This window comes from Carnobacterium viridans (assembly GCF_900102725.1).
Classification (GTDB): Bacteria; Bacillota; Bacilli; order Lactobacillales; family Carnobacteriaceae; genus Carnobacterium_B; species Carnobacterium_B viridans.
Map to the genome: position 1 here is coordinate 57,672 of NZ_FNJW01000008.1, position 57,671 is coordinate 115,342.

At 35.4% G+C, this 57,671-nt stretch carries 47 protein-coding genes, 2 pseudogenes and 1 riboswitch (2 of these 50 cut by a window edge); of the genes and pseudogenes, 41 read left to right on the forward strand and 8 right to left on the reverse strand.

Going from position 1 to position 57,671, the window contains the following annotated elements:
- Window positions 1–1,594, forward strand: the 3' portion of a protein-coding gene (spxB, locus tag BLT48_RS01785; RefSeq protein ID WP_035022376.1) for a pyruvate oxidase. 188 nt of this gene lie to the left of the window's left edge; the window shows 1,594 of its 1,782 coding nt (coding positions 189–1,782); its start codon lies beyond the left edge, outside the window; the stop codon is at window positions 1,592–1,594.
- A gap of 167 nt (window positions 1,595–1,761) precedes the next feature.
- Window positions 1,762–2,409, forward strand: coding sequence for a hypothetical protein (locus BLT48_RS01790; RefSeq protein ID WP_089974715.1), 648 nt, complete (start codon window positions 1,762–1,764; stop codon window positions 2,407–2,409).
- Between the two features lie 473 nt (window positions 2,410–2,882).
- Here BLT48_RS01790 and BLT48_RS14130 read toward each other — a convergent pair.
- Window positions 2,883–2,975, reverse strand: a pseudogene (locus tag BLT48_RS14130) (SEC-C metal-binding domain-containing protein); the annotation flags it as partial.
- Between the two features lie 1,156 nt (window positions 2,976–4,131).
- Entirely contained in the window at window positions 4,132–4,836 is a 705-nt protein-coding gene (locus BLT48_RS01805) for a GntR family transcriptional regulator (protein ID WP_089974721.1), read from the reverse strand.
- A gap of 138 nt (window positions 4,837–4,974) precedes the next feature.
- Here BLT48_RS01805 and BLT48_RS14135 point away from each other — a divergent pair, with 138 nt between their 5' ends.
- From BLT48_RS14135 to BLT48_RS01815, 3 genes are read left to right on the forward strand one after another with little or no spacing between them, the layout of a single operon-like run.
- Window positions 4,975–5,841 (forward strand): PTS transporter subunit EIIC, encoded by an 867-nt coding sequence (locus tag BLT48_RS14135; protein WP_280513123.1) that lies wholly within the window; start codon window positions 4,975–4,977, stop codon window positions 5,839–5,841.
- A gap of 35 nt (window positions 5,842–5,876) precedes the next feature.
- Window positions 5,877–6,878: a glucose PTS transporter subunit IIA gene (locus BLT48_RS14140; RefSeq protein WP_267462142.1), complete on the forward strand. Its 1,002-nt coding sequence runs from the start codon at window positions 5,877–5,879 to the stop codon at window positions 6,876–6,878.
- Between the two features lie 12 nt (window positions 6,879–6,890).
- On the forward strand, window positions 6,891–8,333 hold the full coding sequence (locus tag BLT48_RS01815; RefSeq protein WP_035022388.1) for a 6-phospho-beta-glucosidase: 1,443 nt from the start codon (window positions 6,891–6,893) through the stop codon (window positions 8,331–8,333).
- A gap of 426 nt (window positions 8,334–8,759) precedes the next feature.
- Here BLT48_RS01815 and def read toward each other — a convergent pair whose 3' ends face one another.
- Window positions 8,760–9,323 carry a peptide deformylase gene (def, locus tag BLT48_RS01820; protein ID WP_035022391.1) on the reverse strand — a complete coding sequence of 188 codons (564 nt, stop codon included), beginning with the start codon at window positions 9,321–9,323 and terminating at the stop codon, window positions 8,760–8,762.
- Window positions 9,324–9,538: 215 nt separating this feature from the next.
- Here def and gdhA point away from each other — a divergent pair, with 215 nt between their 5' ends.
- The 16 genes from gdhA (at window position 9,539) to BLT48_RS01900 (ending at window position 29,997) form a co-directional block, all read left to right on the forward strand.
- Window positions 9,539–10,885: an NADP-specific glutamate dehydrogenase gene (gene gdhA / locus BLT48_RS01825; protein WP_089974724.1), complete on the forward strand. Its 1,347-nt coding sequence runs from the start codon at window positions 9,539–9,541 to the stop codon at window positions 10,883–10,885.
- A gap of 549 nt (window positions 10,886–11,434) precedes the next feature.
- A complete protein-coding gene (gene pdhA / locus BLT48_RS01830) occupies window positions 11,435–12,544 on the forward strand; it encodes a pyruvate dehydrogenase (acetyl-transferring) E1 component subunit alpha (protein ID WP_089974727.1) in 1,110 nt (369 codons plus the stop codon).
- Window positions 12,545–12,546: 2 nt separating this feature from the next.
- Complete coding sequence (locus BLT48_RS01835) at window positions 12,547–13,524, forward strand: alpha-ketoacid dehydrogenase subunit beta (RefSeq protein WP_089974731.1); 978 nt, start codon at window positions 12,547–12,549, stop codon at window positions 13,522–13,524.
- 49 nt (window positions 13,525–13,573) lie between these two features.
- Window positions 13,574–15,196, forward strand: coding sequence for a 2-oxo acid dehydrogenase subunit E2 (locus tag BLT48_RS01840; RefSeq protein WP_089974734.1), 1,623 nt, complete (start codon window positions 13,574–13,576; stop codon window positions 15,194–15,196).
- A gap of 12 nt (window positions 15,197–15,208) precedes the next feature.
- On the forward strand, window positions 15,209–16,615 hold the full coding sequence (gene lpdA, locus BLT48_RS01845; RefSeq protein ID WP_089974736.1) for a dihydrolipoyl dehydrogenase: 1,407 nt from the start codon (window positions 15,209–15,211) through the stop codon (window positions 16,613–16,615).
- A gap of 229 nt (window positions 16,616–16,844) precedes the next feature.
- A complete protein-coding gene (locus BLT48_RS01850; protein WP_089974738.1) occupies window positions 16,845–17,783 on the forward strand; it encodes a lactate/malate family dehydrogenase in 939 nt (312 codons plus the stop codon).
- A 17-nt stretch (window positions 17,784–17,800) separates the two neighbouring features.
- Window positions 17,801–18,082, forward strand: a complete 282-nt coding sequence (locus BLT48_RS01855; protein ID WP_089974740.1) for a UPF0223 family protein — start codon at window positions 17,801–17,803, stop codon at window positions 18,080–18,082.
- A gap of 59 nt (window positions 18,083–18,141) precedes the next feature.
- Window positions 18,142–18,933, forward strand: a complete 792-nt coding sequence (locus BLT48_RS01860) for an inositol monophosphatase family protein (RefSeq protein ID WP_051923381.1) — start codon at window positions 18,142–18,144, stop codon at window positions 18,931–18,933.
- A gap of 353 nt (window positions 18,934–19,286) precedes the next feature.
- The gene (typA, locus tag BLT48_RS01865) at window positions 19,287–21,128 is read left to right on the forward strand and encodes a translational GTPase TypA (RefSeq protein ID WP_023177547.1); all 1,842 of its coding nucleotides are present in this window, start codon (window positions 19,287–19,289) and stop codon (window positions 21,126–21,128) included.
- Window positions 21,129–21,383: 255 nt separating this feature from the next.
- A complete protein-coding gene (locus tag BLT48_RS01870; protein WP_035022410.1) occupies window positions 21,384–22,553 on the forward strand; it encodes an FtsW/RodA/SpoVE family cell cycle protein in 1,170 nt (389 codons plus the stop codon).
- Between the two features lie 106 nt (window positions 22,554–22,659).
- Window positions 22,660–26,091 (forward strand): pyruvate carboxylase, encoded by a 3,432-nt coding sequence (locus BLT48_RS01875; RefSeq protein WP_089974743.1) that lies wholly within the window; start codon window positions 22,660–22,662, stop codon window positions 26,089–26,091.
- 104 nt (window positions 26,092–26,195) lie between these two features.
- Window positions 26,196–27,386 carry a CAP-associated domain-containing protein gene (locus tag BLT48_RS01880; protein ID WP_143019094.1) on the forward strand — a complete coding sequence of 397 codons (1,191 nt, stop codon included), beginning with the start codon at window positions 26,196–26,198 and terminating at the stop codon, window positions 27,384–27,386.
- Window positions 27,387–27,439: 53 nt separating this feature from the next.
- Window positions 27,440–27,742 (forward strand): YlbG family protein, encoded by a 303-nt coding sequence (locus BLT48_RS01885; RefSeq protein WP_035022414.1) that lies wholly within the window; start codon window positions 27,440–27,442, stop codon window positions 27,740–27,742.
- Window positions 27,743–27,849: 107 nt separating this feature from the next.
- On the forward strand, window positions 27,850–28,413 hold the full coding sequence (rsmD, locus tag BLT48_RS01890) for a 16S rRNA (guanine(966)-N(2))-methyltransferase RsmD (protein ID WP_089974745.1): 564 nt from the start codon (window positions 27,850–27,852) through the stop codon (window positions 28,411–28,413).
- Between the two features lies 1 nt (window position 28,414).
- Window positions 28,415–28,906, forward strand: a complete 492-nt coding sequence (gene coaD, locus BLT48_RS01895) for a pantetheine-phosphate adenylyltransferase (protein WP_089974748.1) — start codon at window positions 28,415–28,417, stop codon at window positions 28,904–28,906.
- A gap of 47 nt (window positions 28,907–28,953) precedes the next feature.
- The gene (locus BLT48_RS01900) at window positions 28,954–29,997 is read left to right on the forward strand and encodes a SepM family pheromone-processing serine protease (protein ID WP_176944049.1); all 1,044 of its coding nucleotides are present in this window, start codon (window positions 28,954–28,956) and stop codon (window positions 29,995–29,997) included.
- 57 nt (window positions 29,998–30,054) lie between these two features.
- On the opposite strand, the gene BLT48_RS01905 is transcribed toward BLT48_RS01900, so the two are convergent.
- On the reverse strand, window positions 30,055–30,801 hold the full coding sequence (locus BLT48_RS01905) for a TspO-related membrane protein (protein ID WP_051923382.1): 747 nt from the start codon (window positions 30,799–30,801) through the stop codon (window positions 30,055–30,057).
- A 162-nt stretch (window positions 30,802–30,963) separates the two neighbouring features.
- On the opposite strand from BLT48_RS01905, the gene BLT48_RS01910 reads away from it, so the two are divergent.
- The 8 genes from BLT48_RS01910 to pnp all read left to right on the forward strand — a co-directional run bounded on the left by BLT48_RS01910 (window position 30,964) and on the right by pnp (window position 41,101).
- A complete protein-coding gene (locus tag BLT48_RS01910; RefSeq protein ID WP_035022427.1) occupies window positions 30,964–31,671 on the forward strand; it encodes a helix-hairpin-helix domain-containing protein in 708 nt (235 codons plus the stop codon).
- A 58-nt stretch (window positions 31,672–31,729) separates the two neighbouring features.
- Window positions 31,730–32,293, forward strand: a complete 564-nt coding sequence (locus BLT48_RS01915; RefSeq protein WP_411155657.1) for a ComE operon protein 2 — start codon at window positions 31,730–31,732, stop codon at window positions 32,291–32,293.
- The gene (locus BLT48_RS01920) at window positions 32,294–34,642 is read left to right on the forward strand and encodes a DNA internalization-related competence protein ComEC/Rec2 (protein WP_226776666.1); all 2,349 of its coding nucleotides are present in this window, start codon (window positions 32,294–32,296) and stop codon (window positions 34,640–34,642) included.
- Window positions 34,643–34,714: 72 nt separating this feature from the next.
- Window positions 34,715–35,749 carry a DNA polymerase III subunit delta gene (gene holA / locus BLT48_RS01925; RefSeq protein ID WP_035022433.1) on the forward strand — a complete coding sequence of 345 codons (1,035 nt, stop codon included), beginning with the start codon at window positions 34,715–34,717 and terminating at the stop codon, window positions 35,747–35,749.
- 156 nt (window positions 35,750–35,905) lie between these two features.
- Entirely contained in the window at window positions 35,906–36,160 is a 255-nt protein-coding gene (rpsT, locus tag BLT48_RS01930; protein WP_035022435.1) for a 30S ribosomal protein S20, read from the forward strand.
- 215 nt (window positions 36,161–36,375) lie between these two features.
- The gene (gene uvrB, locus BLT48_RS01935; RefSeq protein WP_089974754.1) at window positions 36,376–38,370 is read left to right on the forward strand and encodes an excinuclease ABC subunit UvrB; all 1,995 of its coding nucleotides are present in this window, start codon (window positions 36,376–36,378) and stop codon (window positions 38,368–38,370) included.
- A 158-nt stretch (window positions 38,371–38,528) separates the two neighbouring features.
- Entirely contained in the window at window positions 38,529–38,798 is a 270-nt protein-coding gene (rpsO, locus tag BLT48_RS01940) for a 30S ribosomal protein S15 (RefSeq protein WP_035022440.1), read from the forward strand.
- Between the two features lie 194 nt (window positions 38,799–38,992).
- Complete coding sequence (gene pnp / locus BLT48_RS01945) at window positions 38,993–41,101, forward strand: polyribonucleotide nucleotidyltransferase (RefSeq protein WP_089974757.1); 2,109 nt, start codon at window positions 38,993–38,995, stop codon at window positions 41,099–41,101.
- A gap of 260 nt (window positions 41,102–41,361) precedes the next feature.
- Here the strand turns inward: pnp and BLT48_RS01955 are convergent, their stop codons facing one another.
- Window positions 41,362–42,129, reverse strand: a complete 768-nt coding sequence (locus BLT48_RS01955) for an alpha/beta hydrolase (protein WP_244885792.1) — start codon at window positions 42,127–42,129, stop codon at window positions 41,362–41,364.
- Window positions 42,130–42,326: 197 nt separating this feature from the next.
- Here BLT48_RS01955 and BLT48_RS01960 point away from each other — a divergent pair, with 197 nt between their 5' ends.
- The 3 genes from BLT48_RS01960 to BLT48_RS01970 are packed head-to-tail and all read left to right on the forward strand — an operon-like array spanning window position 42,327 to window position 45,999.
- Window positions 42,327–43,376: an aspartate-semialdehyde dehydrogenase gene (locus BLT48_RS01960; protein WP_089974763.1), complete on the forward strand. Its 1,050-nt coding sequence runs from the start codon at window positions 42,327–42,329 to the stop codon at window positions 43,374–43,376.
- A 32-nt stretch (window positions 43,377–43,408) separates the two neighbouring features.
- A complete protein-coding gene (gene dapA / locus BLT48_RS01965) occupies window positions 43,409–44,287 on the forward strand; it encodes a 4-hydroxy-tetrahydrodipicolinate synthase (protein ID WP_176944050.1) in 879 nt (292 codons plus the stop codon).
- A gap of 32 nt (window positions 44,288–44,319) precedes the next feature.
- Window positions 44,320–45,999, forward strand: a complete 1,680-nt coding sequence (locus BLT48_RS01970; protein WP_089978612.1) for a ribonuclease J — start codon at window positions 44,320–44,322, stop codon at window positions 45,997–45,999.
- A 293-nt stretch (window positions 46,000–46,292) separates the two neighbouring features.
- Here BLT48_RS01970 and BLT48_RS14035 read toward each other — a convergent pair.
- Both BLT48_RS14035 and BLT48_RS01985 read right to left on the reverse strand, forming a co-directional pair.
- Window positions 46,293–48,080, reverse strand: a pseudogene (locus BLT48_RS14035) (ABC transporter permease/substrate binding protein).
- Window positions 48,073–49,269, reverse strand: coding sequence for a quaternary amine ABC transporter ATP-binding protein (locus tag BLT48_RS01985; protein WP_035022460.1), 1,197 nt, complete (start codon window positions 49,267–49,269; stop codon window positions 48,073–48,075). The pseudogene BLT48_RS14035 and the gene BLT48_RS01985 overlap by 8 nt, the downstream one beginning before the upstream one ends.
- Window positions 49,270–49,704: 435 nt before the next feature.
- Between BLT48_RS01985 and BLT48_RS01990 the strand changes: the two genes are divergently transcribed.
- The 8 genes from BLT48_RS01990 to BLT48_RS02025 all read left to right on the forward strand — a co-directional run bounded on the left by BLT48_RS01990 (window position 49,705) and on the right by BLT48_RS02025 (window position 56,989).
- Complete coding sequence (locus BLT48_RS01990) at window positions 49,705–50,370, forward strand: HD domain-containing protein (protein ID WP_035022464.1); 666 nt, start codon at window positions 49,705–49,707, stop codon at window positions 50,368–50,370.
- A 52-nt stretch (window positions 50,371–50,422) separates the two neighbouring features.
- Window positions 50,423–50,917 carry a GNAT family N-acetyltransferase gene (locus BLT48_RS01995; protein ID WP_089974775.1) on the forward strand — a complete coding sequence of 165 codons (495 nt, stop codon included), beginning with the start codon at window positions 50,423–50,425 and terminating at the stop codon, window positions 50,915–50,917.
- An 88-nt stretch (window positions 50,918–51,005) separates the two neighbouring features.
- Window positions 51,006–51,109, forward strand: a riboswitch (TPP riboswitch).
- A 76-nt stretch (window positions 51,110–51,185) separates the two neighbouring features.
- Window positions 51,186–51,749 (forward strand): energy-coupled thiamine transporter ThiT, encoded by a 564-nt coding sequence (gene thiT / locus BLT48_RS02000; protein ID WP_035022469.1) that lies wholly within the window; start codon window positions 51,186–51,188, stop codon window positions 51,747–51,749.
- Window positions 51,750–51,910: 161 nt separating this feature from the next.
- Window positions 51,911–53,362 (forward strand): cardiolipin synthase, encoded by a 1,452-nt coding sequence (cls, locus tag BLT48_RS02005; RefSeq protein WP_089974778.1) that lies wholly within the window; start codon window positions 51,911–51,913, stop codon window positions 53,360–53,362.
- Between the two features lie 163 nt (window positions 53,363–53,525).
- Window positions 53,526–54,710 carry a betaine/proline/choline family ABC transporter ATP-binding protein gene (locus BLT48_RS02010; protein ID WP_035022475.1) on the forward strand — a complete coding sequence of 395 codons (1,185 nt, stop codon included), beginning with the start codon at window positions 53,526–53,528 and terminating at the stop codon, window positions 54,708–54,710.
- A 14-nt stretch (window positions 54,711–54,724) separates the two neighbouring features.
- Entirely contained in the window at window positions 54,725–55,360 is a 636-nt protein-coding gene (locus tag BLT48_RS02015) for an ABC transporter permease (RefSeq protein WP_089974780.1), read from the forward strand.
- 13 nt (window positions 55,361–55,373) lie between these two features.
- Window positions 55,374–56,321: an osmoprotectant ABC transporter substrate-binding protein gene (locus BLT48_RS02020; RefSeq protein ID WP_035022480.1), complete on the forward strand. Its 948-nt coding sequence runs from the start codon at window positions 55,374–55,376 to the stop codon at window positions 56,319–56,321.
- Window positions 56,321–56,989, forward strand: coding sequence for an ABC transporter permease (locus BLT48_RS02025; protein ID WP_089978615.1), 669 nt, complete (start codon window positions 56,321–56,323; stop codon window positions 56,987–56,989). The genes BLT48_RS02020 and BLT48_RS02025 overlap by 1 nt, the downstream gene beginning before the upstream one ends.
- A gap of 136 nt (window positions 56,990–57,125) precedes the next feature.
- Here BLT48_RS02025 and BLT48_RS02030 read toward each other — a convergent pair whose 3' ends face one another.
- Window positions 57,126–57,452 (reverse strand): hypothetical protein, encoded by a 327-nt coding sequence (locus BLT48_RS02030; protein ID WP_035022483.1) that lies wholly within the window; start codon window positions 57,450–57,452, stop codon window positions 57,126–57,128.
- A 155-nt stretch (window positions 57,453–57,607) separates the two neighbouring features.
- Between BLT48_RS02030 and BLT48_RS02035 the strand changes: the two genes are divergently transcribed.
- Window positions 57,608–57,671: the start of a DegV family protein gene (locus tag BLT48_RS02035; protein WP_035022485.1), read on the forward strand. The gene runs 806 nt beyond the window's last position; the window shows 64 of its 870 coding nt (coding positions 1–64); it begins with the start codon at window positions 57,608–57,610; its stop codon lies off the right edge, out of view.

Sequence of the window (57,671 nt, forward strand, 5' to 3'; positions counted from 1 at the left end):
AATGCAATGGAAATTCGGCGGAAAATTAGGTGTGTGTGTTGGATCAGGTGGTCCCGGTGCATCTCACTTAATCAACGGTCTTTACGATGCAGCTATGGATAATACACCAGTTTTAGCTATCTTAGGATCTCGTCCACAAAGAGAATTAAACATGGATGCATTCCAAGAATTAAACCAAAACCCAATGTTTGATCACATCGCAGTTTACAACCGTCGTGTTGCTTACGCTGAACAATTACCAAAATTGATCGACGACGCAATTCGTACGGCTATCTCTAAACGTGGAGTAGCTGTGTTGGAAGTACCTGGTGACTTCGGTTACCATGAAATTGCTAACGACGCATTCTACTCTTCAGGTCACAGCTACCGTGATTACGTTTCTTCTGCAATCAACGAAGCAGATATCGACGCAGCTGTTGAAGTATTAAACAACGCTAAACGTCCTGTTATCTATGCAGGTATCGGAACTATGGGACATGGTCCAGCAGTTCAAGAATTATCTCGTAAATTAAAAGCTCCAGTTATCACAACTGGTAAAAACTTTGAAACTTTCGACTATGACTTTGAAGGATTAACTGGTTCAACATACCGTGTTGGTTGGAAACCAGCTAACGAAGCTGTTAGAGAAGCAGATACAGTTCTTTTCGTTGGTTCAAACTTCCCGTTTGCTGAAGTAGAAAATACTTTCGGAAGCGTTGAAAAATTCATTCAAATCGACAACAACCCAACAATGCTTGGTAAACGTCATAACGCAGATGTTGCTATTCTTGGTGATGCTGGTGAAGCAGTTCACTCATTACTAGAAAAAGTAGCACCTGTTGAAGAATCAGCATGGTGGACTGCTAACTTGAAAAACGTTCAAAACTGGCGTGATTACATGACTAAGTTGGAAACAAAAGAATCTGGTGCTTTACAACTTTATCAAGTATACAACGCTATCAACAAATATGCTGACGAAGATGCAATCTATTCAATTGATGTTGGGAACTCAACTCAAACATCTATCCGTCACTTGCACATGACTCCTAAAAACATGTGGAGAACTTCTCCATTGTTTGCTTCTATGGGTATTGCACTTCCTGGTGGTATTGCTGCTAAAAACGTATATCCTGATCGTCAAGCATTTAACTTAATGGGTGATGGTGCGTTCTCTATGAACTATCAAGACGTTGTTACTAACGTACGTTACGAAATGCCTGTTATCAACGTAGTATTCACTAACACTGAGTATGGTTTCATCAAGAACAAATACGAAGATACAAATACAAATACTTTCGGTACTGAATTTACTGATGTAGACTACGCTAAAATTGGTGAGGCACAAGGTGCTATTGGTTTCACAGTAAGCCGTATCGAAGACATGGATCAAGTAATGGCTGATGCTGTTAAAGCTAACAAAGAAGGTAAAACAGTCGTAATTGATGCTAAAATTACAAAAGAACGTCCAATTCCAGTGGAAACATTGAAATTAGACCCTACATTGTATAGCGCTGAAGAAATTAAAGCTTACAAAGAAAAATATGAAGCTGAAGAATTAGTACCATTTAGCGAGTACCTAAAAGCTGAAGGTCTAGAATCTATCGTAGCTAAATAATTTTCTGATAGATAACTTAATATTTAATAGAAAGTTGAGTCACCATGTTAAAGTGGTGACTCAACTTTTTTTGTTAGGCAGATGTTATATAAATCTAAAAGGAATTGTTTGAATAATGCGTATTGTAAAGACGTATAGTATAACCATAAAAATCGGAGGCGTTGAAGTTGAAAATAGACAATCAAGAGCAGTTATTGGTAAATTTGAATAAAAAAATAATCATGGAACCGGCAGAATTAACTTTTTCTGGCAAAAGTACTATAAAAGATATTACCAATGTTCATCCAGAGTTAGGGAATCCTTTTCAGTATGAGTTATTCCAATTATTAATGGCTGATTGGAAGGGTGATAAAATTGCTTTAGTTGTAGACTCTTTAGAAATGAGAGATTACCTCACACAGCAAGAAGACTATGAATATTTTCAGGGTTACAAGCAAATATTGAGACGCGAGGTCCATATAAAGAGTGAGATTCATGTCATTTCCATTCCTCCATCCGAAGCGAAACGATTGAAAAAGAAATGGAAACAATTTGTGAATCAATTTGTGCTCATCAATTATGATTCGCATTTATTTATGACTATCGATCAGCGTCTATTTAGAAGAACAAAAAATCTGTTGCCTTATTTTGTATTAGCCCAAGCAGAAGAACGGAATGATTCAAACGGCAGCTGGGCTGGAGATCGTATTGGGATTGAACCGATAGGCACCCCGACATTTGATAACCAAGATTACTTTGAAATTTTCCGAATGATTGGGGATAAATCAGCCATCAGATTAGAAAAGGAAGATTTTGAGCGAAGATATGGTTTGTAAAATGAATATTTTTGGTCATATTTGAACAAAATAAACAGCCTCAATTGATAATAAAAAAACATAACAGAATCTCCAAAGAGAATTAAAACAACTGTTGCTCCTTCAAGAGCAATCAAGTTATTAGGAGAAGGGGATATTTTTTTTCTATGGTAAGACCTATCTAAGAAATATAACAATGGTTGATTATGAATTTGATTTAACGTTTATAAAACCTTTCGAGACAATTTATGGATTAGCAAGTAACAATAGTATAAGACATGCAGTTAATAAAAAAACTAATTTGTCAGATTTACCGGATGCGATACTTGTATTAACAACGTGTTCTGCTGACATAAATTACTTATCTATAAAACTAATATTGCGCTAATGAGAAGTTTTTTTTATTTGTGTAATAAACTTAAGAGATAAAGCAACCAACAAAAAATATGTAAAAAGCCATCAAGTGTTTTTTCTCACTCGAGGGCTTTTTGCATTTATTTCCCATGACAATGTTTGTATTTTTTCCCGCTACCACAAGGGCACGGCTCATTTCGGCCACCTTTTTTTACTCGGATAGGTTTTTGCTTTCCAGTGTTTTTATTCGTAAAAGGAACTACATTATTAGGAGCAGAGGACAATGTATTCTGATTTTTAGATAGTTCTTCTGGCGTATGACCTTTGTTGGACAATTTGCGCGAATGGTTGTTTAAGTTTAAATATAGGTGACTAAATTCTTCTATGTCTTTCGCGCTATTAAAAACAATGCTAAATTGACTGTTCAGTTCTCCAAATAGATTTTGCATGTCTAAATCGAGTTTAATATGGACCATAATCAGATCCATGATATCTATCAGTTCTTCTGAACTCAACTTTTTAGCGAAAAATCGACTCATTTTTTTGTATTGAGCAGTTCGCTCATCAAACTCGTGTTTAGCAAAATAGTTAATATCAGCTTTTGTTGGTTGGTAATAATTGTGGTGTGAAGAACTCGATAAGAAAACAGGTACATCATTTTCATTTAAAAAAGAGTTATCAAAAATGTATTCTAGATTATCTGTAAGTCTTAATCGTTCATTAAACCAAGCTAACTCAATTAATTCAAACAATAATTTGTTCAGTTCTAATGGATATTGTTTGTTGTGTTGTGTCCATACTTTTAAGAAAAAGTCCGTTTCAAAAGCGCCGTACAGATTCATAAATGCTTCTACGTATTCATGAAGTAGGTTTTTCCTTTTATTTTCTTCTTTAAAATCAAGATCATCAATAAAGTTTTGCAGCATTTCTTTAGTTTCATTTGGCATTACTAAAGTGTAAGTATCTTCGTAATAAAATAAGAATACCCAACGGAAATAAAGTAAATCAAATAAGTCTGGATTTTTATGGAAGAAAGGAATAAAATCAATTTTTTTTGGACCATTCACCAATTCTTTTAAGAGTTGAATATTTTCTTTTGATTGAAAAGATAATTGATGTCGACTTTTAAGTGATAGTTCTTTGAATAAATCTTCAGCAATAACGGTTTTTGTTTTACTACGGCGTACTCTATAACGAAGATCATCGGCTATTGTGATCATATCTTCTTTTGAATACGTCGTTAGGCATTTCGTAAAAGAAAAGACCGGTTTATGCAAAACGATGATGTGACCATATAGTTCATCGCGCATTTCTTGAGTGAATTCTTCTGACATTTAGTCTGTCTCCTTTAGAAAAGTATTTATTTATATTGATAGTTTAAATCTAAATTTAAAAATTATTCCCTTGTACAAAGAACTGAGCTTCTTCGTGATGGTATTTAATGTTGGAATAGTTAAACGGGCGACCGTTGCTTAAATAATAAATACTTTCGATAATTAAAGAAGGGTCGTGTGTTTCCAACTGTAGATATACTGCTTCTTCTTGATTTAATTTTCCGATACGCATAAATAAATCGGAAAAATGAATATTTATTTTTAAGTCATTTGTTAGATAGTTAAAAATAGATTGGCTGGCAATTTCTTTATTTAAATAGGGCACGACCGTTTTGAGGTAATAGGACTCTTCCACACAAAAAGGACGGGATTCGATATAACGCACGCGTTTAATGTAATAAAGCGTTTCTTGGTCTGTAAGTTCAAGTATTTCTGCTACATTTGAAGGAGCTTGGATTTCTTTCAATTCAATAACCTCAGAGGATAAATTGAATTCTCTAAAAATACTTTGGAATCCTTGAACATCCGTTAGATTAACAAAACCTTTGCGGTGACGACCACGTACATATGTACCGCTGCCTCTTACTTGGTAGATCATACCATTTGTCTCTAAAACTTCCAATGCTTTAATAATGGTGTTTTTACCGACATTATATGTACTTTCTAACTCAGTGAGAGTGGGCAATTTATGACCACGGGCTAAATTTTTTTCTTGAATGTAACTATTAATTTTGTTGGCGACTTCATGGTATTTGTTCATCAATTTGGCTCCTTTATCAAGAATTATATCATATTTTTAAGTGTAAGGGTATTGACAAAGTGTATGGGTATAATTTATGATGTAAATATAGAAATGAAATTATACCCATACGCTTTTCGATTAAATAGGAGGAAGAACATGAAAGAAAATAAAAACCGCGATTTAGCTGAGCGTATTTTGGAAGAGATTGGTGGAGAAAAAAACATATCCAATTCGACTCACTGTGCCACACGTTTACGGTTGGTACTGAAAGAAGAAAATGACGATATGGTCCAGTCTGTAAAAAAACTACCAGGGGTTATTGACGTAGTTCGTAAAGGTGGACAATTCCAAATCGTTATTGGAAACACAGTAGATAAAGTTTACACTGAATTCAGTGAACTAACTGGAGGAGAAAAGAAAGAAGCGACAGAAGATACGAAGAAAGGCAATATCTTTAGCCGAATCATTGCGACGATGTCAGCAGTGTTTGCGCCATTTGTTTATGTATTGGCAGCTGCCGGAACAATTCAAGGGGCGTTGATCATTTTGTCTCAGTTTTGGCCAAGCATTGTAGAAACGGGCACTTATCAAGTATTTGATGTGGTATCTTGGTCACCATTTACATTTTTACCAATTTTTATTGCGGTAACAGCGTCTAAACATTTTAAAACAAATACGTATACGGCAATTTTTGCAAACGCTGCCTTGGTAGCGCCAGGATTTTCAGAATTGGCACAACGAGCAGGTGCAGGAGAAGCTATTTCTTTCTTCGGTATGCCATTAAGTGAAACCGTTTATACTTCAACGGTTATTCCAGCTATTTTGCTGGTATGGTTATTATCGTATTTGGAACGTATCTTAGAACGCATTTTACCAGAGGCCGTAACGCGTCTGTTTACACCATTATTTAGTATTTTGATTGCGGTTCCATTAACCATTATCGTCATTGGACCGTTATCTGCAGCCGGAGCGAATGTAGTTGCAACAGGTTATACAGCCTTAGCGGTTTCTTTCCCAGCTTAGCTGGTATCATTATTGGGGGAGCATGGCAGTTGTTTGTGTTGCTAGGAGTCCACTGGGGAATTACACCAGTCATTCTAGCCAACCATGAAAAATATGGGATGGACACTTTCCAAGTGTATCAAACAATCGCCGTTATCTCTCAAGTAGGAGCAGCTTTAGCCGTTTTCTTAAAAACAAAGAAAAAAGAAGTCCGCAGTGTCAGTTTATCTGCAGCCATTACTGGTTTATTCGGAATTACTGAACCAGCCATTTATGGGGTTAACTTGCGTTTCAAGAAACCATTTATTATTGGAGTTGTAACGGGAGCAGTTGCTTCATTGGTAACTAGTTTCTTTAATTCTTTCTCATTTGTGTATACAGGATTACCTGGTCCTCTAACCATCATCAACACGTACAGTGCTGAGTATCCTTCTTCTTTCTGGGGAGTATTGGCTGGAACGATCATTGCTCTTGTATTGCCAATTATATTGGTTCAAATTTTTGGTTATGGAGATGACACTGTAGAAGCAGCAGCTGATGCATCATCGACTACAACAGAAACGGATGCTGAAAGCAACAACCACACTGCAGTCGCTGTAGATAGTTCTTCAGAAACTGACATTCAATCTCCAATCAAGGGAACGCTTGTACCGTTAGATGAAGTACCTGATCCTGTATTTTCATCAGGAGCAATGGGCAAAGGAATAGCGATTAAACCTGCAGAAGGTAGAGTAGTAGCGCCATTTAATGGTAAAGTAACATTAGTAGCAGGTACTAAACATGCTATTGGATTGATTTCTGACGACGGTGTAGAAGTGTTGATTCATATTGGACTGGAAACTGTTGAGTTAGAAGGTAAGCCCTTCACTGTTCACGTTGAAGCAGAGCAATCCATTGAGAAAGGCGATTTGCTTATGGAATTTGATATCGACCAAATTAAAGCAGCTGGTTTGTCGACTATCACACCGATCGTAGTAACGAATACTAATGATTACGCAGATGTATTGGTTTCTCAAACAAAAGAAGCAGTAGGCACGATAGTAACCATTAAAAAATAGGAGGATGTTCAAATGTCTAAATTTCCAAAAGATTTCTTATGGGGCGGAGCGTTAGCAGCCCATCAATTCGAAGGTGGCTGGGATCAAGGTGGTAAAGGACCAAGTGTCGCTGATGTGATGACGGCTGGAGCAGCTGGTAAACCACGCGAAATCACCAAAACGGTTGAAGAGGGTAAATTTTACCCGAATCACGAGGCCATTGATTTTTACAATCGTTATAAAGAAGATGTGGCGTTGTTTGCTGAAATGGGATTGAACAGTTTACGTACATCTATTAACTGGACACGTATTTTCCCTAAAGGTGATGAAGCTGAACCAAATGAAGCTGGACTTCAATTCTACGATGATTTGTTTGATGAATTATTGAAAAACGGTATTGAGCCGGTCATTACGCTAACTCACTTTGAAATGCCGCTTCACTTAGCACAAACTTATGGTGGGTTTAGAAACCGTAAAGTAGTCGATCTCTTTGTTAAATTTGCTGAAGTAGTTTTTGAGCGTTACAAAGATAAAGTGAAATACTGGATGACGTTTAACGAAATCAACAATATGATGGATTACACAAACCCAATCTTCTTATGGACAAACGTGGGTGTTCAAGTTGAAGCAGGCGAAAATGCTAAAGAAGTGATGTATACTGCAGCACATCACGTGTTATTGGCAAGTGCTCTATCAGTGAAAATCGGACGCCAAATCAACCCTGATTTCCAAATAGGGGCGATGGTGTCTCATGTACCAATCTATCCATTAACGGCTCATCCAGAAGATGCTATGTTGGCTGAAGAATCCATGCATCTGCGTTATTTCTTCCCGGATGTACAAGTGCGTGGCTATTATCCAAACTATACGCTGAAAGAATTCGAACGTGAAGGATTGACTATTCCTATTCGAGAAGGCGACGCTGAAATATTAGCACAAGGTAAAGTAGACTATCTAGGGTTTAGTTACTATATGTCTAATGTGGTGGATCATAAAGATGAAAATAACGATGATGAAGCTGCTAACGTGCATGGAAAGATTCCTTATCAAGTAGACAATCCTTACCTAAAAGCTAGTGACTGGGGTTGGACGATTGATCCTGTAGGTTTGCGTTACACGTTGAATCGTTTCTGGGATCGTTATCAAATACCACTGTTCATTGTGGAAAATGGGTTTGGTGCGATTGATACTGTTGAAGAAGACGGTAGCATCCATGATAAAGCTCGTATCTCTTATTTGCGTGAACACATCAAACAAATGAGCATCGCGATAAATCATGATGGTGTTGAATTAATGGGGTATACACCTTGGGGCATCATTGATATCGTTTCGTTTACTACTGGAGAAATGAAAAAACGGTACGGTATGATTTATGTCGACCGTGATAATGAAGGTAATGGTACAATGAAACGCAGCAAGAAAGATTCGTTTGACTGGTATAAAAAAGTCATTGAATCGAATGGAGAAGATCTATAAGATAGTTAAAGAGGCAGTTTGGAATCTAAATTGAAATGTCCCGTCAAGTAGACAGGTAAATAAACAAAAAGCCATGTATGATAAAAATCATGCATGGCTTTTTAGGCTCTATACTTTTTAGTGTGGATAACTTAGTTAAATGGGTTACAAGAAATTTCTGGAGGAATAGGGTTTGCTTGTAGCCATGCATTGGATTCAATGCGAATTATATAGCGTTAATGCTTTAGCAGTTACGCTATATTTGAGGCTTGAAAGTTCTGAAGACTACAGGCTTCAGACGTTCCCATGGCTCTCCACAAGCAAACCCGTCTATTCCAGAAGAAATGATATTTACTTCTATCAACACCATTTGACAAAGAGTCGCTTTTTGTAGTGTCTACTTTTAGGGGAGCATACCAGTAAATCTTGGTCTCTGATTTTTCAGTATTAAGAAATAACTTTTACATCGTCATCGATTTTAAAGGGCTGTTCTTTATTGATGTGATCATAAAACATAATGCCATTGATATGGTCAATTTCATGTTGAATAACAATCGCTGGGTAATTTTTTAAACGCGTTTTGTGAAGTACTCCTTCTAAGTCGAAGTACGTTAATGTAATCCGGCTGTGACGAGGCACATAACCGGGTACTTCACGATCCACAGATAAGCAACCTTCACCTTCTGTTAAACAAGCGTTTTGAACAGAATGACTGATGATCTTTGGATTGACCATTACAGCGCTAATAATTGGTTCGTCAATTCCTTCTTCAATTCCAGGGATGTGTACAGCAATCAAACGTTTTGAAATGTCTAATTGAGGTGCTGCAAGTCCGACTCCAGCGCGTAAGTTATATTTTTCAGCAAGTTCAGGGTCTTGGCTGTTTTTTAGAAATTGGAGCATATCTTTACCTAATTGCTTTTCTTCTTCACTAAGGGGCAATGCTAATTCTTTAGCAACCATTCTTAAGGTAGGATGGCCTTCTCTAATAATGTCTTCCATTGTAATCATAACGTTTCACTCCTAATATATGTTTCTAATAGTCATTTTCCACATAAGGAAAATCCTTTATCAATTTCATCTTATCTATTTTATCAGTAAACTCAACTTTTTGCACGATGTATAAAAAGTTGAAAAAAAACTTTTTTTCATAAATAGATTATGGGATAATGGTGAACATGAAAAGAGAACGTGTTTTTAAATCGAAAGTTAGAGGAGATTAGAATATGATAGATGCAAAAAGTTATGTTAATGAAGTTTATACTAAAGTTTCAGAACGGGATCCGGATCAACCGGAATACTTGCAAGCAGTCAAAGAATTTTTTGGTACTATCGAACCAGTCTTCGCAGCTCATCCAGAATTAATCGAAAAAAATATTTTAGAGCGCTTAGTGGAACCAGAAAGAATTCTACAATTTAGAGTTCCTTGGGTCGATGATCAAGGTGCAGTAAATGTAAACCGTGGATACAGAGTGCAATACAATTCTGCTATAGGACCTTATAAAGGAGGACTACGTTTCCATCCGTCTGTTACACAAAGTATCGTGAAATTTTTAGGGTTTGAACAAATTTTCAAGAATAGTCTGACTGGATTACCTATTGGTGGCGGTAAAGGCGGTAGTGACTTTGATCCAAAAGGGAAATCGGACAATGAAGTTATGCGCTTTTGTCAAAGCTTTATGACAGAACTGCAACGTCATATAGGGCCGGATATCGATGTACCAGCTGGTGATATTGGTGTAGGTGCACGTGAAATTGGCTTTTTATTTGGACAATATAAAAAGTTGAATGGTTTCCAAGCAGGAATTTTAACTGGAAAACCGATTTTCTTAGGTGGTAGTTTGGCACGAACAGAAGCTACAGGCTACGGGTTAGTTTACTTTACTAAAGAAATGTTAGACGATATTGGAAAATCTTTCAAAAATCAAAAAGTCGTTGTTTCAGGAAGTGGAAATGTGGCTATCTATGCAATTGAAAAGGTTCAAGAATTTGGTGGAACGGTTATTGCTTGTTCAGATTCAGATGGTTATATTTTTGATCCAGAAGGAATTGACTTGGCACTTGTTAAAAAAATCAAAGAAGAAAAAAGAGAAAGAATTTCAGAGTATCTTAAAGAACGTCCAAATGCAGTCTATGAAAATGGCAATATCTGGGACTTAGATGAAAGATATACAATTGCACTCCCATGTGCGACTCAAAATGAGATTGATGGACCAACAGCACAGAAAATGATTAGCCAAGGAGTTGGTGCTGTTGCTGAAGGTGCGAACATGCCATGTAATTTAGAGGCTGTTAAAGAATTTCAAAAGGCTGGAATCGTTTATGGTCCAGCTAAAGCAGCTAATGCTGGTGGTGTAGCAGTTTCAGCATTAGAAATGAGCCAAAATAGTCAAAGACTAAATTGGAGTTTTGAAGAAGTAGACGATGAATTGAAAAAAATTATGAAAAACATCTATAAAGAAATAAAAGATACAGCTAAGTTTTATAATTTAGATGGGGATTTTGTAGCCGGTGCGAATATTGCTGGTTTTACAAAAGTTGCGAAAGCAATGTTAAGTCAAGGCGTGATTTAAAAAAAATATAGAAGAATCCAATAATGATTGGGTTCTTTTTTTAGCTTTATAAAGACAATTTTGTTTTTATAGGGGAGTTAAATACAAAAAACGAAAAAATTGAAAGGAAATTAAGTAAATAAAACGAAAAAAGACAAATCTTAACTAAAATTAATCAAATTATCATTTGTTTGTGAAAAAAGTGTAAAGTAGAAATAACGTTAATTTTTACAAAAAAGTAATACAGTTTAAAATAAATTATATAACAGTTTAAGAAAGGTGGGTAGTAGTCTAAATCGACAACGAATGGATATTTTATGTGCTATATAACAAAAGTCGGATGAAAGCGTTAGTGAATAATTTCACTTGTGGAATGGTGCGTTAATCAAAAAAAGTAGAATTTCAATGGAACGGCTTGTTTTACAAGGAAGCAACGGCATGTTTACTTGCATCTAGGATGAAAGCGTGTTAAATTTAAATTGTAAAAAATTCTAAGTAATACAGTTTCTTTAACAGTATAAAACAGAATTTTGAAAACAATATTGTAAACGAGAGAGGAATGGGTTATACATGGTTAACAAAAAACAACCAGTAGATTTTGAAGCATTGTTAAACACAATTGATGCTGCTTTCCCAATGGTACAAATCTTAGATAAGGACGGTAAAGTCGTAAACAAAGATATCATGCCTGATTTATCTGACGATCAACTAGTTGAATTGATGGGAAAAATGGTATGGTCTAGAATTTTACATGAACGTTCAATGGCTTTAGCTCGTCAAGGACGCCTAGGTTTCTACGCTCCTACAGCTGGACAAGAGGCTTCTCAATTAGCAAGTCATTATGCATTTGAAAAAGAAGATGAGTTGTACCCAGGATACCGTGACATTCCTCAATTAATCCAACATGGATTGCCAATATCAAAAGCATTCTTATGGTCTCGTGGACATTCAATAGGAAACGAATATCCTGAAGATTTACATGCTGTACCACCACAAATTATTATTGGAGCTCAAATCATCCAAGCTATGGGTGCTGGTATCGGTCTTAAAAAACGTGGCAAACCAAACGTTGCTTTTACTTACACTGGTGATGGCGGTTCATCTCAGGGAGATTTCTATGAAGGATTGAACTTTGCTGGTGCCTATAAAGCTCCTGTAGTATTTTTTGTTCAAAACAACGGATACGCAATCTCGACTCCTCGTCATAAACAAACAGCAGCAACTACATTAGCTCAAAAAGCTGTAGCAGCTGGAATTCCAGGAGTTCAAGTAGATGGTATGGATCCATTAGCAGTTTACGCTGTTACTAAACAAGCAAGAGAATGGGCTGTAGCTGGAAATGGTCCTGTCTTAATTGAAACAGTCACTTCACGTTTCGGTCCTCACTCAACATCTGGAGACGACCCAACACGTTACCGTGACAAAGATAGTTTTGATTACTGGGAACAACGCGATCCATTAATTCGTTTCCGTAATTTCTTAACTGAAAAAGGATTATGGTCTGAAGAAAAAGAAAATGAATTAATTGAAAAAACTAAAGAAGAAGTTAAAGCATCTGTTAAAGAAGCTGACCAAGCACCAAAACAAAAAGTTTCTGATTTCTTGAAGAATATGTATGAAACACCAACTCAAGTTATCGCTGAACAAATTGCAGCTTTCGAAGCAAAGGAGAGTAAATAAGCATGGCACAAAAAACAATGATTCAAGCGATCACTGAAGCGCTTGACCAAGAAATGGAACGCGATCAAGATATTTTGATTTTCGGTGAAGATGTAGGTAAAAACGGTGGAGTATTCCGTGCAACTGCTGGTCTTCAAGAAAAATACGGCGAAGAACGTGTTTCAGATACACCGCTTGCTGAATCAGGTATTGGTGGATTAGCAATTGGACTTGCATTCCAAGGTTTCCGTCCTGTTCCAGAAATCCAATTTATTGGTTTCTTATTTGAAGTCTTAGATTCAATCGTAGGACAAGCTGCACGTACTCGTTACCGTATGAGCAGTACTCGTAATATGCCTATTACAATTCGTATGCCATTTGGTGGTGGAGTTCATACTCCAGAAATGCACTCAGATAACCTTGAAGGTCTGATTACTCAATCTCCAGGTATCAAAGTAGTTGTTCCGTCAAACCCATACGATGCAAAAGGATTATTGATTTCTGCATTACGAGACAATGATCCGGTAGTATTCATAGAACACATGAAATTATACCGTTCATTCCGTGATGAAGTTCCTGAAGAAAGTTACACTATTCCTCTAGGAAAAGCTGCTATTACTCGTGAAGGTAAAGATGTTTCTGTTATCACTTACGGAGCTATGGTGCGTGAAGCCATTAAAGCTGCTGATGAACTAGAAAAAGAAGGCATCTCTGTAGAAATCGTTGACTTAAGAACTATTTCTCCATTGGATATTGAAACAATTATAGCTTCAGTTGAAAAAACTGGACGCGTTGTAGTAGTTCAAGAAGCACAACGTCAAGCAGGTGTAGGCGCAATGGTTATGTCTGAGATTTCTGAACGTGCTATCCTTTCACTACAAGCTCCAATCGGACGTGTAGCAGCACCAGATACAGTTTTCCCATTTGGTTTAGCTGAAAATGCATGGTTACCAAATGCTACTGATATTGCTGATAAAGTTAAAGAAATTTACAATTTCTAATTTAATATTTCTAAAAGAATAGCTAAATATAGAAGGGAAGAAAAATAAAATGTCATTTAAATTTAAATTACCAGACGTTGGAGAAGGAATGGCTGAAGGTGAAATCGTAAAATGGTTTGTAGCTGAAGGCGATACAATTGAAGAAGAAGATTCAATCGTAGAAATCCAAAACGACAAATCTGTAGAAGAAATTGCAACACCAGTTTCTGGAACTGTTAAAAAAATTATGGTTGAAGAAGGAACTGTAGCAACAGTGGGACAAGTTATTATTGAAATTGACGCTCCAGGATATGAAGATGAAGAAGAGGAATCTATTCCAGCTACTTCACCAGAAGCACCAGCTGCATCTGCTCCAGAACCTGCAGCAACACCAGTTTCATCAGGAACTTCATTCTTCCAATTCAAAATGCCAGACGTTGGAGAAGGAATGGCTGAAGGCGAAATCGTAAAATGGTTAGTAGCTGAAGGCGATACAGTTAATGAAGAAGATTCTGTTGCAGAAATCCAAAACGATAAATCTGTAGAAGAAATTGCGACACCAGTTTCTGGAACAATCAAAAAGATTTTAGTTGAAGAAGGAACTGTAGCAATGGTAGGTCAAGTATTGATCGAAATTGACTCTCCAGAGCACAACCCTAAAGGCTCAGCAGCACCAGTTGCTCAAGAAGCGCCAACTGAATCAACTGTAACATCAGCTTCAATAGAAGCACCATCTTCAAACAAAAATGTTTTAGCAATGCCATCTGTTCGTCAATTCGCTCGCGAAAATGACGTAGATATCACTCAAGTTTCTGCTACTGGTAAAAACGGTCGTACAACTAAAGAAGATATCGAAAACTTCAAGAAGAATGGTGGAAAAGCACCTGAAGCTGCAGCACCAATACAAACTGAAAAAGCAGCTCCAGCTAAAGCTCCAGCAGCTAAGAAAGAAGCAGCTCCAGCTAAAGCATTCAAATCTAACCAAGCTGAACTTGAAACTCGTGAAGCAATGACTCCAATGCGTAAAGCTATTGCTAAAGCAATGGTAAACAGCAAAGCGACTGCTCCGCATGTTACATTGTTTGACGAAGTAGATTCAACTAAATTAATGGCTCACCGTAAACACTTTAAAGATATCGCAGCAGGTAAAGGTGTTAAATTAACATTCTTGCCTTACGTTGTTAAAGCTATCGTTTCAGTATTGCGTAAATATCCAGCATTGAATGCATCAATTGATGATTCAACAAACGAAATTGTTTACAAACATTACTTCAATATCGGCATCGCTACAGATACTGACCGTGGATTGTTTGTACCAGTTATTAAAGATGCGGATGCTAAGAGTATTTTCTCTATTGCAGGCGAAATTACTGAACTTTCTGGTAAAGCTACAGAAGGTAAATTAGCCGCTAATGAAATGAGCAACGGTTCAATTTCAATCAGTAATATCGGTTCAATCGGTGGAGGCTGGTTCACTCCAGTAATCAACTACCCTGAAGTTGCTATTTTAGGTGTAGGCCGTATCGCTAAAAAAGCAGTTGTTAATGCAGATGATGAAATTGTTGTAGCACCAGTTATGCAATTGTCATTAAGTTTTGACCACCGTATCATTGATGGAGCAACTGCACAAAAAGCAATGAATGAATTGAAAACATTGCTTGCTGATCCAGAATTATTGTTAATGGAAGGGTAAGGTGAAGTTAAAATGGTAGTAGGAGATTTCGCAATAGAGTTAGACACAGTGGTTATCGGTTCTGGTCCGGGAGGATATGTAGCAGCTATTCGTGCTGCTCAAATGGGACAAAAAGTTGCCATCGTGGAAAAAGAGTATATTGGTGGGGTTTGTCTTAATGTCGGATGTATTCCTTCCAAAGCACTAATCAGTGCTGGACATCACTATCAAGATGCATTAGATTCATCAGTTTTTGGAGTTTCTGCTGAAAACGTGGTTTTAGATTTTGCTAAAACTCAAGAGTGGAAAAACAATAAAGTTGTAGCTTCTTTAACTAAAGGTGTTGAAGGCTTATTGAAAAAAAATAAAGTAGAGATTCTTCGTGGTGAAGCATACTTCAATGATGAACATACTTTACGTGTGATGACTGAAGTAGCTGCTCAAACGTATTCATTTAAGAATGCAATCGTAGCAACTGGTAGTCGTCCAATTGAAATCAAAGGTTTCAAATTCGGCAAACGTGTCATCGACTCAACTGGTGGATTGGCTTTACCAGAAGTTCCTAAAAAACTTGTTGTAGTTGGTGGCGGATATATTGGTAGTGAATTAGCTGGAGCTTACGCAAACTTAGGAGCTGAAGTAACCATTCTTGAATTTGCACCATCTATTTTGCCAACATTCGAAAAAGATATGGTTAAATTAGTAACAGACAACTTTAAAAAGAAAAATGTTACGATTGAAAATAATGCAATGGCTAAAGAAGCGGTTGAAACTGAAAATGGCGTATCTGTCACTTATGAAGTGAAAGGCGAAGAAAAAACAATTGAAGCTGATTATGTAATGGTAACAGTTGGTCGTCGTCCAAACACAGATGAATTAGGTTTAGAATCAACTGGTGTTGAAATGAATGAACGTGGACTTGTTAAAGTTGACGCTCAAGGTCGTACAAATGTGAAAAACATTTATGCAATTGGAGATATCACTCCAGGAGCAGCGTTAGCTCATAAAGCTAGTTACGAAGCTAAAATTGCTGCTGAAGCAATTTCTGGCAAAAAAGTAGCAATCGATTATAGAGCAATGCCTGCTGTTGCCTTTACAGATCCTGAATTGGCTGTAGTTGGTTTAACTGCTGCTGAAGCAAAAGAAAAAGGTTTAGATGTTAAATCTTCTAAATTCCCATTAGCTGGGAATGGACGTGCTTTATCTCTAAACGCTACTGAAGGTTTTGTTCGCTTAATAACTACTAAAGATGAAGGTGTGTTGGTTGGAGCTCAAGTTGCTGGTGTTAGTGCTAGTGACATTATTGCTGAAATTGGTTTAGCAATTGAATCTGGAATGGTTGCAGAAGATATTGCATCAACTATTCATGCTCACCCATCTTTAGCTGAAGTTACTATGGATACTGCTGAACTGGCATTAGGTTTACCGATCCACGCATAATTATTAGAAATCTACTACTTTGTAGTCATTTTAATTGTTCCAATTAGAATGTGTTCATACTGAAAAAGGGGTTGAGACAATTTGTCTCAACCCCTTTTTTTGCATCTCTGCTTTTTGTTGTTTAATACCAGATGTCGGGTGTATTGTCCCCACTTTAAGAAGATATTTTGGTATACTAAGTTTGGTAAGGTTGGTAAAATAGATAATATCTAACATTGGAGGAGATCAAATGGAAAACGACAAAAAAATTGTAATAGTTGGATCCGATGACTTAGCTTATCATTTTTGCTTTTTGAGTATGATGACATTAAATGTAAAAGATATTTATTTATTTCCTTTTTCTATTCAACAAAATGATAAAATCAATGATTTGAAATATGCATCTGAAGTTTTTTCTATAAATGAATTGAAATTAGGTAGTGAAAAAGATTATGCGGATGCAGATATTTTAATTTTAAGTGCTAAAGAAGAAAGACAGGAGAATGAGCAGGACTCAGAGTACCTTAGAAGGAATATATTACTGGTGCGCAAAATCATCAATCAAGCTATGGCATCAGGTTTTAGTGGCTTGATTTTAGTAGCAAACGAATTTAATGGTTTATTTACATATCTAGTATGGAAATTTTCTGGATTACCTAAGCATAAAATTTTTGGCATAGGTACGTATATTGATACTCTTTATTTTCAAAAATTAGTCAGTAAGGTTTTAGATACTTCATTTCGCGAGGTAAAAGGGTATGTTATTGGAGGAACCAGTCCTTTACATAAATTAGCAGCTTGGAGTCGTTCAAGTGTTGGGGGAAATTCATTATTAGGATTAACAATGGATCCAACAACAAATATTAATCAAGATGATATGTTTGAAATTGAAGAAAAGATAAGAAAGCAAAACCAGCAAAATGAGAATCAGGAGTTAACGAGCACTCATACAGCTGCATTACTAAATTTGGTACAAATTATTTTAAAAAATGAAAATGCTATTGTTCCAATTGTCCATCTAATGGATATAGGTGAAATGAAAGATATTCCATTATCGATTCCTGTTGTATTAGGAGGAAATGGCATTAGACAAATCGCCGGGTTGAGTTTTTCTGAAACAGAGCAAAAAAATTTAATTGTTATTGCAAAAGAAATTCGAAGCCAATTAGATTGGATAGAACAAGGTTAATAAATGGAGGGTTAAAAATGGAAAGAAATTATAGTTACCCAATTGATTATGATTGGACAAAGGAACAAATGGAAGATGTAGTTAATATATGGCGTATGGTAGAGTTAGCCTATGAAAAAGAGATTGATAGAGAAGAGTTTTTAATGAAGTATGAAAAATTCAAGAGAGTTATTCCAGCTATTGGAGAAGAAAAAAGGTGGGGCAAAAAATTTGAAGCTCTTTCAGATTACTCCCTTTATCGTGTAGTGAAAGAAGCGAAAACAACTACAAAGAAAAGAATCCATCTAAATGAAAAGTAGAGTAGTTGTGTTTTTTTTACTTTTCTTGGTAAACTAAAATCAATTACTTTTAAGAGGACGTGAATGTTTTGAATCAGTTTATAGAAAGAACTCAGTTGATACAAGAATGGATTTATGATGCTGCAAAACTTATCAAGTCATCATTTGAAGAGAATCTAGATATCCAGCAAAAGTCGAATCGAAATGACTTAGTTACTAATATTGATAAAGCTGTAGAAAAACAATTTATTGAAAAAATTCATCAGTTTTTCCCAGGGGAACGAATTATGGGGGAAGAAGGATTTGGAGATGAATTTCAAAATTTAGATGGAATAGTATGGATCATAGATCCAATTGATGGAACCTTAAATTTTATCAAACAACAATATGATTTTGCAATAATGGTAGCTGTTTATGAAGATGGGATAGGCCAAGCAGGATTCATTTATGATGTGATGCAAGATAAGATGTATTCAGCTCATAAAGGTAAAGGAGCCTATTGCAATAAAAAGAAGCTGCCTCCTGTTAAAGATCTATCTTTAAAAGAAGGATTAGTAGCAATCAGTAGCGCACTTATGTCAAAAGAAGAAGGGTTAGCTAGACTAGTAGGAAGAGCAAGTTCGGGTGTGCGATTGATTGGTTCAGCTGGAATTGAGACTGCTCATGTTGCTTCTGGACAATTGATTGGCTATATAGCAGCATCTTTAGCCCCGTGGGATATTGCCGCCGGGAAAATTATTGCTGAAGAAGTTGGTCTCATCTACACTAAGATGAATGGAAGTTCAATTGATTTGCTGCAAAAAAATCCTTCGCTTGTTGCTACGCCTACCGCCCATAAGGAAATAATCATGTTATTAAACACAAAAAAGTAAGGTGAGATTGAATGTTGTCTTATAATTTAGAGAAGAAACAAGCAGTATTTTCATATTTTAGGACATAATATAAAAACAGTGTTTAAAAAATGTGAATCATCTAATGAATGAATCGCTTACAATTGAAAAGTTGCAAAAAATGTGTCTTTTTTCTTTTCAATTACTTCTATAAGTGTTAGAATAGACAAGTTGATAGTTGTCTTCATAAGTTTTCAATGCGTTTTCATCAAAGAATTGCAAAAAACTTATGAATAGTTCAAGTGCAAAGTTGTATTGAACAGAACACTTTTTTATTCGTAGATAGCGATTCAGTAGCATTGAAATAAGAAGAAGAATCTTGGAGGAATACATTAATGAAAAAAAGAGAAAACCTTAGAAATGTCGCTATAATTGCCCATGTCGACCATGGTAAAACAACATTAGTCGATGAATTATTAAAGCAATCAGATACATTAGATGCACGTAACCAATTGGCAGAACGTGCAATGGACTCAAATGCTTTAGAACAAGAACGTGGAATTACAATTTTAGCTAAAAACACTGCTGTTAAATATAAAGATACTCATATCAACATCTTGGATACACCAGGCCATGCTGACTTTGGTGGAGAAGTTGAACGTATTATGAAAATGGTTGATGGTGTAGTTTTAGTTGTCGATTCTTATGAAGGTACAATGCCTCAAACACGTTTTGTATTGAAAAAAGCTTTGGAACAAAAAGTTGTTCCTATCGTAGTAGTAAACAAAATCGATAAAGATTCAGCTCGTCCTGCAGAAGTAGTAGACGAAGTATTAGAATTATTTATTGAATTAGGTGCCGATGATGATCAATTAGATTTCCCAGTTATTTATGCGTCAGCAATGAATGGAACATCTAGTTTATCAGATGATAAAAATGATCAAGAACCAACAATGGCTCATGTCTTTGATACAATTCTTGAAAAAATCCCTGCTCCAATTGATAACTCTGACGAACCTTTACAATTCCAAGTATCGTTATTGGATTACAACGACTATGTTGGACGTATTGGTATCGGACGTGTATTCCGTGGAACAATCAAAGTTGGAGATTCTGTAACATTAAGTAAATTAGACGGATCAACTAAAAACTTCCGTGTAACAAAACTTTTTGGATTCTTCGGATTGCAACGTGTAGAAATCGATGAAGCAAAAGCTGGAGATTTAATTGCAGTTTCTGGTATGGAAGATATCTTCGTTGGGGAAACTGTTACACCAGTTAACCATGTAGATCCATTACCAATCCTTCATATTGATGAACCAACATTGCAAATGACTTTCTTAGTAAACAACTCACCTTTTGCAGGTCGCGAAGGTAAATGGGTAACTTCACGTAAAATTGAAGAACGCTTAATGTCTGAGTTGCATACAGACGTTTCATTACGTATTGATCCTACTGATTCTCCAGATGCATGGATCGTTTCAGGTCGTGGAGAATTGCATTTATCAATTCTTATTGAAAACATGCGTCGTGAAGGTTACGAATTGCAAGTTTCTCGTCCAGAAGTTATCTTAAGAGACTTTGATGGCGTTCAATGTGAACCATTTGAATTAGTTCAAATCGATACTCCTGAAGAATACATGGGTTCAATCATTGAATCTTTAAGTGCTCGTAAAGGTGAAATGAAAGATATGGTCAATAATGGAAATGGTCAAGTTAAATTGACTTTCTTAGCTCCAGCTCGCGGATTGATCGGATACTCTACTGAGTTTCTTTCAATGACACGTGGATACGGAATTATGAACCATACATTTGATCAATACTTGCCACGTTTAAAAACTAAAATTGGTGGTCGTCGTAATGGTGCTTTAGTTTCAACTGAAACTGGAAAAGCAACAACTTACGGTATCATGGGTGTTGAAGATCGTGGTACAATCTTTATTGAACCAACAACTGAAATTTATGAAGGAATGATCGTTGGAGAAAATTCTCGTGAAAATGACATCACTGTTAATATCACGAAAGCTAAACAAAAAACTAACGTACGTTCTGCTAATAAAGACCAAACTAACGTAATTAAAGCACCTCGTCATTTAACACTTGAAGAATCATTAGAATTCTTAGGTGATGATGAATACTGTGAAATTACTCCTGAAAATGTTCGTTTACGTAAACAAGTTTTAAATAAAAATGAACGTGAAAAATCTGCTAAGAAAAATAAAGCGTCACAAAACTAAAACTAAAGAGACAGTTCCTCAAAAATGATGGATTCATTTTTTGGGGAACTGTTTTTTTATAACTCCTTCCTACTAAAAAAGGAATTAGGTCAAATTAGAGCCCTTTGTTATTGTTGGATGGATAGTTTGTTGCTATAATAATAGTGTTGCGTAATTTGCGACTAATGAATAATGGATTAAAGGCAGCTTAAAATTAATCAGGACAGGATTAAAATTATAGAATAAGGAGGCCAAAGGCTTCTTTTAGCCGTGAATATGAGGAAATTTAAATATCTTGATTACTATATCTTTATCCCTTATTTAGTTTTATCCATAATAGGGATTTTAATGGTTTATAGTGCTAGTAGCTATGTTGCTATAAGCAAGTACGATGACTCGCAACGATTCTTTATTCGGCAAGCTTTCTTTGTTGTATTAGGTTTAATTACGAGCATGATTGTTTTTTTATTCAAATATAAACTATTAAAAAACAAGCGATTTTTAATGGGTGCAAGTGGATTTGTCGCAATCTTACTTGTCTACTTATTCTTTTTTGGTCAAATTACAAATGGGGCAAAAGGTTGGATATACATTTTAGGTTTTGGTTTTCAACCGGCTGAATTTGCAAAAATAGTAGTTATTTGGTATTTTGCTTATATTTTTTCAAAAAAACAAAATCAACTTGTGCATAATTTTAAAGAAACCGTCACTCCACCGCTCATTTTATTTGGTTTCTATTTACTGTTGATCCTTTTACAACCTGATGTCGGTGGTGCTGCCATTTTACTTGTTACAGGGACTATTATGATCTTAGCAAGCGGGGTGTCAACAAAATTATCAGTGGCTGTTGGAGTAATAGGAGTTGCTTTAATAGGGGGTATACTTGCACTTGTACGTGTATTTGGGATGAGCCTGCCTTTTTTAGAGAAATACCAATATGACCGATTTTTAGCTTTTTGGGATCCTTTTGCCGTTTCAGAAAGTGCCGGACTTCAACTAGTGAATTCCTATTACGCACTACGACGTGGCGGTATTTTTGGAGTCGGGATCGGAGAAAGTATTCAAAAAACGGGTTATTTACCGGAACCTTATACAGACTTCATCATGTCCATTATTGGTGAAGAAATGGGCTTAATTGGTATAATGGTTATTGTTGGGCTATTTAGTTTACTGATTTTACGTATTTACTTAGTTGGTATTCGAACAAAAGATTCATTTGGATCACTTATTTGTATCGGTATCGCAACAATGTTATTAGTCCAAGGACTTGTTAATTTAGGCGGGGTTATTGGATTACTGCCTATCACAGGTGTAACCTTTCCATTTATCAGTTATGGAGGTTCGAGCACGATTGTTTTAACGATTTCTATTGGCTTAGTATTAAATGTCAGTGCTACAGACAAAAAACGCAATCAGCAAGTAGTAGAAAAAAATAGCAGAAATTAAATGTGTTTACTGGATGTAGTAAACAACTTGTTTACAGTGTTGTCTTTTTTTAAAGATAAGGTGCATCCTACCTATTAGAAAAAATACGAAATTTAGGAGTGAAATGATGAAAAAAGTATTAGTAGCAAATCGTGGTGAAATAGCCATTCGTATTTTTAGAGCTTTAACAGAGTTAGCTATTGAAACAGTAGCTGTTTATGCACAAGAAGATGAGGGGTCTGTTCATCGTTTTAAAGCCGATGAAGCTTATTTAGTAGGAAAAGGAAAAAAACCTATTGATGCTTATTTAGATATTGAAGACTTGATTCGTATTGCTAAAGACTCTGAAGCAGATGCCATTCATCCAGGATACGGTTTTTTATCTGAAAATATTGATTTTGCGAGACGTTGTGAAGAAGAGGGAATCATTTTTATTGGTCCAAAACTACACCATTTAGATATTTTTGGAGATAAGATAAAAGCAAAAGAAGCTGCAATCGCGGCGGGGATTCAGTCTATTCCAGGGTCAGACGGTCCAGTTGCAGATTTAGAAAGCGTAAAAGAATTCGGAAATTTATACGGCTATCCAATTATTATTAAAGCTGCTCTTGGTGGAGGCGGACGTGGAATGCGTGTGGCTAACAGCGAAGCAGATGTAAAAGATAGTTTTGAGCGTGCACAAAGTGAAGCTAGGGCTGCATTTGGTAGCGATGAGATTTATGTAGAGCGCTATATTCAGGATCCCAAACATATTGAAGTACAGATTTTAGGGGATACTCATGGAAACATCGTTCATTTATACGAAAGAGATTGCTCTGTTCAACGTCGTCATCAAAAAGTTGTAGAAGTCGCGCCTTGCGTTTCTATTTCAGAAGAGTTGAGAGCTGAAATGTGTCTTTCTGCTGTTCAATTGATGGAACATGTTGGTTATGTAAATGCTGGAACCGTTGAATTTTTATTAGAAGGCGAAAATTTTTATTTTATCGAAGTAAATCCTCGTGTACAAGTTGAACACACGATAACCGAAATGATTACGGGTATAGATATCGTTCAAGCTCAAATTTTAATTGCTCAAGGGAAAGATCTGCACAAAGATATTCAGATTCCACAACAAAAAGATATTCCATTGATTGGTGCTGCCATTCAATGTCGTATCACAACTGAAGATCCATTGAATAATTTCTTGCCTGATACAGGTAAAATCAATACGTACCGTTCTCCAGGTGGCTTTGGTATTCGTCTGGATGCAGGAAATGGATTTCAAGGAAGTGTAGTTACACCTTTCTTTGATTCATTGTTGGTTAAAGCTTGTGTCCACGCTACTACATTTGAGTTGGCTGTACAAAAAATGGCTCGCTCGTTAAAAGAGTTCCGTATACGTGGAGTGAAAACGAATATTCCTTTTATGCAAAACGTTATTTCACATCCGGTTTTTCTATCTGGTGAAGCTAAGACAACATTCATTGATACTACACCTGAATTGTTTAAATTTTCAAAAGTTAGAGACCGTGGAAACAAAACGATGCATTACATCGGAAACATTACAGTCAATGGATTTCCTGGCATTGAACAAAGAGAGAAAAAATTCTTTGAACCTGCAAGAAAGCCTGCAAAATTACTAATATTAGATAATGACTTTGTAAGTGCAAAAAATGTCCTAGATAATAGTGGTGCCGATGCTGTGGTAGAATGGATCAAAAATAAAAATGAAGTGTTGCTGACAGATACCACTTTTAGAGATGCACACCAAAGTTTATTAGCTACTCGAGTGAGAACACAAGACTTCTTAAATATTGCTGAAGAAACTCAAAAAGGTATTCCACAGTTGTTTTCTTCTGAAATGTGGGGAGGAGCTACATTTGACGTAGCTTATCGTTTTTTAAATGAAGACCCTTGGGAAAGATTGGAAAAATTACGAAAAAAAATGCCAGATACATTATTCCAAATGTTATTCAGAGGCTCCAATGCTGTAGGATACCAAAACTATCCGGATAACGTTATTGAAGCGTTTATTCAACAAGCGGCTAAAAATGGGATTGATGTGTTTCGTATTTTTGATAGTTTGAACTGGATCCAACAAATGGAAAAGAGCATTCAAAGTGTACGTGATGTTGGTAAAATTGCAGAAGCAACGATTTGTTATACTGGAGATATCAATGATCCGAAGAGAGATAAATATACAGTCGACTACTATAAAAATATGGCTAAAGAATTGGAAAATCAAGGTGCACATATTATTGCTGTTAAAGATATGTCTGGCATATTGATGCCGCAAGCTGCTTATCGCTTAATTAGTGAATTAAAGGAAACTGTAAATGTTCCAATTCACTTGCATACACACGATACGAGCGGTAATGGGATCTTTACCTATGCTGCAGCTGTAAAAGCTGGTGTGGATATTGTGGATGTGGCTATGAGCGCAATGAGTGGAGCGACTAGTCAACCAAGTATGAATAGTTTGTATTATGCCTTATTAAATGCAGATAGAGCACCTGATATTAAAATTGAAAACGTGCAACAAATCAACCATTATTGGGAAGATATTCGTGCTCAATATAGTGACTTTGAAGTAGGAATCAGTGCACCTTCTACCGAAGTGTACCAACATGAGATGCCTGGTGGACAATACACCAATTTGCAACAACAAGCTAAAGCAATTGGATTAGCTGAGCAATGGGATGAAGTCAAAGTAATGTATGCAACAGTCAATCGAATGTTTGGAGACATTGTTAAAGTTACACCTTCATCAAAAGTAGTTGGAGATATGGCTTTATTTATGATACAAAATAAATTATCTGAAGAGGACGTATATGAAAAAGGAATGGACATCGATTTTCCTGAGTCTGTTATCAGTTTCTTTATGGGTGATTTAGGACAACCGACTGGTGGTTTCCCTGAAAAACTTCAACGTATTGTATTAAAAGGCAAAAAACCGATTACCGTTCGCCCAGGTAGCTTAGCTGCACCAGTTGATTTTAATGAAATCAAAAAAGAGCTGGCTGAAAAAATTAACGCAGAGCCTACTCAAGAAGATGTCCTTAGTTACATTATGTACCCTCAAGTATTTATAGACTACCGTAATAATCTAGAAACTTTTGGAGAGGTAACACTTTTAGATACAATGACATTCTTCCATGGTATGCGGACTGGAGAAACTGTCGAAGTTCAGATTGAAAAAGGGAAAACGTTGATTATAAAATTAAATCAAATAGGCGAACCTGATTCTGAAGGTATGCGTATTTTATACTTTGATTTAAACGGTCAAGGAAGAGAAGTAGTTGTAAAAGATTACAGCATCACAAGTACAAAAGCTGTACGTAAAAAAGCAGAACCTACAAACAAAAAACATATCGGAGCTACTATGCCAGGATCTGTACTTGAAGTATTGGTACAAAAGGGTGATCATGTAGTTCAAGGACAGCCAATCATCATCACAGAAGCAATGAAAATGGAAACAACGATCAAAGCCAATGTTGAAGGAATAATTGATCAAATTTATGTTGTAGATGAGGATATTATTGAAACAGGAGATTTACTGATTGAAGTGAAAGCGAACTAGAATCGAATAAATTGATGAACAAAGTAATACTCATTTTAAGGATGATAACTGGCATTAAAGTTCAGTTAAAATGATTTAGCTACCAAATTGAGGAGGCTAAATGAGTGAAGACACTTTTAAGATCTTTGCCGCTAATTTTCATTATGCTTCTGGCTACGTATTGGTTGCCAGAAGTCATTTCAAGAAATCCATCAGACATCATCACACCAAAAGAAGAAAGTGAAACTATTCAATCTGAATCTTATGACTATCAAACAACAGATTTAGAGCCTGAACAGATTCCAATTGCAGGCTTAGGCAGTTATGTCGGTCAAAAAATTGAAAATTTCACCGGAAAATTTGGTGATCCAACACGAATCGATCCAACTGTTTATAAAGAAGAACGCTGGATATTTGGAGAAGACGAAACAGATTATGCGCAGTTAATAGTAAAAGATGGCATAATAATCGATTTATTTGTATTGGGATCCCAATTAGATGTAGCGCCATTTAAAATTGGCATGTCCATTACTGAAGTATTTCAATTAGCAAGTTTTTATCCAACTTATTCTGTAGAAAATCAAGGGGAACAAGATACTCTAGAATTAACAGAAAGTGATTTAAACTATCGTCCTCTAATTGCTTTTGATAATGGAACATTTGCTGTATTAATGATGGATCGTTCGACAAATCAAATGATTGCTATTCGTTATCTAGACTCCCCATCGCTAATTCGTTTGGGAGTCTATGATGATGGTTCAAAACAACATTTAAATGCTTCTTTTGAAGTAGATGAAATAAGACAAGATGCCATTAATGAAGCCAATCAAAAACAAATGTATGAGATATTAAATATCTTACGACAACGGTATGAACTTTCTGCGCTAACTCCGAGTGATGCCTTATCTGGTGTAGCTGAAACCATTTTTATCAATCAAGAAGAACAAATTATTGCGGACCGCCAAGCCAATAAGGAAAGTAATTTTTCAGAAACGGAAAGCTCGGACAAAGCTAGTAAGAATCAGAATTCTTCAATTGAAACGTTTATTCTAGATGACGACTTTAACTCTATTGATGAGCAGAAAAATCAGACTTATCAAACACTAACAAGTGAGCAGATAAAGCTCACCTTACAAGAGACAGAGTTGAAGTTAAATGAAGTACGTGTGTTGTATTCGATTCAGGAAACGGATGTTGCATGGCTTGCAACTAACTGGTTCAGTCTTGAAATTGAACGAAATTTCTTGATGGATGCTGGTATGACAGAAATAGGAGTAGCTTATCGTGCGAACGATATGCTACTAATTCTTCATTAAATAAGACGTTTTAAAGAAAAAAACAATACGGAAATAATTGAAGGAGTGGTTATATGGAATTAACTACAAACGAGAGACAAGGAATCATTGTTTGGGTTTATAGTTTAAGACATTTTAAAACGCTTAAACGTTTTGGGTTGATTCACTATGCTTCTAGACGAATGAAATATGTTGTGATGTATATCAATCAATCTGATGTAGAAATGACGCAAAAGAAATTAGCTGACTTACATTTCGTTCGAAAAGTAGAGTTATCCTATAGACCGTTTATTAATTTAGATTTTAAAGATTTTTTTGGAAAAGAAAAAAAAGACATTGATCAAGAAGAAGCTATGTCTAGTGAGACTGTTTTTTAATTAAAATGCTAAATAAGTCGATAGACTAACTTCATCGGCTTATTTAGCATTTTACAGTGTGAGAAGTTTTCTTAAGCGGTAAGTTAAACTGAAAGGAAGTTGTAAGTATGCGTATCATCACAGGAGAATATGGAGGCAGAAGATTAAAAGCTGTCCCAGGAAACAATACCAGACCCACAACAGATAAAGTAAAAGAATCTATTTTCAATATAATAGGGCCTTATTTTAACGGTGGAAATTGTTTAGATTTGTTTGCTGGAAGTGGAGGATTAGCTATTGAAGCAGTTTCTCGCGGTATGGATAGTGCGGTACTGATTGACCGAGATCCTTTAGCCATCAAAACGATAAAAGAAAATATTAGTGTAACAAAGGAATTAGATAAATTTGAGATTTATCGAAATGATGCAAATCGAGCAATCGATTTATTAAGAGGAAAGAAAAAATTTGATCTCTTATTTTTAGATCCACCGTATGCTAAACAAGAGATTGAAAAACAAATTGAAAAAATAGTTGATTCTGATTTGTTGAATGATGAAGCCATTATTATTTGTGAGGTGGATAAGCGGACCCAATTAAATGAAAATATTGGTGCAGCAAAAGTCTTTAGAAAAGAAGTTTATGGGGCAAGCCAAATTGTAATGTATGAATACGCTAAGGAAATGGGGAAGTAAAATGACTAAAATTGCTTTGTTTCCTGGAAGTTTCGATCCATTTACTAATGGTCATCTCGATACAGTTGAAAGAACCTCAAAATTATTTGATCAAGTTGTCATTGCTGTTGCGACTAATACGTCAAAAAATGCTTTATTCTCTCTAGAAGAAAAAATGACTTTTATTAAACAGTCTGTCGAACATATTGAAAATATAAGTGTAAGAGAACATAGCGGCGGATTGACGGTAGAACTAGCAAAAAAAATCGGAGCAGTGACTTTGGTAAGAGGATTACGGAATAATGCCGATTTTGAGTATGAATCGACGATTGCAACAATGAATAAAATTCAACATAAAGATATTGAAACGGTTTTTTTAATGTCAAATGAAAAGTATCGATTTCTAAGCTCTAGTTTAATTAAAGAAGTAGCCATGTTTGGTGGCGATATTTCCAGTCTTGTTCCAGTTGGAGTTAATGAAGCTATAAAAAGAAAATATGCTAAAATAAAATAAATCAGTTCAATTCGTTAGTAAATTTAGCTATGCAGAGGATGATTGGAATGAATGCTAAAGAAAAAAAGACTCGCAAAGGTTTGCTTGTTGCACTAATCGTAATTATTCTTGCAGGAGTTTTTGTTCCTATTCCCTATTATATTGAAGGGCCAGGTTCAGCAGTGAAGCTAAACGAATTGGTAGAAGTTGACAACAAAAAAGACCCAGAAGATGGTCATTTTATGTTGACGACTGTTGCGGTCAGAAGAGCAACTCCATTTACGTATTTCATGAAATATTTGCCTTTTCATGAAGGGCTCACCACCGAAGAACTGTTTGGTACAAATACTTCTGATGCAGAATACACTAATCTACAGAATTATTATATGACTAGCTCAATCAATGCAGCGATTGAACAAGCTTACGAGGCTGCTGGAGAAAAGTATCAGTTGACCTATAACGGCGTTTATATCATGTCCATTTTGGAGAAATCTGATTTTGAGGACAAGTTAGAGATTGGAGACACTATTCTTTCACTCGACGGACAGTCTTTTGATAGTTCCTCTGAATTTATTGATTATGTTCAACAACAAAAAGTTGGACAAGTCATTGAAGTAACGTATGAACGGAATGGCGAACAACAAACCACTTCTGGAAAGTTAATGGAAATGGAAGAAACTAAAAAAGCTGGTCTTGGAATATCTTTAGTCGACAATACGTCAATTGAAACAGAGATCCCTGTATCTATTGATGCTGGAGAAATTGGAGGACCATCTGCTGGTTTTATGTTTGCTTTACAAATCTATACGCAATTGATGGATGAGGATTTGAGAAAAGGAAATGAAATTGCTGGTACTGGAACGATGCAACCAGATGGCACAATTGGTCGAATCGGAGGAATTGACAAAAAAATTGTTGCAGCTAGTGAAGAAGGAGCGACAATCTTTTTTGCTCCAGATGATACAATTGATCCAGTTATACAAAAGAATTATCCTGAAATGAAGTCGAATTATCAAGAAGCACTTGATGCAGCAAAAAAAATTGATACCGATATGAAAATTGTACCTGTAAAAACATTTCAAGATGCCATTGATTATTTAAAAAACCTATAAACCATTCGATTTAATTAAAAAGCCGAAGACATAATTGTCTTCGGCTTTTTTTCAACTTTAAAAGTGATAAGGATTTTTTTTAGCTGTTTTTCGATTAAGGAAGAATGAAATAATACTTCCAAGTATAAGAATAACCGTTAATCCAGCTGTAACAATAGCTATTGATTGATGGTCTGGTAAGTTCTTGGTAACTATTCCATACATTGCCCATATAAAGACCAAAATAATAGCCCAATCTTTAAAAAAATAAGCAATACCTAAACCTAAAAGAGTTGCTAGTGATAAGAGTACATAAGTGACTATTGTTTGGAGATTTACTTCGATACCGATACTAGCAACTAACCAATAACTGAAATTTGTAATGGTAGCAACAATGATCCAGCCTAAGTAAAGAGAAATAGGAATGAGGTAAAGTTTAGAAGGAGTTGTCCTTTTTTGAGCTTGGTATAAAAATATAAGTGATAGAAGTAGTAAAAATATAACAATAAATGCAATTCCGTCCAAGAGAAAATGCCAAATTAAGATCCAAGACGTATTAAGCAAACAGGTTAGTAAAAATCCCCAAAATTGACCAGAACTGAGCGTCTGTTTCTTAAAACTAAAACTTAACAACCATAATAATAGTGCAAAATAGATGACTCCCCAAATACTAAAGATAAAACCAGCAGGAGTAAAAAACACCTCATACGTATCAGAAATTTCTCCTGTTTGATAGCCGTTTATTGGCAGGATATTAGCTAAAGCATTTACAGTAATCATTATTCCGTAAGCTAAATATAAAATAATTTGCTTTCCTATAGTCATTTTCATCACTCCTTAATTTAGTAATCATCGATTTTAAAATTACGTTAACTCAACCATACTACAAATTTTAAAGAAAATAAATTAAAGCGACTGGTTAAAAAAAATAGGTGTTTTTTTTTACGTATACTACTTTTTAGAAGGACTCAAAGGGAGTGTTAGGAGATGTTGAAAACTAGCAAAGACTGGCTAATAAAAAATCGTTTATTTATTGAGATAGGTATACTTAGTTGCTTAGTGCTCAGTGTGTTTGGACTAATTTTAACGTTTTTGAAAAGCGATGATAATATAGAAGAAACCTCAGAGATGTTGAGTTATTTGGAAAGTGAAAGTAACTATTCAATGGCATCAAATCAAGTTGAACAACAATCAGAAAGTCAATCAGAAAAAATTTATATAGATGTTAAAGGTGCAGTGTATCTTCCGGGTGTGTATGAAGTGACAAGTGACATGAGGTTAATTGATGCTATTGAACTGGCTGGTGGTTTTAGCGAGAAAGCAAATCAGAATCCGGTAAACTTATCTTTAAAGTTGACAGATCAAATGGTGATTTTTATTCCAGAAGTTGGAGCGGTTGATGAAAAAAAATCAGAACTAGAAACTTCAGCTGTTCCAATAGAAGAAGCCGTCATTACAGTTCCTAAAGAAGATAGTGCAGCAGCAACTTCTGAAAAAGTAAATATCAACCTCGCAGATTCAAATGAACTCCAACAATTACCTGGAATAGGGGAGAAAAAAGCAGAGCAAATCATAAGCTATAGACAAGAGAATGGTTCATTTCAAAAAATTGAAGATCTGAAAAATGTGTCCGGCATTGGTGAAAAAACTTTTGAGGCATTACGAGTGGATGTTACTGTGGGCGATGGTGAGTAAGGTGAGAAGAAAAAATGAAGTATTGAAAGTATTTGTGGGCTTTTGTATACTTGAGAAAATGCTTAAGTTCATCAGCAACTTAAACAAACAAACGAGTAGGAGGAAGAATATGACTGAACGTATACCATGGGATCAATATTTTATGTCTCAGAGTTTGTTGTTGTCTTTACGAAGTACCTGTGCCCGATTAACTGTTGGAGCTACAATCGTAAGGGAAAAGAGGATTATCGCAGGAGGTTACAACGGTTCGGTAAGTGGAGATGTGCATTGTATAGATGACGGCTGCTACATTGTTGAAGGTCATTGTTTACGTACGATCCATGCTGAGATGAATGCGATTCTTCAGTGTGCAAAATTTGGAGCGCAGACTGAAGGTGCAGAAATTTATGTTACTCATTTTCCGTGCTTGCAATGTACGAAAATGATTATTCAAGCGGGTATCATAAAAATAAATTACTTAGAGGATTACCATAACAATGAGTATGCTTTGAAGTTGATTGAACAAGCCCACGTTCAATGTCAAAAAGTTGTCCTTCCAAAAGACTTTTTCCAACAACTAGATTTCAATACGAATGCTCAAACTAGTTTAAGCCAACTTAATGGACACACGCCACTCCAATAAGTGAAGGGATACGTTCTTTTTTCAGCTGTTTCTTGTTTATTATGTGCGATTGTTATTTTAAACCCTAATTGGTTGAGTATTATCCTGTTCTTGATTTGGTTGATCCGATTGCTGTTTACACGCAGAAAGAAGTGGATTATTTATTCTTGCTTGTTCATGAGTGTAACAGCTTTTTTTGTAGGAGTAGAAAAGTACAACAATCAAACACGTCTTTCGATGGACACTCAAAATTTTTTGATTGAAATGGATCCAAATCGATTAAAAATCGATGGAGATCAAGTGCAATTTTACGGTACAGTTACTCAAGCTGGAGAAACGCTAAAATGTTCTGAAGAAATTGTTGTTTTTTATCGATTGTCTACTAAAGAAGAAAAAGACTATTGGGAAAAGCAACAAAAAACAGCAAGTTTTGTAGTGATAGGATCTTTGATGAAACCTGAAAAAAATAGGAATTTAAATCAATTTGATTATCAGCGTTATTTGTCTCATAACAAAATTCATTGGATGCTAGAGGCAACATCAATTCAGGCACACTCTGGGCCTGAGAAACAAACTTTTTTGGATTTAATTAACTTGAAAAATATCAGACAAACTATCTTGTTTCACATTGAAAGTAAAACTACAATTCCTGTATCTAGTTACATTAAAACCTTATTATTCGCAGATACTGCTTCTATTGATGATCAAGTAATGAATGGATACAAAGAAATCGGGATTATCCATTTATTGAGTATTTCAGGTTTACATATCCAATTTTTGATAGCAGGGCTAACGTACATTTTATGGAGAGTAGGTGTGACACGTGAGCACACGTATATCCTTTTATTTATTTTTCTTCCTATATATGGAAGTTTGACTGGTTGGGGAACCAGTATTTTTAGAGCTGTTGTGATGAGTCTCATCAGTCAGACGGGTTCGCGTATTCGTAGACCTATTTCCGGATTAGATGCGTGGTCATATACACTGATTATCGGGCTTTGGATAGATCCATATCAATTATTTTCTATAGGTTTTCAATTAAGCTATCTACTTAGTTTGGCTTTGATTTTATTTTCGACGTCGTTGTTCAACCAATCAAAATACAGCACTATCAATAGCTTATCCATTTCTTTTGTTTTAACACTTATTTCTATACCGATTCTCAGTTTCCATTTTTTTGAGTTTTCGTGGATTGGAATGTTTGCTAATTTGCTTTTTGTTCCATTATTTACGTGGTTCATTATGCCCTTGATGATTGTATTGTTTTTTTGTTCTTATATTCTTTCGGGAACACTATTTTTTCAGTTTCTTATACACATAGCGGAATATTCGTTGGGCATGATTGAATGGCTAGTATTAAAGATCAGACTTTTTCCATATGGTACGATTGTTACTGGAAAAGTTCCTATGGTGTTATTTATTGTAACGGTGGTGGTCATGGTTATTTTTTTGATCGCATTAGAGCAGCAAAAGAAAAAGAAGAGCTCTCTTTTTTTGCTGGTAATTGTTTTCATAGTCTTTATTCACTATCAGAAATACAGCCCATTTGGAGAAGTTTTGATACTAGATGTAGGTCAAGGAGACGCAACTTTAATTAAAGAGCCTTTTGGAAAAGGAGTCTACTTAATAGACACAGGCGGGGCACTAGCGTTTGAAAAAGAAGAATGGCAAATAAGGAAAAAACAGTCAACGGTGGCAAGTCGTGTGTTGATTCCAGTGATTAAATCGTTAGGTGTAACCCAATTAGATCAAGTGTTGATTACTCATGGAGATGAAGACCACATGGGTGAATTAATTGAACTAGCTCAAGGTATCGAAATTAAGGAACTTATTTTCCCAGTAGGGACAACCAAAAAACAATCATTCTTTGATGCAGCTCAATCATTAGAAAAAAGTGGTGTGCCCTTACGTACAGTTAGTGCTAAACAATCACGAGACCAACTTTTTGGACCTTCTTTAACTGTTTTGTGGCCCTTAGATGATGGTGAAGGTGAAAACAATGATTCTCTTGTATTGTATGGGAAAATTGGTCAGTTTAATTGGCTGTTCACTGGAGATATTGAAGAGGCGGGAGAAGCAAAGTTAACAGCTCTTTACCCCAATCTAAGAGTGGATATTTTAAAAGTAGCACATCATGGCAGCCAAACTTCAACCAGTGAGAGTTTTATTCAAAAAATAAAGCCGAAAACAGCTTTGATATCTTGTGGGTTAAACAATCGCTACAATCACCCAAATGAGGATGTATTAAAACGATTGGCTTCATTAAATGCAGCAGTTTACCGGACAGATCTGCAAGGAAGTTTTAGGTACACCTATGCCGATTATTTACCCCAAGGGTTAAAAAAAGACTTTCAAACGATCTTAAAATAAATTGAAAATAGGCTTGCAAATTATTTTAATGCTTTGTACCATTAAGGCAATACAAGAAAGTGGTGGAACAGAGTGAATTTTGTATCAGAATTAGCAAAAATAAGAAAAGGCACGATTGCACATGTTTACGTTGTGTTAGGAACAGAATCCTATTTGGCAAGCGTAGCTAGAAAAACACTGTTGGACTCATTGCTTAGTGCAGAAGAATTGGAATTAAACTACGGTGCTTACGATATGGAAGAAGTTTCTATAGGAACAGCCTTAGAGGATGCAGAATCGATTCCGTTTTTTGGTGATCGTCGTCTCGTTTTTGTAGATAGGCCTATCTTCTTAACTGGTGATAAAACAAAATTAAAGATAGAACATGATGTAAAATGGTTAGAAAGTTACTTAACTCATCCTTCTGAGTCAACGACACTTGTATTCTTTGCTCCATATGAAAAATTAGATGAACGCAAAAAAATAACTAAGTTACTAAAAAAAACTGCCACCATAATAGAAGTAAATGCATTATCAGAAAAAGATATGCGAAAATACATCAAGGATACTATAGCAAATGAAGAGTACCGTTATTCACCAGAAGCATTTGAATTATTTATTCAATTAACAGATGCAAAATTATCTGTAGCCATGGGAGAATTGCCGAAACTTTTTATTTATGCTCAAGATACTAAATTTATTACACTAGAAGCCGTTCAAGAATTAGTGGCTAAATCTTTAGAACAAAACATTTTTGCGCTAAACGAATACGTTTTGAAAAAAGACGCAGGACAAGCTCTCAATTTATACCAAGATTTATTATTACAAAAAGAAGATCCTATTAAAATAAATGCGATTATGACTTCTCAATTTAGATTGCTTATCCAAGTCAAAATTTTAGAAAAAAAAGGGTATCAGCAAGGAGATATTGCTAAGCAGTTAAAAACGCATCCCTATCGTGTGAAATTAGCTATTCAACAAATGAGAAAAATTGAGGAGCATTCATTGATTGAAGCGTATAATGGATTGATTGATGCTGAGTATCGACTAAAGACAGGAAAAGGCGATAAAGAAATGCAATTTGAATTATTCGTTCTGCAGTATGCTCAAAAAAAGACAGCGAATTGAGAACAATACAAGCGTTTAAGATAATCCAGCTATCAAGTAAAAAAACTTTACACATTTTTATTGCATTGAAGCTTGTCTTTATGTATAATTGAATTTGTTGAAACAACTAGAATAGATTATTTTAAGTTGTAAATAATTGAAAGTGGGGTGAATCAAATGCCAAACATCGAAGCTGCAATCAAACGTGTTCGTACTTCTGAAAAATCAGCTGTACAAAACAACGTTCAAAAAAGTTCAATGCGTACTGCTATTAAAAAATATGCTCAATCTATTGAAGCAGGTAACGAAAATTCTGAACAATTACTTAAAGAAGCAATCAAAGCAATTGACATGGCTGCATCTAAAGGATTGATTCATAAAAATAAAGCTAACCGTGACAAATCTCGTTTAACTGCTAAATTAGCTAAATAAGAGGTCATTGTTATAACGTATATGTGAAAAAGCCTCAAGTCTTGATTATTCAAGACTTGAGGCTTTTTTATTTTTTGAATACTAGTGAAGTTTTATCAAATTAGTTGTAAGAACACACGTTCAGTGCTAAAATGATAAAATAGAATTGAAACTGTGTGTCTTGAATTAGACAGGCTTCTTTTTATATTGAATAGAAGTGCGAGGAGGTACTTGAAATGCCAAAAGACCAATTTGAACTGGTTTCTAAATACCAGCCTAGTGGTGATCAGCCGGATGCCATAAAAAAATTAATTAAAGGTATCGAAGCTGGAGAGAAAGAACAAACCTTATTAGGTGCTACAGGAACCGGAAAAACATTTACGGTCTCAAATGTCATTAAGGAAGTAAATAAGCCAACTTTAGTTATTGCACACAATAAAACATTAGCAGGTCAATTATATGGTGAGTTTAAAGAATTCTTTCCAGATAATGCTGTAGAGTATTTTGTCAGTTATTATGACTACTATCAGCCAGAAGCGTACGTTCCTTCAAGTGATACCTTTATTGAAAAAGAATCAAGTGTTAACGATGAGATAGATAAACTGCGTCATTCCGCAACGAGCGCATTGTTAGAACGAAGAGATGTCATTGTAGTAGCCTCAGTTTCATGTATCTACGGGCTAGTTAACCCTGAGGACTATAGGGATCACGTTTTGTCTTTACGTGTAGGTAATGAAATGAATCGTGATGAGATGTTGCGCCGTTTAGTCGACATGCAATTTGAACGTAATGATATTGATTTTCAACGTGGACGCTTTCGTGTTAGAGGAGACGTAGTGGAAATTTTCTTAGCATCACGTGATAGTGAAGCCATACGTGTAGAGTTCTTTGGAGATGAAATTGATCGTATCCGAGAAGTAGATGTTTTAACAGGTGAGATCAAGGCCGATGTTCAACATGTCCCTATTTTTCCGGCCACTCACTTTGTAGCGAACGATGAACAAACAAGATCAGCTATAAAAAATATCCAAGAAGAATTAGAAGAACGTTTAAAAGTTTTACGAGCTGAAGATAAGTTAATTGAAGCACAGCGTTTAGAACAGCGAACAAATTATGATTTGGAAATGTTGTTGGAAATGGGATATTGTTCAGGAATTGAAAATTATTCTAGACACATGGATGGGCGTAAACAGGGTGAAGCGCCTTACACACTAATCGATTTCTTCCCTGATGATTTTCTGATTGTCATAGATGAGTCTCATATTACAATGTCTCAAATTAGAGGGATGTATAACGGCGATAGGGCTAGAAAACAACAATTGATTGAGTATGGTTTCAGATTGCCAAGTGCTTTGGATAATCGTCCGCTTCGTCTAGAAGAATTTGAAAACCATGTAAATCAAATTATGTATATTTCGGCAACGCCAGGACCTTATGAATTGGAACGTGCTCCAGAAGTTATTGAACAAATTATTCGACCTACTGGATTATTAGATCCAATTATTGAAGTGCGTCCAATCAAAGGTCAAATTGATGATTTGATTGGTGAAATAAATGAACGAACCGAAAAAAATGAACGAGTATTTATTACTACATTAACTAAGAAGATGTCAGAAGATCTGACGGATTATTTGAAAGAGGTTGGCATTAAAGTTGCCTACTTGCATAGTGAGATAAAAACACTAGAACGAACCGAGATTATTCGAAATCTACGTCTAGGCGTATACGACGTATTAATTGGGATTAACTTGCTGCGTGAAGGTATCGATGTCCCAGAAGTATCGTTAGTTATTATTTTAGATGCAGATAAAGAAGGTTTCTTAAGAAGCGAACGTTCACTTGTACAGACAATTGGTAGGGCTGCGCGTAATGAAAACGGGAAAGTTATTATGTATGCAGACCGTATCACTGACTCTATGAGAGCCGCTATATCAGAGACTGAGAGACGTCGCGAAACCCAAGAAGAATACAATGAAAAACATGGCATCACGCCCAAAACGATTATCAAAGATATTCGCGATTTAATCTCGATTACTTCAGTAGTAGAAGGTGAGGATGAGGGAGCATCTGGTTTAGAAAATATTGCTAAGATGACGAGAGAGCAACGTCTAGAGCTGATTGATGGTATGGAAATTGAAATGAAGGTGGCAGCAAAAGAATTAAACTTCGAAAAAGCAGCTAATATAAGAGACATGATTTTAGAAATAACGGCACAGTATAAATTAAAATAATAGTACAAAAGAATGAAATAAATCTATTAAAACCTTGCAATTTCTTATAGACTCTAGTAGTATTTAATTGTGTACTAAACACATACCTTTTACTTGGTAAAACGAATCACCAACGTCTACTCAGTAAGAGGAAAAATCGAAGAAAGAGGTGCTTAGAAATGTCAATTTCTAAAGAACGCAAAAATGAGATCATCAAAGAATACGCAATCCACGAAGGAGATACAGGTTCTCCCGAAGTACAAATTGCTGTATTAACAGCTGAAATCAATCATTTAAACGAACATGCACGTGTTCACAAAAAAGACCACCATTCTTACCGTGGACTTATGAAAAAAATTGGTCACCGTCGTAACTTGCTTGCGTACCTACGCAACAAAGATATTACTCGTTACCGTGAATTGATTCAAAGATTAGGTCTACGTCGTTAATTTTTCGTAGTCTATTTAGAAGCGAGGTTCTAACGAATCTCGCTTCATTTTGTTTATAAAAGAAAAAGCTGTTTATTTTGTTGTCCATCCTACTATACAAATGTGAGTATTTAATTTGCTTAAATGCTGACATTTGTTTAGTAGCCTGTTTGGAAAAACGAATAAAAGCTTTAATAAAAGGAGAAATGCACACAATGACAGAGAAACAAGTTTTTACTAAAGAATGGGCAGGTCGTACATTAGAAATAGAAGTTGGACAATTAGCAAAACAAGCTAATGGTGCAGTATTGATTCGCTATAACGATACTGTAGTATTATCTGCAGCAGTAGCTAGCAAAAAAGCGAAAGACGTAGATTTCTTTCCTTTAACAGTAAATTACGATGAAAAAATGTATTCAGTTGGTAAGATCCCAGGTGGTTTTATTAAGAGAGAAGCTCGCCCAAGTGAAACAGCTACTTTAACAGCTCGATTAATTGACCGTCCGATTCGTCCGATGTTTGCAGAAGGATTTCGTAATGAAGTTCAAATTACAAATACCGTGATGTCTGTAGATCAAAATTGTTCACCCGCTTTTTCGGCGATGTTTGGTTCTTCTTTATCACTTGCTATTTCAGATATTCCATTTAACGGACCGATTGCAAGTGTTGATGTAGGCCGCGTAGACGGAGAATACATCATTAATCCAACTCTTGAACAAGAAGCATTATCAGACATTCATTTAACAGTTGCAGGAACTAAAGATGCCATTAACATGGTTGAAAGTGGAGCCGCTGAAGTTTCAGAAGAAGATATGCTTGGTGCTTTAATGTTTGGTCATAAAGCCATTCAAGAATTAGTTGCTTTCCAAGAAGAAATTGTAGTTGCTGTTGGAAAAGAAAAAATGGCTATTCAATTGTTGCAAATCGATGCAGATTTAGAAAAAGAAGTCAACAATGCTTTCCAAACTAAAATGATTGCTGCAATTCAAACCGAAGAAAAATTAGCTCGTGAAGAAAATATCGAAGCGGTTAAAGAAGAAGCAATGACCTTTTATGAAGAAAAATATCAAGACAACGATGAAGCTAAACGAATCAATAAAGAAGTAAAACAAATTGTTGAAGACATGGAAAAGAATGAAGTTCGTCGTTTGATTACAGTTGACAAAATTAGACCAGATGGTCGTAAGATTGATGAAATTCGTTCTTTAGCTTCAGAAATTGGACTATTGCCAAGAGCACATGGTTCTGGTTTATTCACTCGTGGACAAACTCAAGCTTTGTCTATAGCTACTTTAGCACCATTAGGCGAACATCAAATTATTGATGGTTTAGGAATTGAAAACAGCAAACGATTCATCCATCACTACAATTTCCCGCAATACTCTGTTGGGAGTACTGGACCATCACGTGGACCAGGCCGTCGTGAAATTGGACATGGAGCATTAGGAGAACGTGCATTAGCACAAGTTATTCCAAATGAAGAAGATTTTCCATACATGATTCGTTTAGTTGCTGAAGTTTTAGAGTCAAATGGTTCTTCATCACAAGCAAGTATTTGTGCAGGTACATTAGCTTTAATGGATGCAGGTGTTCCAATCAAAGCTCCAGTAGCTGGTATTGCAATGGGCCTTGTTAAAGAAGGCGAAAACTATACTGTCTTAACAGATATCCAAGGTTTAGAAGATCATTTAGGAGATATGGACTTTAAAGTAGCCGGTACGAGCAAAGGAATCACGGCTCTTCAAATGGATATTAAAATTGAAGGTATTACACAACAAATTTTAGAAGAAGCATTAACTCAAGCTAAAAAAGCTAGAATGGAAATTCTTGATGAATTGATTTCTACAATTGCTGAGCCACATGAAGAATTAAGTGCATACGCTCCTAAAATTGAAATGATGCAAATCAAACCGGAAAAAATCAAAGTTGTTATTGGCCGCGGTGGTGACCAGATCAATGCTATTATTGATGAAACCGGCGTTAAAATTGATATTGATCAAGAAGGAAATATCAGTATTGCATCTGAAGACGCAGCTATGATTAGACGCGCTAAAGAAATTATTGAAGAATTGACAAAAGATATTGAAGTCGGTAAAATTTATTCAGGAAAAGTGAAACGAATTGAAAAATTTGGAGCTTTTGTTGAAATTGCTAAAGGAAAAGATGGATTAGTTCATATTTCTGAATTAGCTAACGAACGTGTCGCTAAGGTTGAAGATGTTTTGACTTTAGGTGAAGTGATGGACGTTAAAGTTATCGAAATCGATAAACAAGGAAGAATCAATCTTTCTCGTAAAGTTTTGTTAACAACTGAAGAAAACTAAGAAATAGATAAAAAAAGAGCACAATTTGAAAAAAATTGTGTTCTTTTTTGCTATTCATTTTCTGGCGTTGATAAGGAAATTTCCTCCGAATTACGGGATAGCTTTCGGAAAGCCATGGGACCATTTTGAGCCGAAGAACGCGTCTCAAAATGGTTCCATGGCTGCAAGCTCCTCCTATTCCTCCAAAAATTTCTGGAATGTGTTAAAAGAAACTCAATTAATTACTAACCAACGTCAAATGTTGCAGAACCGCTTTTTTGCTATTCATTTTCTTTAATTTTTCTTAACCATTTTTCTAATTGGTCAACTGTCTGTTCTTGCTGTTGTTCGGGTGAAATGGTGGCAGGAAGATCACCCTCTTGGTCTCCATAATCGCCAAAACCAGCATGATTGCCTCCTTCAATAGTATAGAATGAGGTAGTAGCAGGTAAATAATCCTTGCCGAGCTGATAGGTCTCTTCATTAACTACGCCATCATTAGAGCCAATAAGGGAAAGAACTGAAATAGGCAGTTTATCTAACCGTCCCTTTTCATCTGGGTAACTAGCTAGTAAAAAAACACCTTTTAAAGATTCTGAATAACTTTCATTGGCAAAGCGACTAGCCATCACACCACCTAAGGAATGACCACCTATAACAAAATCTTGAATCTTTTCATCAGTGATAATGGTTTCTGCTTTATTTGCATCAGTTACAGCAAGGTTCAAAGCATGCTTAACAAGGTAAACGGGATATCCTTTTTCAGCAAGTTTTGCCGCAATGGAACTGTAACTTTTTTCTTCTACAAGGCCACCTTGATAAAAGAGGATAGAAATAGATTGTTGTTCATTTAATGGACTGAAAATAATCGCATCTGAGGATTCTTCAACCCTATATTGATCAGTAGTCTCTGTTTCATTTAATGCGTCACTTAAAGGTTGATAGGTTTTAGACTGTACAAAAAACAAACTGCCTAGTAAAACCAAAATGAAAAAAATAAAACAACCAATTAAAATTTTATAGCTGCGCTTCATAAATACTCCTTTCAAAAAAATAATTTAAATAAAGTCGAACAAAAAAAGTGTATCATATAATTTGTTGTATTCGTTAGATAAATCAAACAAAACAAAGTGAATAATCTACATTTGTATAAATTACTCAAGAATTGTGCTAAAATGTATAGTGGGAATACATGGAGTCATAAGATAAAATTTAAAAATAGAAATAGGTATTAGGAGAGATATAAATGAATGGATATACTATTGCAGTCGTAGGAGCAACAGGAGCTGTAGGAACAAAAATGATTCAAATGTTAGAACAAGCCAATTTTCCAATCAATGAAGTGAAACTCTTAGCTTCGAAACGATCAGCTGGAAAAAAAGCTTTATTTAATGGAAAAGAAATTGAAATCCAAGAAACAACGGCAGATTCTTTTGAAAATGTTGATATTGCATTATTTAGTGCAGGTGGATCAATTTCAAAACAATTTGCTCCTGAAGCAGTAGAACGTGGTGCAGTTGTCATTGATAATACAAGTGCATACCGAATGGATGCTGAAGTGCCTTTAGTCGTTCCGGAAGTAAATGAGGAAGCTATTCGTTCTCATAAAGGAATTATTGCTAACCCGAATTGCTCAACGATTCAAATGATGGTTGCGCTAGAACCCATTCGCAAACAATATGGATTAGATCGGGTCATTGTTTCAACCTATCAAGCAGTAAGCGGAGCTGGAGTTTCAGCTGTTAAAGAAATGAAAGAACAAGCACAACATATGTTGAATGATGAGCCTTATGAAGCGGCTATTTTACCATCAGGTGGAGATAAAAAACATTTTCCAATCGCTTTCAATGCATTGCCACAAATCGATTTGTTTACGGAAGATGGCTATACGTTTGAAGAGTTGAAAATGATCAATGAAACTAAAAAAATTATGGGCGATGATCATATAAAAGTTTCTGCAACATGCGTCCGTATTCCAGTTGTTTCAGGACATTCGGAGTCTGTTTATATTGAAGTAAAGGAAGATGGAGCTAGTGTAGCTTCTATTCAAGAACTCATGAAAAACGCACCAGGTGTAGAGCTTCAAGATGATCCTGATAATCAAGTTTATCCAACAGCTTTGGAAGCAGAAGGTAAAAAAGAAACATTTGTTGGAAGAATTCGGAAAGATCGTGACTTAGATAAGGGTTATCATATGTGGATCGTTTCGGATAACTTAATCAAAGGTGCAGCTTGGAATTCTGTTCAAATTGCTGAAAGCTTACACAAGTTAAAATTAATTAAAACAACTAATTAAGATAGTCGAATTTAAGATAGAGGGTGATGGTATTGGATTTGAAAAAAGCACGCATTATAACCGCGATGACTACTCCATTTGATGAAGAAGGATTAATTGATTATGGACGACTAGAAAAGGTAATCAACTTCTTACTTGAAAATGGAACAGAAGGTTTAGTAGTAGGAGGCACAACTGGAGAATCTCCTACGTTAACTCATGATGAAAAGTTAAATTTATACCGTAAGACAGTTGAATTAGTTGCAGGACGTGTTCCAATCATTGCCGGTACGGGGTCATTTAACACTGCTGAAACGATTGCTTTTACAAAAGAGGTTGAAACTCTTACAGGCATAGATGCAGCACTAGTAGTGACGCCATACTACAGTAAGGCTAACCAAGCTGGTTTGTATGCTCATTTTGAAGCAGTAGCTAAAAATACTAAACTGCCGATTATCATTTATAACGTTCCAGGACGGACTAGTGTTTCGATTGATCCTAAGACAACCATTAAACTTTCATTGATTGAAAATATTATTGGTGTGAAAGAATGTTTAGGTTTAGATGCTTTAAGCGAAGAAATTGAAAATACACCAGATGACTTTTTAGTTTATACTGGTGAAGATGGGAATGCTTTTCCTGCTAAATGTATCGGAGCAACGGGCGTTATTTCTGTAGCAAGTCATGTTTTAGGGAACGAGATGTCTGAAATGTACAACTTGTTGCAAGAAGGTTCTATGGCCCAAGCCGCTAAGATTCATCGTCAAATAGTACCTAAAATGAACAGTTTATTTACTGTTCCTTCTCCAGCACCTGTTAAATTTGCGTTAAACTACTTAGGTATTAACGTTGGTGGATTGAGATTGCCATTAGTACCTTGTACAAAAGCAGAAGAAGATTATGTGTTAACTGAATTAAATTGGAAAAAATAAAAAAACGAAATGAAAGTGAAAGAGGTGAAGAAATGAGTACAATAAAAATTATCCCACTAGGGGGTGTACGTGAAAATGGAAAAAACATGTATGCTGTTGAGGTGGATGAAGACATATTTGTTTTAGATTGCGGGTTAATGTTTCCAGAAACAGAATTATTAGGAATTGATGTAGTCATTCCTGACTTTAGTTATTTAGAAGAAAATAAAAACCGTGTTACAGCAGTGTTTTTAACTCATGGTCATGAAGATGCAATTGGGGCACTACCTTATTTTCTTCAGAAATTTGATGTTCCAGTATTTGGAACTGAATTAACCATAGCTTTAGCAAAATTGTTTGTTGAAAAAGATAGTCAAGTTAGTTCATTTGATGATTACCATATTGTTGATGAAAACACAGAGATTGAATTTGGCGATGTTGTGGCTAGTTTCTTTAGAACAACCCATACTATTCCAGATTCTGTTGGAGTAGCTCTTAAGACTGATGAAGGAAGCATTGTCTATACAGGAGATTTCAAGTTCGATCAAAGTGCAAAACCAATGTACCAAAGCAATTTATCCCGTATTGCGGATATTGGTAAAGGTAAGGTTTTAGCTTTATTGAGTGATTCAAGTGAAGCTGAGAGCCCTGTTGAAAATATAAGTGATCTAAAAATAGCAGAAGAAGTATTGGATACATTCCAAAATGCTGAAGGTCGTATTATTGTTGCCAGCGTAGCTAGCAATATCTTGCGTATCCAACAAGTATTTGACGCTGCTCACAAATCTCACAAGAAAATCTTTATTACGGGAAGTAATCTTGAAGAGATCGTTCAAATAGCTATGCAACTGAATAAACTTCAATTGCCAAACGAAGATTTGATTGTTCCAATAACAGATATTGAAAAATACAGTGACCAAGAAATTGTTGTGTTAGAAACGGGCCTTACTGGCGAGCCAATTAAAACGTTAACACGTATGGCAAAAGGAAAGCACACTCAAGTAAATATCAAAGAGGGCGATCTAGTTTATATCGTAACAAGCCCATCGACAGCAATGGAAGTAACCGTTGCCCAAGCAGAAAACTTGATCTACCGAGCAGGTGGAACAGTAAAACAAATTTCAGATAATTTGAAAGCTTCTGGCCATGCTACTCCAAATGATCTAAAACTAATGATTAATCTGATTAAACCGACTTACTTTATTCCAGTTCAAGGAGAATATCGTATGCTTTCGGCTCATGCCAAACTTGCACATGAAGTTGGAATGCCATATAAGAATATTTTTATACCGGGCAAAGGCGATATCATGGAATATAAAAATGAGCGTATGCATGTAGCTGGACAAGTGACAGTAGGGAATACAATGGTCGATGGTATCGGAATCGGCGATATCGGAAATATTGTTTTACGGGACCGTAAATTGTTATCTGAAGATGGTATTTTTGTAGCGGTAGTTACTATTAATCGTAGAAAAAGTAAAATTATTTCAGGTCCTGAAGTCATGACTAGAGGTTTTGTATACGTTAAAGAAAATACGGATCTAATTAATCAAAGTAATGAGATCATTAGAGAAGTAGTAGAAGAAAATTTAAATCGTAAAGAATTTGAATGGAGCCGTTTGAAACAAGAAATCAGAGATGCGTTAAATAAACATCTTTTTGAACAGACACGTAGACGCCCAGTTATTCTACCGATCATCATGGAAACAAGTTCACGCAATCGTAAAAATTAGATAGAATAAAAAAGCTCTTATTTTCTTTTAAAAAAGAAAATAAGAGCTTTTTTTGTAAAAGAAGAGCACTCACATTAAGTGAATGCTCTGGTTCTATACTTTTTAGTGTTGATAGCTTAGTTAAATTGGTTACAGGATATTTCTAGAGGAATAGGGTCTGTTTGTGGCCATGTAAAGGATTCAATGCTCTCCACAAGTAAAACCGTCTATTTCAGAAGTAATTTTGTTTTGTTCTATCACCATCATTTGACGAAGAGCTAATGCTCTTTAATCGAAAGTGATTACAGACTAGCTTATTTTGCTACTCCTTCAGTCCACTCAGCAACACGTTCAGGATTTGCTTCAATCCAAGCTTCAGCCGCATCTTCAGGATCTTCTCCTTCAGAAATATCTAGCATAATGCTTTCCATTTCTTCGGTTGTCCAATTAAATTGATCTAATACTTGATAAGCTTCAGGCATATCTTCTTCAAGACCTTCACGAGCCATTGTATTGATTGTTTCTGATTCACCAAATGAATTTTCAGGATCTTCTAAATATTTCAAGTCATAAGAGGCGAACATCCAGTGTGGAGACCAACCAGTGATAACGATATCTTCTTTATTTTGAATCGCTTGCCCTAATGCAACAGTCATGGCACCTGATGAAGAAGTTTTAAGCTCCCATTCACTTAAATTTTCATAATCATTTAAAGCATTTTCAGTTGCGGCAACAACACCTGCACCAGGTTCGATACCAGTGATGCTCATTTCTGCTTCATCTTTAAGGTCAGCAATTGAATCCACATCCATATATTCAGGAACGACAAGGCCAACTAATGCGCCTTCTAAGTTTGGTCCTAAATTAACCATTTGATCGCCATATTCTTCAAATTGAGAACCGTGAGTAGCAGGTAACCAAGCAGCTACCATAGCGTCAGCATCCCCACTAGATACGGCTTGCCACATTACAGCGTTATCTAATGGAGTTAGTGTTACATCGTAACCTAAGTCTTCTAATACTTTACCAATAACGTTAGTAGAAGCAACTTCAGTATCCCATTCAACATAAGATAATTCAATTTCTTGTCCTTTACCAACAGAATCTTCATCTGTTTTAGCATCTTCTGTTGAACAACCTGCTGCAACTAATGATAATCCTAAACCTGCTGTGAGACCTAAATGTTTCCAACTAATTTTTTTCATATTAAATTGAATTCCCCTTTTCAGTAACTAATTTTTTAATGATTATGTTATTTATTTTTTATTTAATTTTTGAGTTAAGCGGTCAATAATGATCGCTAAGACAACTAAACCTAAACCAGATACGAAACCTGTTCCGATTTGTGCACGTTGTAAAGAAGAAAGAACTTCTCTACCTAAACCTGGAGCTCCAATCATTGAAGCAATAACTACCATAGATAAAGCCAACATAACAGTTTGGTTGATACCAGCCATAATCGTTGATTTAGCTAAAGGTAATTCTACTTTAAATAATTTTTGAGCACCTGTGCTACCAAAAGACTCAGAAGCTTCAACTAACTCATTTGAAACTTGTCTAATTCCAAGATTAGTAAAGCGAACAGTAGGTGGGATGGCAAAGATTAAAGAGGCAAATACCCCTGGGACCATACCGATACCAAAGAAAGCAACTGCAGGAATCAAGTAAACAAAAGCTGGCATTGTTTGCATGAAATCAAGAATAGGAGCAATAACAGCATTTGCGATTTTACTCTTAGCCATTAAAATTCCGAATGGAACTCCAATGATAACAGACAATAGACTTGCAACCAATACTAAAGTCAGGGTATTCATTAAGTCTTCCCAAAGACCTTGATTATAGGTAAACCAAAGGCCAATGATTGTAAATGTCGCCAATCCGAATTTTTTTCTTGAAGCAAAAAAAGCAATTACAGCAATAATCAAAATAAACAAAACTGGTGGAACAAGTAATAATGTATCTGTCACAAATTTCATAAGGATTTCTGAATATTTTTGAATAGGGTCAAACAAAAAAGCAAACGTTTGAGTTACCCAACTTGTAAAGTTTTCTACAGCATCAGCTACTGGCAATTCTGGGATGATATCTAATATACTAGACATTTTCGAGCACCTCACTTTCTCCTGCAAGAGCAGCTATTACAGCGCCTCTGACAATTATACCAACTAACTTACCATCATCTACAACTGCTACGGGAGTAGTTGCATCATGAATAACTGAAAAAATATCGTTCATGGAAGTTGTTCTAGTAACAGTTGGAATGTCTTTTTTCAGGATGTTTTCAATTGTTGTAATATTATTCTTACGAGCATCTGAAGCATCTTCTGCTGTGATATAACCTAAAAGATTACGTTGGCTATCTACAACTAGGATGCTGGATATCCCTTCACTACGCATTTGCTCAAGTGCAAATCGCGGACCATGATTTTTTATATTCAAAGTTTCAGGACGTTGCATGATATTCTCTGCTGTGAGTACTTTAGAACGATCAACGTCTTCAACAAATTTTTCAACGTAATCATTAGCTGGATTAGTTAATATTTCTTCAGGAGTACCGATCTGTACAATTGATCCATCTTTCATCAAGGCGATTTTATCCCCAATTCGTAAAGCTTCATTTAAATCATGAGTGATAAAAATAATCGTTTTTTTCACTTTAGATTGAAGCTCAATTAATTCATCTTGCATTTCACGACGAATCAATGGGTCTAATGCTGAGAAAGCTTCATCCATTAATAATATTTCAGGGTCATTCGCTAAAGCACGTGCTAATCCTACACGTTGTTGCATTCCGCCAGATAATTGATTAGGGTATTGATCTTTGTACTCACCTAAACCTGCATTATCTAGAGCTTTTTGAGCTCTTTGTTGTCTTTCAGCCTTGTCAACACCTTGAATTTCTAGACCATATTCAGTATTTTCTAAAATTGTTCGATGAGGAAAGAGACCAAAATTTTGGAAAACCATACTTAATTTTTCTCTTCTGACTTGACGTAAAGCTTTTTTATCCATTTTAGAAAGATTCTCATCATCTATATAGATATCTCCTTTTGTAGGATCGATTAAACGATTGAACATTCGAACAAGAGTTGATTTTCCGCTACCAGATAATCCCATAATAACGAAAATTTCACCTTCTTCAATAGTGAAACTAACATTATTAACTCCGACAGTGGCCCCCGTTTCTTTTAGAATTTCTTGCTTAGATTTTTGTTCTTTCAACATTTCTAAGGCTTGTGTTGTTCTTTTACCAAAAACTTTCGATACATTTTCAACAGTTATTTTTGACAAAATAACATCTCCTTTCCCTTTTTAGGTATGAATCTCAAACTAGTAAATCAAAATGATATAAGAGAGAATCCAAACATAAATTGACTAGCCAATCACTTTTCATAGTAGTTTTATCTAAAACCACTTTTACGAAAAAACAACGACAACTATTCATAAAAAAAATAGTTCTAAATGGAACACAATAATCAGTGTAACATGAATGAAAAAAAATGAAAAACAAAAGCATTTTCAAAAATAAGCTTTAGTACCTTTGTTTTGCCTTCATAACAGACCTTAGAGCACGAATAAAAAAAATGAAAAAACTTTTTTTTTGCCCCTTTTTTGCCCGTTTTTTGAAAAAAATTAACATTAGGTTGGACATATAACTTGTGGTTTTTAAAAGGGATTGCTAAACTAATTTTAAGTACTTTAATATCTCAAAAGGGTGGACGATGGATGTTAACACAATTGCAAAAAAAAATAATAAATGAGACAGAAGAATACGTCTACCAACTTTTAAAAGATGATGCTAGTGGTCATGATTGGTGGCACATTCACCGCGTACGAAATTTAACTAAAAGTATAGCGCAAAAAGAAAAAGGCAATATTAATCTGTTTATTTGTGAAATGGCTGCTCTCTTACATGACGTAGCAGACGGCAAGTTAAATAAATCTGAAGCTGAAGGAGAAAAAAAGGTTAGAGTATGGCTTTCCAGATATTCACTAAGCAAACAAGAAATCGAACAGGTAATGGAAATTATTCTTCATATGTCTTATAAGGGCGGAACAAATAAAGTTATACTATCTTCTATAGAAGGACAAATTGTTCAAGATGCAGATCGGTTGGATGCAATAGGGGCGATCGGAATTGCACGAACGATGGCCTACTCAGGTTCAAAAAAACGGTTAATTCATGATCCAGCGAAAAAACCACGAAATCAGCTTACAATTGAAGATTATCGTTCGGGAGAAGACACAGCAATTATGCATTTTTATGAAAAATTATTGAAATTAAAAAATAAGATGAATACGAGTATTGGAAAAGAAATGGCTGAAAAAAGGCATGCTTACATGGAAGCATACTTAGAAGAGTTTTATGCTGAGTGGGATGGGGAAAAATAGCTCACAACTTAAAATTCTATGGGATTTGAAATGAAAGTATGGGAGGCTTGTTATGAATGATATAAATGATCTAATATTAAGAGAAGCAACGGTAGGCGATATTCTTATAATAGAAGATTATACAATAGAAGAAACACCCTATACAGTGAAACCTATGGATGGTATGACAGAAAGTTTACATGAAAGCGAAAAACATCCGATTTTAGTGTTAGACGGGGATAAAATGGTAGCCTTTTTTATTCTTCAAACTGGAGATGCTGTTCTAAAGTATGGTTCAAACTCACATGCAATCTTATTAAAAGCCCATTCAGTTGATAGGCAGTATCTAAAACAAGGATATGGAAAAGCATCAATAGAAAAACTACCTAGTTTTGTTAGCGAACATTTTCCTTCTATTAATGAAATTATCTTATTAGTTGATTACGATAACATTAGTGGACAAATGCTGTATATGAAATCTGGATTTAAAGACACTAAAAATAGGGTGAAAGAGTTAGATGGATATAAATTTATTTACTCTAAAACACTTACAAACGAAATAAGTTAATATTGGGGTGAAAAACCTTATAAATGATTTATTGACAACTCCTAACAATCATCGTAAAATAGAGGATGTAATAAAAATTAAATGAACAACCATCACAAAGGGGTGCTGTAAAAAGCTGAGATTGAATCAATTGATTCTAACCCTTGGAACCTGTTCGTTAGGACGAGCGTAGGGATTGTGACGGGGACGAAATGTTATTTATGTATAATGATAATTCGAGCTCCTCCTTTGATGTGTGGCACTGTTCAACACATAAGGAGGAGTTTTTTTGAGAAATGATCGATTACGAGTTTGGATAGAAGGAACAATAGTTGCTGCTTTAGCTATTGTATTGTCCCTGATTCCAACAAATATTGGAACAGGATTTACCATCTCTTTAGGGATGATACCGCTGACCTTGTTTGCTTTTAGACGTGGATTTGTAGCAGCGACTGCAGCGGGTTTTCTTTGGGGGGTTTTGCATTTTTTGATAGGAAATGCTAGTATTTTGCATCCATTACAAGGATTTATAGAGTATTTTGTTGCATTTGCATTTGTTGGTTTTGCAGGCGTAGTTAGGAAGCCTTTACAACTTGCTTTTAAAGAAAATAATCAATTCAAACAATATCAATTTATTTTAATTGGAACGATTACTGGTACAATTGCCCGTTTCTTTTGGCACTTTATTGCAGGTTATTATTTCTGGGGAAGCTATGCTCCTGAAGGCATGAATCCCATTTGGTACTCATTTATTGCGAATGGTGGAAGTGCATTAGCAACGGGAATAGCTACTAGTGTAGTGTTGTGCATCATGGACAAAACGACGCCAACTTTATTTTTACCAAAAAACTAAGGTTTGATTTACTTAAATAAGTCTATAGATTGAGAGATTGGATAATTACTCCAGTCTCTTTTTTCTTTGATAATTATTTTTTTATACAACTAATTTCTAGTAGCTAAAAGAAAAAGGAAGTAGTAAGATTAGATAATAATAAGGTGGAGAGGAATACTTGAATGGACATTATAAGATACATATTATTAGGGCTCTACTTTTTGAACCTTTTACTTTCCGTTATTACAGTATTTCGTGAAAAACGTGATATTGCAGCTACTTGGGCTTGGTTACTTGTGTTAATTCTTTTACCAGGTATAGGATTTATTTTTTATTTATTTATTGGGAAAAAATTGACCCGCGAAAAAATATTTGATATTAAATCGCAAGAAAATATAGGTATGCCAGAGCTTGTGCAGGCTCAAAAGGAAATGCTGGCTGATGATGAAGACTTATTATCTGAAAGACAAGCCTCTGAAAATGCTAAGGAAATGGCTAGTTTGTTTTTAGAAAGTGATGAATCCATTTTAACAAAAGGAAACAAGGTTGAGTTATTTACCGATGGGGCAGAAAAATTTGATTCATTAATTGAAGATATTTCTAAAGCAGAACATCATATCCATATGATCTATTACATTATTCATAACGATAAAATTGGGAAACGTGTCCTCAGAGCATTGGAAGAACGTGCAGCTGCAGGAGTAGAAGTTCTTGTCATTTATGATGCATTAGGATCTAGATCATTAAGACCAAAATTTTTTAAAACCTTAAAAAAATTAGGTGGAAAAGCTGAACCGTTTTTTGGATCTAAGCTACCAATTATTAATTTACGCTTTAATTATCGGAATCACCGGAAAATTGTAGTAATTGATGGTAAAATTGGGTACACTGGTGGTTTTAATGTAGGAGACGAATATTTAGGCGAATATAAGAAATTTGGCTACTGGAGAGACACTCATTTGAAAATTCAAGGAAATGCAGTGTTAGCGTTGCAAACTCGCTTTCTAATGGACTGGAATGCAGCTGTTTCAAACCATAAATTGGAATATGAAGAAAATTATTTTCCTTTGATTGATAAAAAAGGACACGCAAATATTCAAGTTGTGTCTAGCGGTCCTGATTCAGATCTTGAACAAATAAAAAAAGGGTATATCAAAATGATTAGTATGGCAAAAGAATCAGTTTTCATACAAACACCCTATTTTGTTCCAGACGATTCAGTATTAGAATCTATCCAAATTGCCGTTATGTCTGGAATTGACGTGAAAATTATGATACCAAATAAACCAGATCATCCCTTTATTTATCGTGCAACAATGTATTACGCAGAGGCTATGGTAAATGCAGGAGCAGAAGTATACATCTACGATAATGGTTTCTTACATGCAAAAACAGTTGTTGTTGATGGAGATATATGTTCGATTGGGACAGCCAACTTTGATATCCGAAGTTTTAAATTAAATTTTGAGGTGAATGTTTTTATCTACGATGATAAGATTGCAAAACAACAAGAACAATTTTTCTATGAAGATATGAAGAAAAGTTATCTGTTAACTAAAGAAATGCTAGACAACCAATCTAAATGGTTAAAATTTAAACAAATATTTTCACGATTATTCTCTCCAATATTATAAACAATAAATAAGCAAGGTTGAAACAAGTAATTTTTTGTTTCAACCTTGCTTATTTATGAGTGTATTTTAATTAAAAAGTATCAAATTTGCTTAGGAGTAGCTTCTTTGAGATAATGAGTAGGAGTATGGTCAAAAAAACGAAACTATATAAGAGGTGAATGTAATGATAGAATTTAAAAATGTTTCCAAAGTCTACAAAGGTGGAAAAAAAGCTGTTGACAATATTAACCTCACATTTAATGATGGAGAGTTTATTGTATTTATTGGTACGAGTGGAAGTGGAAAAACAACTTCTATGCGTATGATCAATCGCATGATTGAACCAACATCAGGCCAGATTTTAATTAACGGAGAAGATATTATGAAGAAAGATTCTGTTCAGTTGAGACGTAAAATCGGCTATGTTATCCAACAAATTGGCTTAATGCCACATATGACCATTTATGACAATATCGTAATGGTTCCTAAATTATTAAAATGGACTGAAGATAAGCAACGAGAATCTGCAGAACGTTTATTAGAGAAAGTCGATTTGCCAAAAGAATTTTTGTCACGTTACCCAGCTGAACTTTCTGGTGGACAGCAACAAAGAATTGGAGTTATCCGTGCTTTAGCCGCTGATCAAGATGTGATATTGATGGATGAGCCATTTGGAGCATTAGACCCTATTACTAGAGATGCTTTACAAGAATTAGTTAAAGAGTTGCAAGTGGAAATGGGGAAAACTTTTATTTTTGTTACTCATGATATGGATGAAGCGTTAAAATTAGCTGATCGCATTGTTATTATGCAGAACGGGCGTGTAGTACAGTTTGATACGCCAGATAATATATTAGCTGAACCGGCCAATCAATTTGTTGAAGATTTTATCGGTGAAGACCGTTTAATTCAAGCTAGACCAAATATTCAAACAGTAGATCAAGTCATGATAAAAAATCCGATTTCAGTAACTCCAGGAAAATCAATTTCAGAAGCTATCCGTTTAATGAGAGATAAACGCGTGGATTCGTTATTTGTGACCGATGATTCAGGTGTGTTGAAAGGATATGTAGATATCGAAAAAATTGACCGTAACCGTAAGCGTGCGACAAGTGTTGGCGACATCATGATTGATAAAGTTTATTTTGTTAGAGAAGGCACTCTTTTAAGAGACACTGTTCAACGGATTCTAAAACGTGGATTTAAAAATATCCCAGTTGTGGATAATAAAGGTCGTTTAATTGGTCTAGTTACTCGTGCTTCATTAGTAGATGTGGTTTACGATACGATATGGGGTGAAGAACAAGAAGAAGAGCTGACAACCAGCAGTGTTTTTGAGACAACCAGTCCTAAAGAAAGCAACGAATAGAGGAGGAAAAGACTATGGCTGAATTTTTTGCAACAAATGGCTCTGATTTACTCCTGAAAACATGGGAACATTTTTATATTTCAGCACTTGCATTGGCATTAGGCGTTATTGTAGCTGTCCCTTTGGGAGTTTTATTAACACGGTTCGAGAAAAGCGCTAAATTTATTATTGGTTTATCTACTATTTTACAAACGGTGCCTTCATTAGCACTGCTGGCTTTAATGATTCCATTATTTGGAATTGGTAAGGTACCTGCCATCGTAGCATTGTTTATCTATTCTTTGTTACCTATTTTAAGGAATACTTATATAGGAATGAATGGAGTAGATGTTAACTTAAGAGATGCAGGAAAAGGAATGGGAATGACAAACATTCAATTGATTCGTAATGTGGAGTTGCCTCAAGCCGCACCGGTTATTATGGCGGGAATTCGATTGTCCGGGGTTTACGTTATCTCATGGGCTGCTTTAGCCTCATACATTGGTGCAGGTGGATTAGGTGATTATATCTTTAATGGATTAAATCTTTTTATACCTAGTTTAATTATTGGTGGGACTATACCTGTGACTATTCTTGCATTATTGACAGATTATGCATTAGGAAAACTAGAGAAAAAAGTAACGCCTAGAGTTGTGCAAGGTATTGAATAGGAGGGCTTCAACTATGAAGAAGATTCAAAAAATTGCTGCCCTTTTTTTAGCAGCAATACTATTAAGCAGTTGTTCGCTGCCTGGACTAAGCAGCGGGTTTAATGAAGAAGGTATCACCATTACAGGTGGTTCAACCACCGAGCAACAAATTGCTGGATACATTGTTGAAGGGATGGTTGAGCATTACATTGATATAGATGCTCAAATTGTCAATAATCTAGGTTCGTCTTCTCTAAACCATCAAGCTTTGATTGGTGGAGATGCGAATGTTGCAGCAATAAAGTATACTGGAACTTCGTTGACTGGTGAGCTAGGACAAGATCCTATTACAGACCCTGAAGTAGCATTGGATCTAGTTGTTGAGGGATTTGCGGCTGAGTTTGATCAAAAATGGTTTCCGACATATGGATTTGCTAATACGTATGCTTTTATGGTAACACAAGAACTGGCAGATCAATATGACTTAGTTACAATTAGTGATTTAGAAGACATTGCTGGTGAACTTGATGCCGGAGTAGATACCTCTTGGATCCAACGTGTAGGGGATGGCTATGATGCATTTCTAGATACTTATGGTTTTGACTTTAATCGTGTGTATCCTATGCAAATCGGTTTAGTTTATAATGCATTACAAGCTGGTGAAATGGATGTTGTGCTGGGTTATTCAACAGATGGTCGTATTAAAAGTTATGACTTAGTGGTATTGGAAGATGATAAACAATTATTCCCTCCGTATGACGCAAGTCCGGTTGCAACTTTTGATGTTTTAGAAGCGTATCCTGAATTGGATAAAGTATTAACAAAGTTGAAAGGTACAATATCGGATGAAAAAATGCAAGAATTAAACTATATTTCAGATAATAATTTAATTGAACCTAAGATTGTAGCGAACGATTTTTTGAAAGAAAATAATTATTTTGAATCAGTTGAAGTAAGCGAAGAAGGAGGCGAACAAGAATGATGGCAGACATGAATTTATGGGAACAATTACTTTATTACTTCTCAGAAAATGGCTTTTACATCTGGAGTCAATTTTTTCGTCACTTCTTAATTTCAATTTACGGGGTGTTATTTGCAGCAATCGTAGGAATTCCTTTAGGTTTTTGGATTTCCAGGCATGGGAAACTTGCTGATTGGGTCATAGGAGCCGCTAATGTGATCCAAACAATCCCTTCTTTAGCCATGTTGTCTATTCTAATGTTAGGATTAGGGTTAGGTGTGAATACTGTTATTTCTACAGTATTCTTATACTCTTTATTGCCAATTATTAAAAATACTTACGCTGGAGTTCAAAGCGTAGACAAAAATATTTTAGATTCAGGTAAAGGAATGGGTATGACAAGATGGCAATTGACCTATATGGTTGAACTGCCTCTAGCTTTATCTATTATTATGGCAGGAATTCGTAATGCTATGGTAGTCGGTATTGGAGTAACCGCGATTGGAACCTTTATAGGAGCCGGTGGTTTAGGGGATATTATCACTAGAGGAGTCAATGTAACCGATGGCGGAGCGATTATTCTTGCAGGAGCTATTCCTACAGCTTTAATGGCAGTCATTAGTGATTTACTGTTAGGTTGGATTGAGAAAAAATTAGATCCAACAAAAAACAAAAAAATATTATCGTAATAATCAAAACGCATAAAATCAGTTCAATGTGAAAAAGTTTTCCTTTTGAGCGAATTAGATAGTTGTCTATCTAATTCGCCACTAGGAGAGCTTTTTAGTATTGTTCTATAGCTAAAAGAAATAAGTAAAGATTGTTTTAAGGTAAACGGATATGTCTTATATCACTTGGATGAATAAGATAAGTCATATGAAGAAGAGTATTTTCTAAAACGATTTGAGGTTTTTTAAAGGGCGTGTATCTAATGAAACCGGTAACTTCTGTTAGGCTAGATTGATTTTTTAATTGGTTAATCTGCAAAATAATTTTCTTCTTTTTAGTAAAAGCTTGATTTAAGAAAAGAGTGATTTGTGATTCAGGCATTTGAGGCAAAAATTCTAACTCACTTGTCGTGCTAGACAAAAAGAATTTTTTTTGCAGAAAGGTAAAGGGATGAACTGGTTCTTCTAAAGTATTTTTTTTCATCTTTATTCCTCCGAACGTTTGTTTGATAATTTTATTATACGAACAAACGTTCAACAAAGCAAGCTGTTTAATTATTTTTTTAAAGTTTCTATTTTTCTGGAAAAATGGCATAATGAAACGAGTATATATAGATTTCTGAAAAAGGGGTTTTAACAATGGATTATAAAATTATTGCTGATTCATGCTGCGATTTGCCATTAGAGTTTATAAAAAATAATG

Bases quoted from the DNA above. Each gene is read 5' to 3' on its own strand.
- BLT48_RS01840 (WP_089974734.1), top strand. From the start codon at position 13,574: ATGTCATTTAAATTTAAATTACCAGACGTTGGAGAAGGAATGGCTGAA.
- BLT48_RS01855 (WP_089974740.1), top strand. From the start codon at position 17,801: ATGGAAAGAAATTATAGTTACCCAATTGATTATGATTGGACAAAGGAA.
- pdhA (WP_089974727.1), top strand. From the start codon at position 11,435: ATGGTTAACAAAAAACAACCAGTAGATTTTGAAGCATTGTTAAACACA.
- rpsT (WP_035022435.1), top strand. From the start codon at position 35,906: ATGCCAAACATCGAAGCTGCAATCAAACGTGTTCGTACTTCTGAAAAA.
- BLT48_RS02020 (WP_035022480.1), top strand. From the start codon at position 55,374: ATGAAGAAGATTCAAAAAATTGCTGCCCTTTTTTTAGCAGCAATACTA.
- BLT48_RS01885 (WP_035022414.1), top strand. From the start codon at position 27,440: ATGGAATTAACTACAAACGAGAGACAAGGAATCATTGTTTGGGTTTAT.
- pnp (WP_089974757.1), top strand. From the start codon at position 38,993: ATGACAGAGAAACAAGTTTTTACTAAAGAATGGGCAGGTCGTACATTA.
- BLT48_RS02010 (WP_035022475.1), top strand. From the start codon at position 53,526: ATGATAGAATTTAAAAATGTTTCCAAAGTCTACAAAGGTGGAAAAAAA.
- rpsO (WP_035022440.1), top strand. From the start codon at position 38,529: ATGTCAATTTCTAAAGAACGCAAAAATGAGATCATCAAAGAATACGCA.
- coaD (WP_089974748.1), top strand. From the start codon at position 28,415: ATGACTAAAATTGCTTTGTTTCCTGGAAGTTTCGATCCATTTACTAAT.
- BLT48_RS14135 (WP_280513123.1), top strand. From the start codon at position 4,975: ATGAAAGAAAATAAAAACCGCGATTTAGCTGAGCGTATTTTGGAAGAG.
- lpdA (WP_089974736.1), top strand. From the start codon at position 15,209: ATGGTAGTAGGAGATTTCGCAATAGAGTTAGACACAGTGGTTATCGGT.
- BLT48_RS01905 (WP_051923382.1), bottom strand. From the start codon at position 30,801: ATGACTATAGGAAAGCAAATTATTTTATATTTAGCTTACGGAATAATG.
- def (WP_035022391.1), bottom strand. From the start codon at position 9,323: ATGATTACAATGGAAGACATTATTAGAGAAGGCCATCCTACCTTAAGA.
- BLT48_RS01870 (WP_035022410.1), top strand. From the start codon at position 21,384: ATGAGGAAATTTAAATATCTTGATTACTATATCTTTATCCCTTATTTA.
- gdhA (WP_089974724.1), top strand. From the start codon at position 9,539: ATGATAGATGCAAAAAGTTATGTTAATGAAGTTTATACTAAAGTTTCA.
- BLT48_RS02025 (WP_089978615.1), top strand. From the start codon at position 56,321: ATGGCAGACATGAATTTATGGGAACAATTACTTTATTACTTCTCAGAA.
- BLT48_RS01910 (WP_035022427.1), top strand. From the start codon at position 30,964: ATGTTGAAAACTAGCAAAGACTGGCTAATAAAAAATCGTTTATTTATT.
- BLT48_RS01960 (WP_089974763.1), top strand. From the start codon at position 42,327: ATGAATGGATATACTATTGCAGTCGTAGGAGCAACAGGAGCTGTAGGA.
- BLT48_RS01805 (WP_089974721.1), bottom strand. From the start codon at position 4,836: ATGAACAAATACCATGAAGTCGCCAACAAAATTAATAGTTACATTCAA.
- BLT48_RS01970 (WP_089978612.1), top strand. From the start codon at position 44,320: ATGAGTACAATAAAAATTATCCCACTAGGGGGTGTACGTGAAAATGGA.
- BLT48_RS01990 (WP_035022464.1), top strand. From the start codon at position 49,705: ATGTTAACACAATTGCAAAAAAAAATAATAAATGAGACAGAAGAATAC.
- rsmD (WP_089974745.1), top strand. From the start codon at position 27,850: ATGCGTATCATCACAGGAGAATATGGAGGCAGAAGATTAAAAGCTGTC.
- BLT48_RS02015 (WP_089974780.1), top strand. From the start codon at position 54,725: ATGGCTGAATTTTTTGCAACAAATGGCTCTGATTTACTCCTGAAAACA.
- BLT48_RS01915 (WP_411155657.1), top strand. From the start codon at position 31,730: ATGCTTAAGTTCATCAGCAACTTAAACAAACAAACGAGTAGGAGGAAG.
- BLT48_RS01815 (WP_035022388.1), top strand. From the start codon at position 6,891: ATGTCTAAATTTCCAAAAGATTTCTTATGGGGCGGAGCGTTAGCAGCC.
- BLT48_RS01995 (WP_089974775.1), top strand. From the start codon at position 50,423: ATGAATGATATAAATGATCTAATATTAAGAGAAGCAACGGTAGGCGAT.
- typA (WP_023177547.1), top strand. From the start codon at position 19,287: ATGAAAAAAAGAGAAAACCTTAGAAATGTCGCTATAATTGCCCATGTC.
- BLT48_RS01900 (WP_176944049.1), top strand. From the start codon at position 28,954: ATGAATGCTAAAGAAAAAAAGACTCGCAAAGGTTTGCTTGTTGCACTA.
- BLT48_RS01850 (WP_089974738.1), top strand. From the start codon at position 16,845: ATGGAAAACGACAAAAAAATTGTAATAGTTGGATCCGATGACTTAGCT.
- uvrB (WP_089974754.1), top strand. From the start codon at position 36,376: ATGCCAAAAGACCAATTTGAACTGGTTTCTAAATACCAGCCTAGTGGT.
- BLT48_RS01875 (WP_089974743.1), top strand. From the start codon at position 22,660: ATGAAAAAAGTATTAGTAGCAAATCGTGGTGAAATAGCCATTCGTATT.
- BLT48_RS02030 (WP_035022483.1), bottom strand. From the start codon at position 57,452: ATGAAAAAAAATACTTTAGAAGAACCAGTTCATCCCTTTACCTTTCTG.
- BLT48_RS01835 (WP_089974731.1), top strand. From the start codon at position 12,547: ATGGCACAAAAAACAATGATTCAAGCGATCACTGAAGCGCTTGACCAA.
- cls (WP_089974778.1), top strand. From the start codon at position 51,911: ATGGACATTATAAGATACATATTATTAGGGCTCTACTTTTTGAACCTT.